Raw genomic sequence first — 46,322 nt, 5'->3', positions numbered from 1 at the left:
GATCGACTGGCGTAGACACCCAACGATCATGAGGGGTCGCGTTTGTCATCCGCGCCCAGGGGTGCCCTTACCGCCCGGTCTCATCGAGCCCACATGTGTCCCACCAGCCGAGAACGCTTCAGCCCTGTGTCGTAACGGCGGGTGGGCATGGTGCGGGGAGGCCGGGTCAGTGGGGGTCGTTGAGGGAGTTGAGGTGGGTGTGGAGGCGAGCGGTTGTGGCGGTGGCCGGTTCGTCCAGAATTGAAAGGGCCTGTTCCCACGCGTGGCGGGCCTCTTCTCGTCGTCCGGAGAGTTTGGCGAGTTCGCCCAGGGCCTCCAGGGCGGCGGCGCGGCCGACTGACGAGCCCAGGGCGGTCATCTGTTCCAGGCCGCGCCGGAGGTGCTCGTCCGCTGTGCCGAGATCGCCGGCGCCCGCGTGTGCTCGGCCGAGCATGATGTCCAGGCGGGCCTGGTTGTACTGGTCGTCGACCTTGGTCAGGCCCGGGCGGGCCTGTTCGAGGTAGATCACCGCGTCGGCACCACGTCCCTGGGTGATGAGGACCCCGCCGAGTTCGACCAGGGCCAGGGCCGCCTTGCGGTCGGCGCCCTCCTCGCGGTAGATCTCGATCGCGGCGAGGAAGTGGGTGATGGCCTGCTCCTTGTCGCCCAGCGCCGCCGCGACGACGCCGAGCCGGCGCAGGGAGCCCGCCTCGCGGTCGCGTTCGCCGAGCCGGCGCCAGAGGTTCAGGGCGACGGTGAAGTGCGCGGCGGCCTCGTCGGGCTCGCCGAGGGCGTTCAGGGTGAGGCCGAGCCTGCCCAGCATTTTGCCCTCGGCCTCCATGTCGTTGCAGGCGCGGGCGGCGGCGAGGCCGGTGCGTTCGACGTCGAGGCGTTCCATGTGGTGGCCGCGGTACAGGTACAGGCTCCACATCGCGTCGGTGAGCTGCCAGGCGGTGGCGTGCCGCCCTCGGTCGTGAGCGGTGGTGACGGCGGCGGTGAGGTTCGCGCGTTCGGACTCCAGCCACTCAAGGGCATCTGTGGGGCCGCCAAAGTCGGTGATTTCGGATGGCCGTGGTTCGGCGTCGCGCGGCAGGCCCGTCCGGTACGGCCGGAGGCGGCGTTCCGCGCGCGCCGCCGTACCGAGGTACCAGCCGAGCAGCCGGGCCACCGCCCCCTCGCGGGTATCGGCCCGCTCGGTCGTGTCGGCGAGCTGGGCCGCGTGCAGCCGGACCAGCGCGTGGTGGAACCGGTACCGGCCGCCGGCGGTGTCGGTGAGCAGGTTGGCGTCGGTCAGGATGCCGAGCAGCCGGCGCGCCTCGACCGCCGGGATGTCGGCCAGCGCGGCGGTGGCTCCCCCGCTGAAGGTGGCGCCGGGGACGAGGCCGAGCAGCCGGTAGATCCGCGCGGCGTCGGGGCGCAGCGCGCGGTAGGAAAGGTCCAGGGCCGAACGTACGGCCATGTCGTCTCCGATCGTCAGCACGGCGAGCCGTCGCTGCTCCTCGGCCAGGACGGCGGCCATCTCGCCGAGCGTCCAGTTGGGCCGGGAGGCGAGCCGGGCCGCCGCGACGGTCAGCGCGAGCGGCAGGCGCATGCAGAGTTCGGTGAGTTCGGTGGCCGCCTCGGGTTCGCGGTCCACGCGTTCGGCTCCCACGGTGTCGCGTAGCAGGTCGAGGGCGGCGGCGGTGTCGAGCCGGTCCACGTAGACGCCGCGCGCGCCGCCCGCCAGCAGGCCGGCCAGCCGGAGCCTGCTGGTGACCAGGGTGACGCTGCTCGGCGAGGTGGGCAGCAGCGGACGGACCTGGGCGGCCGTCAGCGCGTCGTCGAGCAGTACGAGCAGCCGCCGGTCGTGGGTCACCGTGCGGTAGAGGGCGGCCCGCCCGGCGAGTTCGCCGGGGATCAGTTCGATCGGTACGCCGAGAGCGTGCAAGAAGTCGCCGAGCACGGTCAGGGGCGTCACCGGCCCGTCGTCGGCGTGGCCGCGCAGGTCGGCGTAGAGCTGGCCGTCGGGGTAGTGCGGGCGGACGGTATGCGCCCAGGCGAGCGCGAGCGCGCTCTTGCCGACGCCGGCCGAGCCGGTGATCAGCGCGGCGGCGGGTACGCCGGCGAGCGCGTGCTCCTCGCGCATGGCGTCGAGTTCGGCGAGCGGGGCTGTGCGATCGACCAGGCGGAGACGGGGAAGAAGCTGGTTGGGGACCGGCAGGGAGGTCGGCTCGTGCAAATGCAGACCGCCGAGCACATCACGGAATTGGACGACCGACCCGAACGCCGTTCCGGCCATCTCATTATGGTTGATTTCCGCTGGATTTCGGTCACTATCCGGCCACTTGGACATGTGTCCGCCCTCGCTCAACCTCACCTCCAGATTAGATCAAAGGGAAAGGAAGAGAAATGCCGGAGAATTCGATACCCGGCCCGGGCCCCGGTGCGGACCTCGCGCCAGTGAGCGGGCTGCACGAGTACCAACTGCGGCTGCACGCCGAATACGGGCCGGTGGCGCGGTTCCTGCTGCCGGGCGGGCTCCCCGCCGTCTCGGTGGCCGATCCGGTGTTACTGGAGGCCACCGCGCATATCGACAAACGGCCGGAAGAAATGTTCGATTTCCTGGCCCCGCTGTGCGAGGCGGGCAATCTGCAAACGCTGCCCGCCGACGAGCACACACCGTGGCGCAAAGTACTGCTTTCGGTACTGGCCGGGCGGCGTTCGCACCAGGCGCGGTTCGCGCGGTTCACCGAACTGGCCACCGATCTGGCCGGGCGGTGGGCGGCGCACGACGGGCCGATCGCGTTGCAGAAGGACCTGAGCGCGCTGTCGCTGCGAATGATCTGCGACTACGCGCTCGGCGGGCTGGACGACCCCGCCACGGCCGAGCGCGTGGTGACCGCCTTCCAGACCGTTCTGGAGAACGGCGACGGCGACGGCGCCGGCCAGGCCCTGACGTACCTGCGGAGCGTCGTGGACCGAATCCTGGGTAACAAAGCCGGCGACAAGGCCGGCGACAAGAGCGACCTGATCGGCGCGCTGGCCGCCGCCGGGATGAGCCCCGCGCGGATCAGGGACACCGTGCTCGTGATCATGCTGGCCGCGCACCACACGACCGGCGTGGCCGTGTCGTGGACGCTGCACCTGCTGGCCCGCCATCCCGAGATCGCCGCCCGGGTGGCGGCCGAGGTGGACGGCGTGCTCGGCGACCGGCCCGCGCCCGCGTACGCCGACCTCAGGCGGCTCACCTACCTGGAGATGGCGCTCAAGGAGTCGATGCGGCTCTACCCACCGGGCCCGTACGGCGCGCGCGAGGCCACCCACGACCTCACGCTAGGCGGCCACCACATCCCCAGCGGAACGACGATCTTCTATTCGTTCTGGGCCGTCCACACGAATCCGCGCTATTGGCCCGACCCGCAGGCGTTCATCCCGGAACGCTTCACCCCCGAGGCCATCGCCGCCCGGCCGCGCTACGCCTTCGTCCCGTTCGGGCTGGGGCCGCGGGCCTGCGAGGGGTCGGGGCTGGCGATGGTGGAGGCCGAACTGGTGCTGGCGGTACTGCTGAAGCGGCTGGAGTTCGCCCCGGTCGCGGGGCACCCGGTGGTGCCGGTGGAGCGCTTCGTCCTGTGGGCGGCCGACGACATCCTGATGACGGCGACGCCCCGCACCCCCCAAAGCCGGTGACCTAAGCGTGATCGACAGCATGATCGACCAGTTCCTGAACCCGCTCGGGGGTGTAGAGGCCGTCGGCGAGCAACTGCGCGAGCCCGAGCACCCCCGCGTGCGGGTCGAGGTCGCTGCGCACGATCTGGAGGTTGCGGGTGGCCAGCGGCAGCGAACGCCGGTACACGATCTCGCGGATGCCCGCGAAGAGCTGTTCGTCGATGTGCGCGAGCTGGCCGCCGATCGCGATCACCCGGGGGTTGAACAGGTTGACGGTGTCGGCGATGGCCCCGCCGAGGATGCGCGCCGCGCGCCTGGCCAGCCGTACGGCGAGCGGGTCGCCGCCGCGGATCAGGCCGACCGCGTCGTCCACGGTCGTCACCGCGCGCCCGGCCGCGCGCAGGTCGCGCACGAGCGCCCAGCCCCCGGCGTACGCCTCGACGCATCCGGCGTTGCCGCACCGGCAGACCGGCGGTTCGTCCACGTCGTCCACATGGACCTGGATGTGCCCGACGTCGCCTGCCGCGCCGTCCGCGCCGCGGTGCACCCGCCCGCCGGCGACCAGCCCGGTACCGACCCCCGTGCCGATCTTGACCATCAGCAGGTGCGGCACGTCCGGATAGCGCAGCCGGTGCTCGCCGTACGCCATGGCGTTGACGTCCTTGTCCACCAGGACCGGGCAGTCGTAGCCCGCCGCGAACCAGCCGGGGATGTCGTAGCGGTCCCAGCCGGTCATGATCGGCGGGCTGACCACGCGCCCGCTGGCGAAGTCGACCGGGCCGGGGACGTCCAGGCCGATGCCGAGCACGTCGGCGGGCCCGCGCCCGGCCACCCCCAGGATCTCGGCGAACAGCCCGTCCACCACCGAGAGCACCGCCCGCGGCCCCTCGGTGACATCGGCCCTGGTCTCGCGCTCGACCAGCACCTCGCCGGCCAGGTCGCACAGCGCGGTACGCAGCCCGGTCGCGCCGATGTCGGCGACCAGCAGCACCCCACGGCCCCGGTTGACGACGAACCGGCCCGCCGGACGCCCGCGGGTGCGCGCGTCGACCGGGGACGGGATCAGCAGCCCGGCCGCCAGCAGGCCGTCCAGCCGCTGGTTGACCGTGGTGCGCGACAGCCCGGTACGGCTCACCACCTCGGCCTTGGTCAGGCCCTCGGCGACGTCACGGAACAAGCCAAGGATCTCGCCCGAACTGGCCCCCATCCGCGCGGCGGCGAGACTCGTTGTGCCCATGCGGACACTCTAGCTATGACCGAGACTGTCCGTAAGTCACCCGACTTTCGACGGCAAAAGTTGAAAGAAGGGTTGCCAGACGCCAGAAGCGGGGATTACGGTCAGGACATCTGAGCTGAAAGGGATATCCGATGTATGCCAACGCCCGAGGCCGCCGCCTGGCGGCGGTCGGTGCGCTCGTGGCCGCGGGCGCCCTCGCACTGGCATCCTGTGGTTCGGGAGAGCCCGCAGGCACGGCCGGTCAGACGGCGGGCGCGACCACCGCCACTCCCCGGATCGCCGCAGTGATCAAGGGCCTGGACAACCCGTTCTTCCAGACCATGAAGCAGGGCATCGACGAGCAGGCCAAGACCGGCGGGGTGCAGGTCACCGTGCAGGCGGCCAACGCCATCACCGACACCACCGGGCAGGCCGACAAGCTGGACGGGCTGGCCGGTCAGGATTTCTCCTGCTACGTGGTCAACCCGATCTCCGGTACCAACCTGGTCCAGGGCCTCGCCAAGCTGTCCGCGCTGGGCAAGACCGTGGTCAACATCGACAGCCCGGTGGACGCCAAGGCCGCCGAGAGCGCGGGCGTCAAGCCCGCGACCTACATCGGCACCGACAACGCCGAGGCCGGCGCGCTGGCCGCGCGGCGGATGGGCGAGCTGCTACGCGGGGGCGGGCAGGTCGCCGTGGTGGGCGGCATCGCGGGCGATGTGACCAGCGGGGCCAGGGTCGAGGGCTTCCAGCGGGGGGTGCCCGCGAACATCAAGGTCGTCCAGACCGTCGCGGCCAACTGGGAGCGCCAGGCCGCGCTCACCGCCGCCACCGACCTGATGCGCGCCCACCCCGAGCTGAAGGGCTTCTTCGTCGCCAACGACGACATGGGGCTCGGCGTGGCCCGCGCGGTCGCCAACTCCGGCAAGGCCGGGCGGGTCAAGGTGATCAGCGTGGACGGCATCAAGGACGCCCTGGAGGCGGTCAAGGCCGGCACCCTGGACGGTACCGTGGCACAGTACCCCTACACGATCGGGGTGATGGGCGTGGAGGCGTGCCAGGCCGCGGCGGCCGGCAAGCGGCTCCCGCCCAACGTGAAGGCCCCGGTCGAGATGGTCACCAAGGACAACGCCGACCAGGCCCTGGCGGCCACGCCCAAGCCGTTCGGCGAGTACGACGACCCGTTCAAGGCGCTCATCCGATGATCGGGACCGAAGCGCGGTGAGCGTCGCGGCGCGCTTGAAGGACCCGGCGTTCTGGGCGGAGTGGGCCGCCCTGGCCGGCCTGATCGTCCTGGTGATCGTCTTCCAGGCGCTCAATCCCACCTTCCTGAGCCCGGGGAACATCGCCTCGATGCTGGTCGCCGCGGCGATCCTGATCATCCTGGCGGTCGGCCAGACCTTCGTGATCGCCACCGCGGGCATCGACCTGTCCATCGCCTCGGTGATGACCATGGGCGCGGTCGCCTTCGGCCTGTCGTACACGGCCGGCTGGGGGCTGGGGCCCGCCTGCCTGCTCGCGGTCGCCGCCGCCGGGGTGGCGGGCGCGGTGAACGGCATGATCATCGCCTGGGGGAAGATCGCCGACTTCATCGTGACGCTGGGCATGCTGTCCGCGGCCTCGGGGCTCGCCCTGATCCTCGCGGACGGCAAGCCGGTGACGATCGTCGATGCGGTGCTGCTGCGGCTGTCCACGGGCGGGCTCGGGATCTTCGGCTGGACGTTCCTGATCGCGCTCGCCGTCGCGATGATCGCCCATGTGGCGCTGTTCCACACCAGGTTCGGCACCCACCTGCTGGCCACCGGCGGCGCTCCGGAGTCGGCCGCGGCGATGGGCATCAGCACCCGGCGGATCAAGATCGCGGTCTACTCGATCAGCGGCGCGCTGGCCGGGCTCGGCGCGATCCTGCTGGTGGCCAGGGTCGGCGCGGCCGAACCGGCCTCCAACACCTCCTTCCTGCTCAACTCCGTGGCGGCCGTGGTGCTGGGCGGGGTGAGCCTGTTCGGCGGCCGGGGCACGATCGTCGGCCCGGTGATCGGCGCGCTGCTGCTGACCGCCCTGGTCAACGGCCTGACGCTGCTCGGCGTCGCGCAGTTCTACCAGCCGCTCGCCGTCGGCATCGTGGTGGTGCTGGCCGCGCTGATGACGAGGTTCCAGAAGTGAGCACACCAAACGGTCAGGACATCCTGCTCGACTGCCGGGACGTCTCTCTCACCTTCGGCAGCGTCCGCGCGCTGGTGGACGTCTCGCTCACCGCACGGCGAGGCGAGATCACCGCCCTGGTCGGCGACAACGGGGCCGGCAAGTCCACACTGGTCCGCTGCGTGTCCGGCATCCACCGGCCGGACAGCGGGCGCATCCTGTTCGACGGCGAGGAGACCGCGTTCCACTCGCCGGAGGACGCCCGCGACGCCGGGATCGAGACCGTCCACCAGAACCTCGCCCTGGTGGAGGACCTCACGGTCTGGCAGAACCTGTTCCTCAACCGGGAGATCGTCCGCCGGTTCGGCCCGGTGGCGCTGCTGGACCGCCGGGCCATGCAGGCCCGCGCCAGGCAGATGGTCTCGGCGCTGGCGGTCAACGTGCCCGAGGTACGCTCCCGGGTGCGGCGGCTGTCGGGCGGGCAGCGGCAGGCCGTGGCCATCTGCCGGGCGACGGGATTCAGCTCCAAACTGGTCATCATGGACGAGCCGACGGCCGCGCTCGGGGTCCAGGAGACCGCCCGGGTGGAGGAGCTGATCGTGCGATTGCGCGACGAGGGGCATGCCGTACTCCTGATCAGCCACAACTTCGCCCAGGTCATGCGGCTCAGTCAGCAGGTGTGGGTGATGCGCGCCGGCCGCCGGGTGGGCGGACGCCGTACCGCCGACACCACCGGCGAGGAGATCGTCGGCCTGATCACCGGCGCCATCGAGAACTGACCCGACCACACCGAGGAAGGCACCCACCGTGGCCACCGACACGCAGACCAACCCCATCGGAGTGCACGCCCTGGTGTGGGCGGGCGACACCAGCCCCGCCTCGCTCGCCCTGGCCGTGCGCAAGACCAAGGCCACCGGGTTCGACCTGCTGGAGCTGTCCCTGCACGACTCGGTCAACCTGGACACCGCCGCCGCCCGCGAGGCGCTGCGCTCGGCGGGCCTCGGCGTGGCGTGCTCGCGCGGGCTGGCCTTCGACGCCGACGTCTCCAGCGACGACCCGGCCGTGGTGGAGCGCGGCGAGAAGCTGCTGCACGACTCGCTCGCGGTCACCCAGGGGCTCGGCGGCACGCACCTGACCGGGGCGCTCTACAGCGCGCTCGGGAAGTACGGTCACCCGCTCACCGAGGCCGGGCGGCGCAACGTGGTGGCGGTGCTGCGCCGGCTGGCCGGAGAGGCGCAGGGCCGGGGGATGACGCTCGGGCTGGAGATCTGCAACCGCTACGAGACCAACGTGGTGAACACCGCCCGCGACGCGCTGCGGCTCGCCGACGACATCGGTGCCGACAACGTGCTGATCCACCTGGACACCTACCACATGAACATCGAGGAGGACGACCTCGTCCGGCCGGTTCACGAGGTGGGCGACCGGCTCGGATACGTCCATATCGGGGAGAACCACCGGGGTTACCTCGGATCGGGGCACCTCGACTTCACCTCCTTCTTCCACGCGCTCGGCGACATCGGGTACCGGGGGCCGATCACGTTCGAGTCGTTCTCCTCGGCCGTGGTCATGCGCGGGCTGTCCAACGACCTGGCGATCTGGCGCAACCTGTGGTCCGACGGGGAGGATCTGGCCCGGCACGCGCGGGCGTTCATCGCCGGTCAGCTCCACGCCGCCGCGGCCCGATGACCGGCCTCGCGGACCTGGCCGCGCGGGCCCGCGCGCTCACCGCCGGGGGGAGGCGGGCCGTGCTGGGCATCACCGGCGCGCCGGGGGCGGGCAAGTCCACGCTGGCCGAGCACCTGCTGCGGGAACTGCGCCGTACGGCGGGGCCGGAGTGGGTGGCGCACGTCCCGATGGACGGCTTCCACCTGGCCGACGTCGAACTCGACCGGCTCGGCCGGCGCGACCGCAAGGGCGCGCCGGACACCTTCGACGCGGCCGGGTACGCGGCGCTGCTGCGCCGGCTGGACGAGGAGCAGGACGACGTGGTCTACGCGCCCGCCTTCGAGCGCGACCTCGAACAGCCGATCGCGGGCAGCATCCCGGTCCCTCGCGCCGCCCGGCTGGTCATCACCGAGGGCAACTACCTGCTGCACGACGAGGGCGACTGGGCCGGGGTGCGGCCCCGCCTGGCCGAGGTGTGGTACTGCGACCTCGACCCTGGCGAGCGGCTGCGCCGCCTGGTGGCCAGGCACGTGCGGTTCGGCAAGGCCCCGGACGCGGCCATGGCCTGGGCCACCGGTACCGACCAGCGCAACGCGGACCTCATCGCGGCCACCCGCCACCGGGCCGACCTGCTGATACCGGACGCGATCATCCGCGCGCTCACCCCACCGGGCTGACCGATTCCCTGACCGGCCCGAGTGGGCAGAAGTACGATATGTCGTGCCTCGTACAGGTCCCCGGAATGAGGTGGACATGTCCGACCCTCTGAATGAGGGGCACTCCTGGATCGGTGACCACCGGCTGATCCGCCAGATCGGTGACGGCGGGCAGGGGGTGGTGTATCTCGCCCGCGCGCCCTCGGGCGAAGACGTGGCGATCAAGCTTCTGCACCTGTCGCTCGCCCACAAATCCGACAGCAGGCGGCGGTTCCTCCGTGAGGTCGAGACCGCGCGGCGGGTCGCTCCCTTCTGTACGGCGCGCGTGCTCGGCATGGGCCTGCACGACGGCCGGCCGTACATCGTGAGCGAGTACATCCCGGGCGTCTCGCTGGAGGAGTTGGTCCGCACCGAAGGGCCCCGGTCGGGCGGCGGCCTGGACCGCCTGGCGGTCACCACGATCAGCGCGCTGGCGGCCATCCACCGGGCCGGGATCATCCACCGCGACTTCAAGCCGAGCAACGTCATCATGGGGCCGGAGGGCCCGGTCGTGATCGACTTCGGCATCGCCCGCGCGCTGGATCACACCTCCCCCGGCACCCGCGCGATCGGCACCCCCGCCTACATGGCCCCCGAACTGTTCACCGACTCCCCGCCCGGGTTCGCCGTGGACATCTTCGCCTGGGGCTGCACGATGGCCTACGCGGCGAGCGGGCAGCAGGCGTTCGCCCGGAACGCGGTTCCTGCGGTGATGCATGCGATTCTGCACGCCGAGCCCGATCTGTCCGGTGTGCCGGACGCCGTACGCCCGCTGCTCGCCCAGTGCCTGGCCAAGGACCCTGACGAGCGGCCCACCGCCGTCGCGGTGTACCGCGCGCTGACCGGCGAGAGCGCCCCCGTCCCTGACTCGACCGGGCCCACCGCTTCGGGTCCGCTCCGTGGGATGTCGCGGCGGCGGGCCCTGGTGGTCGGCGGGCTGGCCGGTGGTGTGGCCGCCGCCGCGGGCGCGATCTCCGTGCCGCCGCTGGTGTCCCGGCTCACCGCCGAGCCGACCCCGGGTCCGGCCACGACGGGCCGTACCGGGGCGGGCCCGCCCTTCGGGCGGCTCCTGATAGGCCCGCTGGTCGGCCACACCAAGGCCGTCAGGGCCGTGGCGACCGCCGTGCTGGGCGCCACCACGGTGGCCCTGTCCGGGGGCGAGGACCACACGGTCCGCGTGTTCGACCTGGCCGAACGCCAGCAGATCGGCAAGCCCTTCACCGGGCACACCGAGTCGGTCCGGTCGATCGCGGTGAGCGCGCGCATCGGGCAGCCGACCGTCGTCTCGGCGAGCGACGACCGCACGGTCAGGGCGTGGGAGCTTCGGGCGTTCAAGGAGACCGGCCCGCCGTACCGGCACCGCGGGCAGGTCAAGGCGGTGGCGACCGGCAGGCGGGGCGGCGAGCCGATCGCCATCAGCGGCGGCGAGGACCGTGCCCTGCACGTCTGGGACCTCGCCGAGGGCAGGGAGATCTACGCCCGCGACGCCGACCACAGCTCCAAGATCCTCTCGGTCGCCTACGGGGAGCGGAACTTCCAGCCGCTCGCCGTGACCGGCAGCGAGGACGGCACACTGCGGATCTGGGAGCTCGCCGGCGGCCGGCCGATCGGCGACCGCCTGATCGGGCACACCGGCCAGGTCCGCACGGTCGACATCGGCCATGTGGACGGCACGCTCGTGGCCCTCTCCGGCGGCCTCGACGGCACCGTGCGGGTCTGGAGGGTGGACACCCACGAACGGCTCGGCTCCACCCTCACCGGGCATCGGGGGACGGTGTGGTCGGTGGCGTTCGCCGAGGTGGACGATGTCCCGCTCGCGGTCTCCGGCGGTGAGGACGGCACGGTGCGGGTCTGGAACCTGCGTACCATGCGGCCCGTGGGCAAGCCGTTCACCGGGCACACCGGGCGGGTGTGGGCGGTGTCCGTCGGGTGGCTGCACGACGTCCCGATCGTGGTCAGCGGCGGGCAGGACCACGGCGTCCGGGTGTGGAGCCTGGCCCCGCCGTTCCCCTGATCACTGGAAGTCCTCGATGTCCTCCATATCCGGCTCGGCATCCTCCTCAGGCTCTGGTTCGGTGCGGCAGTCCTGGGCGCAGCCGCCGAAGCGGGTCCGGTCCACCTGCGGGAAGGGCGTCGGCGCGATGCCGCGCAGCGCCTCCCGCATGGTGTCGTTCCAGATCGGGCCGGGGATGCTCGCGCCCTGCACCGAGCCGTAGTACCGGCCGCCGATGGTCACGCCGGTCAGCTTGTACCGGCTCGATCCGCGCGGGTCGCCGATGCTGACCGCGCCCGCGAGGTCCGGGGTGAACCCGGCGAACCATGCCGTGGCGTACCCGTCCGTCGTGCCGGTCTTGCCCGCCGCGGGCCGGCCGATGCCGCCCACGCCGCTCATGGTGCCCTCGGTGAACACCCCCGACAGCACCTCCGCCGCCGCGTCGGCGACCCCTGCGTCGATGGCCTGGCGGCAGGACGGGCGGTAGCGGGTGGCCTTGCCGTCCCTGCCGGTGATCGCGGTGATCGCCATCGGCGCGCAGTACCGGCCGCGGGCCGCGATGCCCGCGTACGCACTGGCCACGGTGACCGGGTCGGTCTCGTTGATGCCGAGCACGAACGTCTCGTACTCCGCCAGCGGGCGTCCGTCGGCGCGGTGGATCCCGAGGGCCTTGGCCGTCTTGACGGTGTCGCACAGCCCAACCCGTCTTTCCAGCTCCATAAAGAAGGTATTTACGGAGTGCCGGGTGCCGGTGCGCAGGGTCTTCCAGCCGGGCGAGCCCTCGTCGTTGGTGACGGTGTGGGACAGGTCGCCGACACTCTTGCCCGCGCAGTTGACGAAGTCGGAGGGCGCGGAGGCGCGAAAGCCCGCTCCAGCGGTCAGCCCGTCGTCCAGCCGCATGCCCTTGCTCAGCGCGTTGAGCAGGGTGAACGTCTTGAACGTGGAGCCGGCCTGAAAGCCGACGCCGCCGCCGTGCGCGGCGTCGGCCACCACGTTGTAGGAGATCTGGTGCTTCTTGGCGCCGTACTCCCGGCTGGCCGCCATCGCCCGGATCGCGCCGGTGCCCGGCTGGACCAGCGCCTGGGCCGCGACCGGGCCGTCGGTGGGACGCACCCGGGCGCGGATGGCCCGCTCCGCGGCCCGCTGCATGGCCGGGTCGAGCGTCGTCCTGATGGTGAGGCCGCCGCGTTCGAGGTACTTGCGGCGCTCGTCCTTGGTGCGGCCGAACGTGGGGTCGCGCAGGATCTCCTGGCGGACATAGAAGCAGAAGTACGGATATTTGCTGGTCTCACAGCCACCCGGGAGCTTCGTCCCGACATAGCCGAGCTTGCTGGCCTTGGCCCTGGCCGCCTCCGCCTTGGTGATCTTGCCCAGCTCGGCCATCCGGTCCAGTACCACGTCACGCCGCTTGCGGAGCCGTTCCTGGTGCCCGCGGCCCAGGTTGGGGTCGGTCGCGTTCGGGTCCTGCACCGCGCCGGCCAGCGTGGCCGCCTGGGGCAGCGTCAGCTCGGCGGCGGTGACCCCGAAGAACCGCTTGGCCGCCGCCTCCACGCCATAGGCGCTCGCGCCGAAATAGGCGATGTTCAGGTACTTCTCCAGGATCTGGTCCTTGCTGTACTTCTGCTCCACCCACAGCGCGTGGCGAAGTTCGTCCAGCTTGCGCGCGTAGCTCGCGGCCAGGGCCTTCTCCTTGTCCGCCTTGGTGGTGGCGGAGTTGAACAGCACCTGCTTGACGTACTGCTGGGTGATCGTCGAACCGCCCTGGCTGACCCCACCGGCCTGCACGTTCTTGGCCAGCGCCCGCATCGTGCCCTCGATGTCGATCGCGCCGTGCCGGTAGAAGCGGTAGTCCTCGATCGCCACGATCGCGCTGCGCATGATCTCGGCCACGTCCGAGAGGCCGACCGCGACCCGGTACTGCTCGTAGAACCGGGCGATCTCCCTGCCCTTGACGTCCTGGACCACCGAGACCTCGGCCGGCGGCGGCTCGCTGAGCGCCTTCGGCGCGATCCCGACCTCGTTCACCACCGTCACCAGGCCGACGCCCGCCCCGCCGACCGCGGGCAGCGTGATCCCCGCGACGAGCAGCCCCGCCGCCACCCCGGCCGCGGCCAGCGCACCGAGTCGCTTGCTGGACATTTACTCCCCTCCCCCATCGAACCCCGTGGCGAGCAGCAAAGCGGTCAATTCAGGCAGTGTCAAATATCGATATGCGGGCGGACACGTTGCGGGTTTCGATATGAGTCCAGCTCAGGGCCGTATCACAATCGTTCAAGACACCGGGCCCGAGTCCGCACTACAACGGGGCGTCCAACGGGCATGCGGGCGGAGGTCGGTCGATGGGTGTGGGGTTCGTCGGACTGGGGATCATGGGGCAGCCCATGGCGCTCAACCTGGCCAGGGCGGGGACACCGCTCGTGGTGTGGAATCGCACCGCCGCCAGGTGCGAGCCGCTGCGCGCCGCGGGCGCGTCGGTGGCGGGGAGCGCGGCCGAGGTCTTCCGGCGGGCGCGCGTGGTGCTGCTGATGCTGGCCGACGAGGCGGCGATGGACGCGGTGCTGGAGCGGGACGCCCCGGCGGCGTTCGCGGCGAACGTCGCCGGGCGCGTCGTCGTCCACATGGGCACGACGTCGGCGACGTACTCGGCCGCGCTCTGCGCCGCCGTGCGGGCGGCCGGGGGCGAGTACGTCGAGGCCCCGGTGTCCGGTTCGCGCGACCCCGCCGAGGCCGGTGAGCTGGTCGCGATGCTGGCGGGCGAGCCCGCCGCCGTGGCGGAGGTACGGGCGCTGCTGCCGCCGATGTGCCGCGACGCCATCGAGTGCGGGCAGGTGCCCGGCGGGCTGCTGATGAAGCTGGCGGTGAACATCTTCCTGATCACGACGGTCACCGGGCTGGCCGAGGCCGCGCATTTCGCGGCACGGCACGGGGTGGATATGCGAAGCTTCCGGGATGTTGTCGACTCCGGCCCGATGGCCAGCGCGGTGTCCCGGGTGAAGGCGCGCAAGCTGGTCGAGGGCGACCTCGCCGCCCAGGCGGCCATCGCCGACGTGCTCAAGAACAACCGGCTGATCGCCGGGGCCGCCCGCGCCTCCGGTACGGCCTCGCCGCTGATCGACGTCTGCCACGAGCTGTTCGCCGAGACCCTGGCGCTCGGGCACGGCGGGCTCGACATGGCGGCCGTCGTCCGCGCCATCGAGGCCAGGACGGCCGGTCAGGGGGCCCCGGCATGACGGTGATCGTCACCGGCGGCTCGCGCGGCATCGGCGCCAGCGTCGTCGAGCGCCTGTCCGCGACCGGCGTCCCCGTGCTCTTCACCCACTCGGCCTCCGACGACGAGGCCCGTGAGCTGGAGGAACGGCTCGGCCCGCAGGTCCGCGGCGTCCGGCTGGACATCACCGGCGACGACGCCCCCGGCCGGCTGTTCGACCTCGCCGAGTCGCTGGGCGAGGTGTCCGGGCTGGTGAACAACGCCGGGATCACCGGCGGGATCGGCCCGTTCACCGACCTCGCGGACGACGACCTGCGGCGGGTCGTCGAGGTCAACCTGGTGGCCCCGCTACGGCTGTGCCGGGAGGCCGCCCGGCGGTGGAAGGGGCGGCCGGGCAGGGCGATCGTCACGGTGTCGTCGGTGGCGGCGCGTACCGGCTCCCCCGGCGAGTACGTCACCTACGCGGCCACCAAGGCGGCGGTGGAGACCATGACGGTGGGGCTGGCCAAGGAGCTGGCCCCCGCCGTGCGGGTCAACGCCGTGTCGCCCGGGTTCATCGACACGACCATCCACGCGCGCTCGGGCGAGCCGGGGCGGGCCTTCCGGCTGGCCGAACGGGTGCCGCTGGGGCGTCCGGGCGCACCGGGTGAGATCGCCGAGGCCATCGTGTGGCTGTTGTCGGAGCAGGCGTCGTACGTGAACGGGGCCGTGCTCGAGGTGACCGGCGGGCTGTAGTCGGTACGGCTTCCGTGCGGTTCCATGCGGCTTTGGTGCGGCTTTCGTGCGCTTTCGTGCGGCTTCAGACGAGGGCGGCGGCCCATTCCCCCGGCGTGAAGCCGTAGGCCCGTTTGAACATCCGTGTCATGTGGCTCTGGTCGGCGAACCCGGCGGCCAGCGCGGCCTCCGGCAGCGGCGTGCCCTGCCGCAGCGCGCGCCGGACCAGGTCCAGCCTGCGCATCGTGCGGAACCTGGTCGGGCTGGTACCGAACACCACCCGGAACTGCCTGGCGATCGTCCACCGGTCCAGCCCTGACACCCGCTCGCACTCGGCCAGCGTGTGCCGCGCGGCGGGATCGGCGGCGATCAGCTCCCGTACCCGGGTCAGCGCCTCCACCGCCGGTCTTCCATGTGTTCTGCGCGGCGGCGCGTCCGCGTGCCGTTCCAGCGCCGCCCCGACCAGCAACGCGATCTCCAGCCGGGCGAACTCGTCCAGTGGCTCGTCCATCCGCCGCAGGCACGCCGCCAGCGCCGGATGCATCCGCTGCGGCCGGACCACCGGATCGGCCACGAACGGCAGCGGCCCGCCGCCCAGCGCCTCCTGCACCAGGAACGGATCGACGTACAAGATCCGGTACCCGAACCCCTCCTCGCCGCCCGCCGCGCCGTCGTGCAGCTCGTCGGGGTGCAGGATGTGCCACTCCCCCGGCAGGCACACCCGCCGCTCCCCCCGGTAGCCGAACGTCTGCACCCCGGCCATCGTCATGCCGATCGCGTAGGTGTCATGCCGGTGCGGCGAGAACGCCGTCCCGACCAGCGCGGCCTCCAGCCGCTCGATCCCCGCCGCGCCGCACCCGAACCGCAGCCGGCTGCCGGCCACCCCTAGCAGATGCTCCCTCATCACCTTGCCACGATGACAGAGACGAGCACGAGCGCGGCGAACACCGCCACGAGGAGCCCGACGCGGAACAGCGCGCCCCGCACCTGTGCCCGCGCCGATCCGGGCCCGGTCAGGTCCACCACGATGGTCCGCGCCACCACATCGTGCAGCCCCCGCCGCCTGCGGTCGGCGAACGACCACAGCGGCGTCGCCACGTACAGGACCGGCCAGATGTACGGCACCATGATCAGCGTCGGATAGACGAGAGTCCGTATCCCCGCCCCCACCACCCCCGGCGCCTCCCCGGTCGCCGCGGCGACGACCTTCAGCCGGCACAGCCGCTTGCCGAGCGTCTGCCCCCACACGGCGTGCTGGGACCAGAAGTATCCGATGGTGAGGATCAGGAGCACGATTTCGGTGAGCCAGCCGGGATTTTCCTCATAGAAGTTGAGCCATGAAGTGGACGACGATTCCTCGAACGTCTCCTCTCCGCCGAGGGCTGCACGTATCAAGATGAACGCGATGGCGATGGTCAGATTGTCGATAATGGCCGCGGCGACCCGGTGCCGCCGGGCCGCGAGAACCGGTTCGACCGAAACCGAATGGGGGGTGGTCACGCAGGCAAGTGTGCCCGATCAGCGGGCGCGATGGTTCCGGTTTTTCGCCGTGCGGCGCCAGGTCACGGGCAGCTCGCGTACGCCATAGAAGACCGCCTTCTCTTTGAACTCCAGATCCGCCCAGGGTATGGCCAGAGCGAGCGTGGGAATGCGCCGGTAAAGGGTGCCGTAGACGACTTCGAGTTCCAACCGGGCCAGCGACTGGCCCAGGCATTGGTGTACGCCGTGGCCGAAGGCGATGTGGGAGCGGCCGGTACGGCCGACGTCCAGGACATCAGGGTCGGGGAAAACCTCGGGATCGCGGTTGGCGGTGCTTTTCACCACGATGATGCCCTCGCCCGCGCGAATGACCCGTCCCCCGATCTCGATGTCCTCTGTGGCGACCCGGCGGGCCTCGGTATGCGTGATCGACAGGTGGCGCAGCAGTTCTTCGACGGCTCCCGCGATCACCGCGGGGTCGCCGTCGCGGACGGCGTGGAGCTGGGCCGGATGGGTCAGCAGGGCGACCGTGCCGAGGGCGATCATCGAGGCGGTGGTGTCGTGCCCGGCCACCAGCAGGAGTTGCCCCATGGTGGCGATCTCGTCCGCCGTCATCGCGCCGGTCAGGTACTGCCGTACGGCCAGCTCGCTCAGCATGTCCTCGCCCGGGTCGGCGCTCCTCCTGACGACCAGGTCCGCAAGGTAGGCGTTCAGGCTCTCGCTCGCGGCAAGGGCCTGGCCTGGGTCGGCCCGGTCCATGACCAGCGACTGGGCCACGTCCTGGAAGAAGCCGCGGTCCTCGTACGGCACGCCGAGGAGTTCGCAGATCACCAGGGACGGGACCGGCAGCGCGAACGCCTCCACCAGGTCGGCCGGATCAGGACCGGCGAGCAGGTCGTCGATGAGGTCGTCCACGATCCGCTGCACGCGTGGCCGCAGCGCCCGCATGCGCCTGACGGTGAAGCCGGGGATGAGCAGCCGGCGGTTCGCGGTGTGCTCCGGCGGGTCCATCTGCATGAGCGTCTTCATGCGCGCGTCGCGGGCCTTGCTCACGGCGTTGGTGTGCGGGAAGCCGGGCCGCGCGACGTCCACGCTGATCCGTGGGTCGGCCAGCAGGGCGCGCGCGTCCGCGTACCGGGTGACCAGCCACGACGTGCTCCCGTCCCACAGTCGTACCCGGGTCACCGGGTGCTCGCGGCTCAGCCTGGTCAGCTCCGGCGGCGGGTCGAGCGGGCATCCCGTGGACCGGGGCATGGGGAAGGGTGTGGGGTCAGACATGGGTGTTCGCCTCCTTTGGGGATGGTTTGGCGATGGTCAGCGGGGCGGTGAGGCAGGCGGCGGCGAGGAGGATGACGAAGGCGACGGTCAGCGCGGTGGTGTAGCCGTGGACCGAGGCCGCCGCCGTACTCGCGTGGTTCTCAGCCAGGTAGGTGGCGGCGGTACCGGCCGCGACGCTGTTGAGCAGGGCCGTGCCGAGCGCCGCGCCGAGTTGCTGGAAGGCGTTGTAGGCCGCCGCGCCGGCTCCGATGTCCTGATGGTTCAGGCCCGTGGTGGCCAGGGCGGCGGTCGGGGGCATCACGCAGCCCAGCCCCAGGCCGGTGAGCACGAGGGCGGGCGTCAGGTAGAGCGGCAGAACGTCCGTGCTCGTCGCGGTCAGGCGGGTCAGGATCAGCATCCCGAGCGCCGCGGCCAGGAGTCCCGGCACGATCAGTACGGCGGGCGGGACGCGGCCGTGCAGCCGCCCGGCGATGAACGTCGACGCGACGAGCGTGGCCAGCGCGTTGATGATCAGCGTCAGGCCGGCCTGGACCGGTGAGTACCCCAGCACGGTCTGCGTGTAGAAGCTCATGAACAGGTAGAACCCGAACATCGCGGTGAACATCAGGGTGATCGACACGAAAGCCCCCGCGCGGGCCCGGTGCAGGAGTAGCCGGATCGGTAGCAGCGGGCTCGCCGCACGGGTCTCCACCAGGGCGAACACCCCGAGCAGCGCCACCCCCGCGGCCAGCAGGCCCAGTACCTTCGGCGAGCCCCAGCCCAGCGCCTCGGTCTCGCTGAAGGCGTACACGATGGCGGCGAAACCGGCCCCGCTGAGCAGCGCGCCCGCGACGTCGAGCCGTCCGGTGGGCCGTGCCTTGCGGTCGGGTGGGATGAGGGCCGCCCCGGCGACGGCGAGCACCGCGACCGGGACGTTGATGTAGAGGCACCACCGCCAGTTCGCGTACTCGGTGAGCAGCCCGCCCGCGACCAGTCCGACCGCCGACCCGGCCGCCCCCACGGCGGCGAACACCCCGAAGGCCCGGCCGCGTTCGCGGGGGTCGGTGAACGTGGTGGTCAGCAGCGACAGCCCGGCGGGCGCGAGCGCCGCCGCGAACACGCCCTGCGCCGCGCGGGCGGCGAACAGCATCCCGGGGTTCACCGCGAGCCCGCCCAGGGCGGAGGCGGCGGCGAAGCCGGCCAGGCCGACGACGAACGTCCGCCGATGGCCGAGCGCGCCGCTCACCCTGCCGCCGATCAGCAGCAGCGCGCCGAACGCGAGCGCGTAGGCGGTGATGGCCCACTGCCGGCCGGCGTCGGACATGCCGAGGTCCTGCTGCGCGGAGGGCAGCGCGATGTTCACGATCGTGCCGTCCAGCACCACGAGGAGCTGGGCGGCGCTCACCACCGGCAGAGTCCACCAGCGCTTGTCTGTGATCAGCATGAAATCCAGCCTTCCGTTGAAGCGATCCCGGAAGGTTCGGCCGCTGGTGCGCAGGTGGTGGCGGTTCGAGCCTCAAACGCGGGTTCAAGCGGGGGGTCGGGTTCATGTCCGGATGCGGAACTGGATCGGGTCGGGGAGGCCGGTCATGCTGAGAGGCGAAAGCTTGAGGGGCGAACGCTTGAGGGGCGAAAGCGCACGGAAGGGCGCCTCGCGGCGGTGGTTCGCATGACGATGGACCTGCACATCACCCCACCGATGCGGTGATCGTCGCGGTGGTGACGAACGGGTTGTTCGCGGCGGTGCTGTTCGTGCTGCCGGGTACGCGCGTATAGCGCTGGCCGTCGGCTACATCCTGATCGCCATCGGGTTGTGGCGGGGCCGGCGGGGGCGAAGTCCCTGGCCTACCTCTTCGGCCTGGTGGCGATGGCCGTGGGCCTGGCCGCGGCCACGAGAATCGGGCCGGGGTTGCGGGGGGAAGGCGCGCTGGGTGAGGCGTCGTTCGTGTTCGTGCCGGCCGGGCTGATGCCGGCCGGCGGCTGCCTGGTCATCGGCGCACTGGCCGTACCGCGCTCGGCCCGGACCTGGCCGGTACGCCGTCGGCCCCGCTGAAGTACTGGGGACCGACGCATCGTCCTGGGGGGCCTTCTCGTCACCCGGTAAGGCGATGGGCGGCGATACCGAACATCTCGTGCGCGACGCCGAAGCCCAGATCCTCCACCAGCCGGCGCTTCCAGGGCCGCTGCACGATCGCATGCGTGAGCCGGCGCGCCGCCCGCGGACTCTTCATGATCTGCTCGGCGATCTCCCAGGCCCGCGGCAACAGCCGTTCGACCGGCAGCACCTCGTTGACCAGCCCCAGCTCAAGCGCTTGCCGTGCGTCGATCGGCTTGCCGGTGTAGAGGTGGTACGCCGCCCGTTTGGTACCGATCAGATGCTGCAAGGTCAGTTGCTGACCATCGCCGGGCGCGCCCCCGGTCGGCAGGTGCGGATCGACGATGGTCGCGGACTCGGCCGCCAGCGTGATGTCACAGCAGCAGCGCGAATTCGGTGTGGGGCACGCTCGGCCCGTTGATGGCCGCGATCGTCGGAATGTCGATGCCGAATACGAAATTCTCCAGCAGTTTCACGGCAGCGTAGTAGGCGTGCTCGTAGGCGAAATCCTTGGGCCGCTGCTCGCGCATGAACTCACGCGTCCCCTCGCTCCCCGTGCTGGCGGGCGATGGTGCGAGCCACTGGTCCCGGGTACCGGTGAGAATCAGCACCTCGTTGCCCGGGTCGTTGCCGATCTCCTGCCACGCCTGCCCCCAGGCATTGTGCGCGGCGAACCCGAACCGCGCGGGTCCATCGCTCGTGTGCACCCGCACCTCGATGATCCCGTCACGCCGTCGCATCCTGAAGTACTCGGCGTACTTCTCCGCGTACGCCAGATCGGTTCGACGCGACGGCAAAGGCGTGCGAAACTGGCCGGGACAACATCAACCATGCTTGTCAGCGCCTGGTCGGTCGGTGGAGTGCGCTGGCGTGCTCGCTCGGTCCGCGAGTACGACCAGATGCGCCTCCGGGCGGAGTCCTGGTCGTGTGCGGCCGAGCCGTACCCGAAAGGCACACGATGTCCCCCGACCGATTCCGCCTCTCCGAGGGCGACTACGTCCCGGACCCCGATCGCGACACCGCGATCCTGCTGGACGGCTACTACGACCACATCGCCGCGGTGCTGCGCGACCACGCGCTCCCCGAGTCCCTGGTGACCGAAATGCGGTCACGCCAGGCCGCACTTGAGGCGGCCGACCGGCACCGGATCATCGATGAGCCGTCCCGCCACAACCTCCGCCTGACGCTGGCCCTGGTGGCGGCCTACGAAATCCTCACCCCGCACCTGGGCCGGGAAACGGCCATGAACACCGTACGCGCGGCTTTCATCGAACCGCTCGGCGACGTCCTGAGAGGCGGCACCCGCGCGATGCTGGACGCCGCACCCGATCCCTTCGCGGCCATGGTCGCCATGTCCAAGTCCCGCGAGGAACACGCCTTCGGCGAGACATTCGTCTTCGAGCGCGCGATCGACGACGACCAGCGCTACCACCTCAACGTACGCCGCTGCTTCTACCACGACGTCCTGACGGCCAACTCCGCACCGGAACTGACCCCGGCGATGTGCGCCTTCGACGCCAACTGGATCGACGCCATCGACCCGGAAACCCACGGCTTCCGCTTCGACCGCCCCACCACCATCGGCCTGGGCGGCACCCACTGCCCCTTCCACTTCACCCGAACAAACCCGACCGACTGACCCCCACCCCCGCGCCGAGGGCCGCCCCCAGCGGCCCTCGGCCCACAACGCGCACTGCGAATAGCCGAACTCACCGAGAAATGCCCCCCTCTTTTCGCAGCGGAGCGGCATGGAAGCTCTTTGCGCAGGGGGAACGGCATGGGCGCGGTAAAGCGCCTGTCCACCGGCCTGGACACGGGAATCATCGACGCCATCCTGGTCACCAGAAACCTCTTCGGCAACCTCTTCGGCGCAGGCCCGGACACCCTCGTCGCCGCCAAGGAAGCCGTCCTCGGCAGCGCCGCCCGCACCACCGAACGAGCCCACCACGACCGCTTCGTGACCGACCTCCTCCCCCACCTCCACGGGCAGGAACGCGCCACCTAGCCGGGGGCCGGCTCGGAATCGGCGGGAATCGTGGCACCAATGACCCGGCCGAGGTCGGTCGGCAAGGGATACGGGCTCTCGCCGGGCAGCATGCCCGCGACATCCTGACCGCCGCGCATCGCCTGATGAATCTCGTGGACCCGATCGGTGAGGTCGGTGATCCCCACAATCCACTCATCGATATACCGAGCGACGGCCTCCCCGGACAGCCCCACCTGAATCGACCGATACGCCAAAGGACTGTGCCGCGGATCGCGCTCCGGATCCCACTGAATCCGCACCGGACTCACCCGCAGCCGTTCCTTCCACACCGCATGATCGGCACCACGCTCCGGATGGCTGAGACAGGAATGCCGTAGCGCCCACTCGAACCCCTCCCGCGTGATGTCGATCCCCAACACCCTCGTCTGCCCTGCCTTCGTCCCCCAGCCGCAGCGATACATCATCCAGAGGAACGACGGCTTGATCCAGGTCATCCGCTCCCGCTTGAACGGTGCCACGAACCGCTGAGCAGCGACCGCCGGCACCGCGATGGCCGGATCGTATGCCTGGTAGACGGTGATGGTTTCATCGGTGAAGGCGGCACGAATCTGCCGGTACGGGATGTTCACCCCACCGACATTGGAGAACCACACCGCCACCGGGCAACCGAATAAACCAAGCGAACAGCGGTCGTCCAGGGGACGTCGGGCGTGACCTGAGTGGCCGCGGTGACTCCGCACGACTGACGTGAGGACCGCGCGACGAACACGCGGTCCTTGCCTACGCCCTACTGATCAATAGATCTGGATGGCCGTGACCTGGTGGATCGCCGGGCTGTGATACGCCGCCGCGTTCCTACGGTCGATCTGGCCCCATTCTACGGGGCCTCCGATATGACGCTGGAACGCATAGCGGACCCTGTTGTTCCCGGACCACACGGTGTGCACACCGTAGATGGCCACCGACAGGGATCCGCCGTTGGCGAAGCACAGCTTGTCGCTGTTATGAAACTCAAGGTATTCAGAACCGACCCACGAGGGGCACCTCACTGCGTTGGTGGCGTACGCCGGGGTGGCGGGCACGGTCACCAGAACGGTCAGCGCAGCCGCCGCGGCACCCAGAACCCCGCGAAATAGCGTTTTCACTGTCTCTCCCTTCAGAACCTTCGCCGTTTTCGGCACCATCATGATGATCATCCCCGAAGAGGTTCGACAGTCCATTCCATTATCCACTTGCCATCCATTTAGTAGCCACTTAGCCACGCGGGTCATACTCGGGACCCAACACTGATCCCCCGCCATAGCGACCACCAGGCCCTGGACGGGGACAGCGGCAGCCCCACCCGACCCGAGCAGCCGGCCGGAGACGTACGGGCCCCCAGGCCGAACCAGTACCGGGGCCGGGCCGCCGAAAATCAAAGCAGTTGCACAGCGGAGAGCCGACGGCACATGATCGGAAGCACGGCCGTCCGGACGTCAACCACGCCGCGCTTGAGCGGCACTTTTCGATTCGTAGCACCATTGACAGCAGCAGGAGACCCCCGTGGCGGAGGAAGAGGAGGAAGTACCGATAGGCCAGGCCCTGAACGGCCTGAACGTCTACTCGCTTCCCCAAGGATGGACCGCCCTGGCCGCGATTGTTCTCGTGCGGTGCATCGATGAGGAAGGCCACTCCACCTGGGCCTTCAGGACCACGGACGGAATGAACGACGAGGAACTCCTCGGCGCCCTTACCGTCCGGACCGACCTCCTCCGCCACAAGCTGTACGACGCATATACGAGTGACGCCGATGATGAATAGGATCACGCGTTCTTCCACGACAGCGCGGTGGTCTGGAAAGGGCCGGTCATAGCCGGTGCCGGAACGGCGAGGTACCACGGCGCACGCGAAACGCCGGGCAGCGGGGCGCGGCCGAAGACGGCGGGCGGCGAGCAGCGGGCTCTGCCGTACCCAACCCCACACGCCGACCAGCACCGGACGGCGGGCCGAGCGCGCTGTTCGTAGGCGTACGCCTGACCACGCCTCCACCGCCCCGGCGCCATCCCGAACCGCGAGCAGGACGCGACCGTGGAGATCGCGGCGTCCGCGCCGCGCAGGAACCCTCCGTACGGCGGTTGGCCCCGGCAAGTGGCCGGCCACGCTCTGGCGAGCGTAGGGCTGTACTGGCTTGATGGCTCCCTGCTCGCAAAGACATGAGCCGATCATGATCGGCCCTGCCCCCGCGACGGCATGCAACGGGTACGACAGGCAGACTCACCCCGTGATCGAGATCGACGGCCCTTTCCATCGCGTCAGCGACCCCGGCTTCGAGATGCCGATCCCGCGCCGGGAAGGGCACGCCCCTGAGACCGCCGAGGAGGCCGACGCGACCATCACCCTTCCTGACGGCGCTCGCCACTACGCCACCTTCATGACCCTCGAAACCATCTCCCGGATCATGGATCGCCGGCGAGGTACGGGCGAATGCGCCAACGTTCGTCAGCCAGGACTCCCCGCGATGGCTGAGGCCGTACGAGGCATGATCGCCACCAGAGCGCGTGCGGTGCGCTCCCGGGCGATGACGGCGATCGGCATACGGATCAAGGCTCACGGCGACTCGGCTCATGAAGGACGCGAGCACCCGCGCCGGGCCCGCTTACCGGGACGATACCGGACCAACTGCGACCACGGCGCCCATGAAGATCAAAAGACCCTCGTCCCGGAATCGGGAGAGGGCCTTTGAAGTGCGGAGGCTCCGGGATTTGAACCCGGGATGGGCGTGAACCCAAACCGCATTAGCAGTGCGGCGCCATAGACCTGACTAGGCGAAGCCTCCTGGTTGCCACTGTGGCTCACGACAGCGTACCGGCAGCGGGGCCAAGCGGCAAAGCGGATTGGCAGGTGGAGAGGCGAAACCACCTCTCGACTCCACCAAGCCGCAGGCCCCGACATCCTTTGTCCACAACCTGTGGACAAAGGATGTGGGCAAGCGGCGGGTCGTCAGGCGGCCGGCTGGGCCTCGACGTCGATCTCTACCTTGACCTTCTTGCTGACCAGGACTCCGCCGGTCTCCAGGGCCTGGTTCCAGGTGAGGCCGAAGTCCTCGCGGTCGAACTCTGCGGCGATGGAGACGCCCCATACTTCGTGCCCCCACGGGTTCGTCCCGGTACCGCCGTATTCGACGGTGAGCTGGACCTCCTTGGTGACGTCCCGGATGGTGAGGTCGCCCGCGACGGTGAACTCGCTGCCGGAGCGGCTGATGAAGCGGGTGGTGCGGAACTTCAGCTCAGGGTACTTCTCGGTGGCCAGGAAGTCGTCGCTGCGGAGGTGGCCGTCGCGGTCGGCGACGCCGGTGTCGATGCTGTCGGCCGCGATGGTGAGCTCGGCCGTGGACTCCGTGGGGTTCTCGGCGATCGTGACACTACCGGAGAACTTCCCGAAGTTGCCGCGGACCTTGCTGACCATCATGTGCTTCACCACGAAGCCGACGCTGGAGTGCATGGCGTCGATGGTGTAGGTGCCGGCCGTCGGGATCGTGAGCCCTTCCCATGCACGGGTGCCCATGGTCTTCTCCTCGCGAGGATTATTGAACAGCGGATGGTTGCTTGTTCATCTTTCTATCGGACAACTCTTCCTCACGTCAACTATCGTCGACTACACTGTCCCAATGCACTCGTTCGACGACCCCAGACTCACCGCCATGGGCCTGCTGTCCGAGGTCCAGGCCGGACTGTCCGCGAAGATGGTGCCGTCGTTCGCCGCCGCCGGGCTCTCGTTGATCGACTTCGAAACGCTGATCCGGCTGTCCCGCTCGCCTCGCCGCAGGCTCCGCATGAGCGACCTCGCCGCCCAGACCAGCATGTCCACCAGTGGTGTCACGCGTGTCGTCGACCGGCTGGAGCGCGAGGGCATGGTCGAACGGCAGGCGTGCGACACCGATCGGCGGGCCTCCTACGCGGCGCTCACCGGCGCGGGGGCCGACAGGCTGGCGAAGGTGCTGCCGCAGCACCTCGACGACATCGACCGCTGGTTCACCGGGCTGCTCAGTCCCGAGGAGCTGGACGGCCTGCTGTCGGCGCTGCGCGTGATCCGTGACGTCGTACGGCCGTGCGCGACCGCGGGGGCGAGCGGCGAAGAGGAAGCGTAACCGGCGCATTCGGCCTGGTCAGGCACGGCGTTGCGCCGGAACGACGAGTTCGCCGCGCAGCTTGGCCATCGCCCGCGAGACCGTGCTCTTGACCGTGCCGACGCTGATGCCCAGCGTCTTGGCGATCTCCGGTTCGGTCATGTCCTCGTAGTAGCGCAGTACGACGGCGGCCCGCATCCGCTCCGGCAGCCGGTCGAGGGCCTGTTCCAGCAGTTCGTAGGCGTGCTCGTGGCCGGCGTGCGGGGCCGCGGGCGGCTCGGGCAGCTCTTCGGCCGGGTACTCCTCCAGCTTCCGCCGCCGCCACCAGGAGATGTTGATGTTGACCATGGCCCGCCGCACGTAGCCGTCGAGGGCCGCGCGGTCCTGGATGCGGTCCCAGGCCAGATAGGTCTTGGCCAGCGCGGACTGGAGCAGGTCCTCGGCGTCCATAGGGTTGCCGGTGAGCCGGCAGGCGGTACGGAGCAGCGCCGGTCCGCGCGCCTCGACGTACGCGCGGAACTCATCGGTTTGCACGTCCATCACGATCACCCGCCGACCACAGAGGGGCTTGCCCGTGCGCCTCGGTACCGTGTCACGGCGACAGCCCCCACGCCGGGCAGCATTTGCCAGACACCTCCCTTGTGGCCAGAATCGCAGCCGGACCGCCCGATACGGCTGAACCGTAATCCAGGTTTCGCCCTGCCAATAGCAAAGAAGGGCCAAGTATCGGGACACGAGCCACACGACCCGCTCGGCGACCGGAGACGTGCACCCGCCCATCCGGCCACTGCGGCAACAGAGGCACCGGCCGGCACCCATGGCCAGCCCGAGCACAAACTGCGAGAAATCGCCAGGTAGCCGATCCCCCTGGTCAGGGTAAGGATTGCTGAGAAGCGGTAGGCGTACTTTTCTACTCAGGGACGGAAATGTCTATCCGCCATACCATCAGTCGGGAAATATCAGCAGAACATACTCGATACACCCTCTGCCCATGTGAGGCTGTCTTCTGAGAGGTCATGGAGGGGCCTCGCAGCGGCCAGCCCTGTGGCCGAGAGAGGGGATCGCCGGGCCCCGCGTACCGCTCGTGTACCGTGAGGGCCGGCGCGCACGGACGACCAGAAAAACGATTGGGACAGGCGGATGACCGACCCGACCACCGTTCACCGGCGTCGCGCCCTCGCCGCGGCCGTACTCGGGCGTACCCCCGAGCGGCCGGAGAGCTCCGACGGCGGCCAAGAGCCGCTGCGCGCGGTCACCGGGCGAATCCTCGACGCGAGCCCGCACATGATCGTCGTCGAGGCCGGGAACGGGGCGGAGGAGCGCCTGGTGGTCGCCCCCTGGGCGGTCGCATGGCGCGGCGGTGACGTGGCCGTCACGGATCTGCCCGCGGGGACGAATGTGATCATGCGTACGGTTCACGAAGGCAAGGTCGTTGACCGGATATGGGCTGACACGACCCGGATCACCGGGACGATCGTGTCGATCCGTACCGACGGCAAGGACCAGCTAGTGGAACTGGACGCCGGTCCGCACCGGGGCCGGCACACGATCGTCATCCCTTATCGGGCATCCGGAAGGCTCCGAGTACGGCATCCGAAATTCGAGCCGGGGTACCTCTTCGATGCGATCGGCGTGCGCGAGGGCGACGTACTGTCCGCGCGGCTGCCCGCCACCTCGCAACCGCCCTACCGGGCGCGGGCCGTACCGGTCCCGCCTCCCGCGTACGGCGGGGCGCAGTCCCGCGTGGCCGGCACGGTCACCTGGTCGGACGCCATCCCGGAGAGCGGACACCGAGCACGGGACGGACACCGAACGGAGAACACGCGCCTATCGGACGACCGACAAGGCACTACGGACCAGCACATCTCGGGCGACGGCCACGGAGCCGCCTACCCGATGCTGGAACGGTCCGACAGCGGATGCGACGACGCGGGGACATCGTGCGCGGGCCTGCCGTACCTCGCGCTGGGTTCGCTGCTCAACGTGCAGAACACCTGCACCGGGCGCGCGATGTCGATCCCGATCGTCGCCTGCGGCTGCCTCGCCGGGCGGTTCTGTGACCGGTGCGTGGAATGCGACACCTCACCGCGCGGCAGGATCGCGGAAGTGTCGCCCGTCTCTTTCGTCGAACTGGGTGGAGACCTGATCAAGGGGTGTTTCAATGCCAGGATCGGATTGGGGTGACATGCCGGCGACGGTCGCCACGGCGCAACTGCCGCTGGTGGTGTTACTGCTGGCGCTGGGGAGTGCCGCGAAGGTGGCAACGATCCGCGCCGACGCCGAACCGGGCGGGCTGACCAGGCTCGGACCGGCCGTACTAGTACCCGAACGCTGGCGTGCGCCGGCGCTCGCCATATGCGCGGCGGGTGAGCTGACGCTCGCCGCCGGGATGACGTTCACGACATATCCACTCTTCCGCTGGGCAGCGGTGGGATTCTTCGCCATGTCCACCTATGTGCTCGTCGATCTGCGGCGGCGGCGTCCCGACGTGGGGTGCGGCTGCTTCGGCGAGGTCAGTTCGCGCCCGATCGGCGTACGCTCGATCGGCCGGACCGTACTGCTGACCGCGATGGCCGTCGGCACGCTCGCGTACCCCGGCACCGGATGGGCGGCGATGTCCGGAATCACCTGGACGATGGCGGGATGCACCGCGGTGGGCCTCGCCCTGCTGGCCGCGCTCTCGCCGGAGCTGGAGGAGGCGGTCGCCCGGCTCCGGCATCGCGCGCCGTGCGAGCAGCGCCCGCTCGCGCCGGGCACCGCGCTCGCCCGGCTGCGCGCCAGCGCGGCCTGGGACGACCATCGGATGCTGCTCACCGGCGGCGAGCCGATGGACACCTGGCGGGAGCTGTGCTGGCGGTTCTTCGCGTTCGCCGACCGGACGCCCGACGGGGCACCGGTCGACGTGGTCTTCGCCGTCTACCTGAGCGGCCGGCGACCGCCGGTACGGGCGGCGTTGGTGAGCGCGGACGGCGCGCCGGTAGAGCCGCTACGGGAATCTATGGCCGTATCGGCCTGACGCTAGAAGGCCGTATAAAAGCCGAGAACCAAGCCCAGCACCAAGCCGGGAACTCAGCCCAGAACTCAGCCGAGTACGGCTCGATATAGCTCTATACGGCTCTCTAGCTTCCCCACTAGAGAGCCGTATAGAGGTCTAGGAGGCCGGCTCGGCCACACCGATCAGACGGGCTGCGCGCGAAGGAACTTGCCGAAGTGCGGGACGGTGAACGCGATCAACCCCCGTTCGGCGCTGTAGATCAGACCTTTCTTGATCAGGCTGTCGCGGGCCGGGGACAGGCTGGACGGCTTTCTGGTCAGCGCCTCGGCGACCTCGGCGGTCGCCACCGGCTCGTCGCCGATCGAGGCCATGGCGTGCATGTAGTCGCGCTCGGCGGGGGTCGCGCGCTCGTAACGGCTGCCGAAGAACCCGACCGCCAGCTCGGCCTCGGCCTCGGGGGCCGCCAGCCGCACGTCGTCGGCGGTGATCGGCGAACCGAGCGCGAGGTCCCAGGTGACCTTGCCGTACGCCTGGACGAAATAGGGGTATCCGTCGGCCGCCGTGTAGAGCGCGTCGAGCGCCTCCTGGGTGAACTCGACCCCCTCACGCTCGGCCGGCGCGATCAGCGCATGGTCGGCCGCCGCGCGGTCGAGACGGTCGATGCGGGTATATCGGAACAGCCGCTCGGAGTAGCTCTTACTGGCGCTGAGCACGCTCGGCAGGTGGGGCAGGCCCGCGCCGACCACGATCAGCGGGCCGCCGCTCTGCGACAGCTCGTGGCAGGCCGCGCACAGCGCCGAGACGTCGGCGGCCTGGACGTCTTGCATCTCGTCGATGAACAGGGCGATGCCGACCCCGAGGTCGGTCGCCACCGAGGCGGCGTCGACGAACAGCTCGGTCAGGTCGATCTCCAGGTCGCCCGAGTCGGCCCGGCCCCGGCTCGCGGGCACGTCGATGCCGGGCGACCAGTGGGAGGTGCCCTTGGCGGCCGACGGGTCGCGCATCGCGAACGCCTTGAGCACGCCGAGGAAGTCTTCGATGCGCTCGGGGGCGCGGTGCCGCGGCGCCAGCTCACGGATCGCCATGTGCATCGCGGCGGCGACCGCGCGCCGGATGGACTGGTCGGGCCGGGCCTCGATCTTGCCGGTGCCCCACAGCCGCTGCATCGCCATCGACTTGAACGTGTTGAGCAGCACGGTCTTGCCGACGCCGCGCAGCCCGGTGAGGACCATGCTGCGCTCGGGGCGGCCACGGGCCACCCGTTCCAGCACGACCTCGAACTGCTGGAGCTCACGGTCGCGGCCGGCCAGCTCGGGCGGACGCTGCCCGGCCCCGGGGGCGTAGGGGTTGCGCACGGGATCCACGCTCTCGGACTTTATGACGGGATATAGCGGCCGTCGTAGATTTCCGTAGAAAGTGCTACGGCGTGTCGCCCGCGGCCGGCCCGGAGCCTTCGAAACCAGCAGGTGCGGCGCCACGGAAAGCGTCACCGAAGGCGTCACCGGAGATGTCACCGGAGGCGTCGCGGCGCACGCGGGGGCGGGCGTCGCGATGATCGCTCTTCCCATGGCGCACCCCTCGCAGGTAAGATCGTGGTCCGAACCGGTGTTCGATCCGATTGCCATCGACTGTAGCGCGGCATCGAACACCTGCGCGAGTTTTTCGCCGAATTCCGAGTAAAGATCTTGCTGGCTCGCGTTGCCGCAGGCCAGCGACCGTCACCCCTTCACGACCAGGCCCATCGAGCGCGCCGTGCCGGCGATGATCTTCTCGGCTTCCGCGGGATCATCCGTGTTCAGGTCGGACATCTTTACCCGTACCACCTCCTGAAGTTGTTCCCGGGTGATCGTCCCCGCCGGCGCGTGCCCGGGCCGAGGGCTCCCCGCGGCCAGCCCGGCGGCGTGCCGCAGCAGCGACGCCGTGGTCGGCTTCTTGGTCACCATCTCGAAGGAGCGGTCGTCGAAGACGGTGAGCACCGCCGTGACGTCGAACCCGCGCAGGTCCTGGGTCGCGGCGTTGTACCGCTTACAGAACTCCATCAGGTTGACGCCGAGCGGGCCGAGGTCCTTGCCCACCGACGCCGGGTTCGCCTCACCGGCCCTGGCCTGGATCTTCACTACGCGACTGATCTTCTTTGCCATGAGCGGCACGCTAAAGTCTCCAGTTACGGGAGGCTCAAGCGAATATGTACACCATCGGCCAGTTGTCCAGGCTCTCCGGGCTACCGATCAAGACGATCAGGTTCTACTCCGACAGCGGCGTACTCCCCGAGTACGAGCGCACCCCCGCCGGCTACCGCCTCTACCGCGAGGAGGACAGGGCCCGGCTTGAGGTCATCAGGACCTTGCGGGAGATCGGGGTCGACCTGGCCACCATCCGCGGCCTCGGCGACCGCGACCTGCGCGACGTGCTCACCCTCCACCTGGAGGCGGTCGAGACGCGGCTCCGGTCGTTGCAACGCACCCGCGCGGTACTGCGCGCCACCCTGGACCGCGCCGACCCGACCGACGAGGACCTGCGCAGGCTCAACTCCCTCGGCAGGTACGGCGCGGCGGAGATGCGCCGCCTGGCGAACGACTTCGCCGACGACGTCGCGAGCGGCAACACCGCGCTGGACGAATGGTTCGCCTGCCTGCGCGAGGCCATGGTGCCCGAACTACCGGACGAGCCCACCATCGACCAGCTCGACGCCTGGCTGGAGCTGACCGAACTCCTGGCCGCCGACGACTTCCGCGAAAGCCTGCGCGGCCAGGGTTCCGACTTCTGGGATAACGCCGACGAAATGGACCTCGCGGCGTGGCAGCAGGCCAGCGCGCGGATCATCGAGGAGGCCACGGCCGCGCTCCAGGCCGGGGTGAAGCCCGATTCACCGGCCGCCGCGCCGATCCTGGCGCGCATCGTCGCCCTCAACGCGGAGGGACGCGGCCGGCCGTACGACGCGGCGCTCTGGCGGACGCTGCGCAAGGAGTACGACGAGCACGACCCACGCTCCCACCGGTACTGGGAACTCATCTACACCATCCGCGGCCTGCACTGGCCACCCGAACAGGTCATCGCCCACCTGTGGATCGGCGACGCGCTGCACCACCACGATCACCCTGAGAGCTGATCCGGTCACTCATCGCTTAAGCTGCGTATGTGGCCTCACGTGGGAGAACACTCCAGCCGACGCTTCTGCTGTCCGGGTGCCTGGCACTCGCGACGGCCTGCGGCGCGGGCAACGCGCTCGGCCCGACCGGCGGCACCACCCCCCAGCCCCCGGTGACGACCGCGCCCTCGCCCGCCACACCAATGCCAAGCCCGACCCCGAGCCCGACCGGGCCGCCCGAATACACCGCCAAGGTCTCCAAGCTCACCCGCGCCGACGTCGCCCACTCCTGGCGCCCCGGCTGCCCGGTCCCGCTACACGACCTCCGCCTGGTGACCCTGACCCACTGGGGTTTCGACGACAAGGCCCACACCGGCGAACTCGTCGTCCACCGCACGGTCACCGACGATATCGAGACCGTCTTCAAGCAGTTGTACGAATGGCGCTTCCCCATCAAGCGAATGAAGCGCGTCGACGCCTACCGCGGCAGCGATTTCGACTCCATCGAGGCCAACAACACCTCCGCCTTCAACTGCCGCGCCGCCACCGGCTCGGGCAACTGGTCCAAACACGCCTACGGCCAGGCCATCGACATCAACCCCAGAGAAAACCCCTACGTCACCGCCGACGGCTCCGTCGCCCACGCCAACGCCCGCCAATTCGCCACCCGCCCCCTCGCCAAGCCCGGCGTGATCAACCCCGGCGACCGCGTCGTCCGCGCCTTCCAACGCCTCGGCTGGGAATGGGGCGGCACCTGGTCCGGCACCAAGGACTACCAACACTTCAGCAAGGGCGGCGGCTGACACCTGGGACGGTGCCGGCGCGCTATGGCGCTGACCTACGGTTCGCGGGTCAAGGAGTGCCGACAGCCGTGGTGCGTGTGCTGTATGAAGGAGACCTTGTATCTGATCCCCTCCACGCATTGGGGCCGATATGGACGGTGGCGTCGTCGCGATCTCACTGGGCTCGTCGGTGTGGCGGGCAGCCCCCTCAAAGGGCTCAGGTTCTGATGAAGTCACCTGGCGAGCAGCGATCGGTGCATCCTGCCTATCGGGACGGGCGGCGAGCGTCGGAACGCTGCTGCTGGTTTCGTTCGGCAAACGTGATTCCGGCGGTCCCGGCCGGTAGAAGCAGGGCTGCGGGCAGTTCGGAAGGCGCGGCGCGGCGCAGCGGGGAGATCTTGTGGGAGCCGGGTCACCGGAACTTCGTCGTGGAATCGACCTTGGCCACCGCTCGGATCTCCTGTTCGGTCTTTCCGCGTATTTGGCGTAGGTCCGCGCCGGTCAGGTCGGTGCCGGTCAGGTCGGCGCGGGTCAGGTCCGCATGTTTCATGTAGGCGCGGGTCAGGTTGGCACCGCGCAGGTTCGCGTGGTGGAGGGTGGCGTAGGGAAGGTGGGCGCCGGGCAGGCTTGCGCCGGACAGGTTCGTGTGGGTGAGTATGGCGCTGCCCAGGTCCGTGCCGACCATCTGGGCCTTGCTCAGGTCCGCGTGGCTCAGCTCTGCGCTGCGGAGCATGGCTCCGCTCAGGTCCGTGCCGGTCAGGCGGGCGCCGGCCAGGTTGGACGCGTGCAGGTTGGCTCTGTTCAGGTTCGCGTTGGGCAGTTTCGAGCCGTTGAGGTCCATGCGGGGGAAACGGATTTCGGAGAGATCGGCCGGCTCGGTGGTGGCCAGGGTGGGGGCGATGTTCAGGGCCGCCAGGACATCGGCTTCGGGGCGGATGATCTGGATTCGGGAGATCTCCGCGAGGTCGATGGCGGTGCATCTCCTGGGCGGCGTTTTCTGGTTCGGTGCCAATGTGCAGGCGTCGTGGCCCCGGACGAAGGCGGCCAGGACGTTGCCGATGGTTTCGCGGTCACGGGGTGAATCGCCGGCGAGGCGTTGCAGGGCGTAGATGCCGCCCAGGCGGACGTCCTGTTTGGTGGAGCCGAGTTGTTCGACGGCCTTGGTGTAGCGGTCGGTGATCTGGCTTTCCCGGGTGGTTTCGACGGTGCGGGCGGTGTACCACAGGCCAAGCGCGGTGAACACGACGCCGCCGATCACGACGAGGCCGGTCGCGGATTGGATGAGTGTGTGACGGGCGGCGTTGATGGCCTCGACCCGCTCGGTGGGCGTCATCTGCGCGCGTTCGGATGCCGTTAGCGGGCTCGTCTCTCCGGCCAGCCTCCGTGCCGCCGGGCCGATCAGGAAGGCGACGCCCAGGCAGGTGGCGAGGGTCACGGCGATGCCGATCAGGGCCCATTGTGCCCACTGGGGGGCGGGCCGGGCGAGGGCAGACCATAAGGAGGCCGCGATCACGACGAGGGCGAAGGCCGTAAAGATCGATCGCTGCCATCTTCTCCAGCGGCTTCTGGGCATTTCCTGGGGGGCTTTGGTATCGCGTGCGTTTCGCCGGGCCTTGGCAGCCGCCGCAGAGGTGATCGCCGAGCGGGCGGATGGGCGGGGATGTTTACCGGTCATATCCCAATTCCACCCATTGGCTGTGGCGGCGGTGAGCGGTCAGCGGTCTTTGGTATAGGTGAGGGTGGTGTTCTCGGGGATGATGTGGCGGGGGTTGATGGGCTTGAAGTGCCAGTCGGAGCCGCCTTCGGTGATGTAGGCGCGGGCGTACGGTTTGGCCGGGGCGGTGACTTTGAAGAGGTAGCCGGAGGGTTTGCCGGTTCGCCAGGTGGCGGGGATGGGGATGGCGTGTTTTCTGCCCTGGGAGCTGACGGTGAGGGTGGCGCGGAAAGTGCAGGAACGGCCGGTGGTGGTGAAGTTGAGTACGAATTCGCGGGAGTCGCCCTTGTCGAGGGCGACTTGGTGGGTGAAAGGGCCGGAGAGGGCGCCGGAGGGGGTGACGTTCTGGGCAACTGGGCGTGGGGCGTCGAGGTTGAAGCCGATGGTGACCGGTGGGGCGGTTTCGCCGCCGTCGCCGATGGCGGGGAGGCGGACGGCAGTGCCGTTGAAGGGGGGCTCGCACTTCAGGTCGCTCAGCTCGGCTCCGTGGACGAGGGCCGTTGTGGCGTGCTGAGCGGTGACCGTGATCGCGGTGCCGGTGACGCCCAGGTGAATGGTGTTCGCCTGGAGCCAGTGGATGATCTCGTAGCCGTTCATCGGGAACCGCATTCCGCCGACGGAATGGACCTTGTCGCTGGCGTACCAGGCCGGGCCGAGCCAGGACGTCCCTTCGGAGACGAGGATCGGGTCTCCTGATTCGAGTTTTTCGTCTTTTTGCTTGTCTTCCAGCGCAATATCGGTGGTGCGGTGGCTGTCGCAGTACGCCAGGCCGGCCAGTGCGGTGCCGACGACCGCCACCAGGGCGGTGGCGATGCCCAGTGGCGTGGCCCAGCGATCTTTATCCGGCATGGCGCCCCTTCCCTTTTGAATGGGCCGCAGTATAGGGAAGATGGCCGGTTGCCAGGCGGTGATAATTGAATGTGGGCTCACTTACCGTTTGGCGATGGTTGTCTAATAAGGCCGGGATTTTCCAGAGGCGGAAGGTAAAGCGATCCCCATGTGGTCGCCGTCATCCGCTGTGAGGGAACCGTGGCGAGCTGACGGCTGGGGCAAGATGGTGCCCATGGCGGCCAACGACGGCGACGGGTGGGCTCAGTGCGGGCGCGGGCATCGGCATTGGGGGGTCCACGGCGCGTCGGGGCTGCTGGCCGTTCATCACGACATGACCGGTACGCCTTACATCCTCATGCAGAAACGGTCATGGTGGAGCCATTACGGGGGCACCTGGGGATTCCCCGGGGGTGCGCGGGACAGCCATGAGGATCCGGTCACCGCGGCGTTGCGCGAGGCGGAGGAGGAGGCCGGGCTCGACGGCGAGGGGTTGCGGGTGCAGGGGGTGTACCACGACGACCACGGCGGGTGGACCTTCGACACGGTCATCGCGGAGGCGGCGGGCCTGCTCCCGGTCTCGGCGAGTGCGGAGAGCGACGAGCTGGTGTGGGTCGCCGCCGACGAGGTCGTGGACCGGCGGCTGCATCCGGGGTTCGCGGAGACGTGGCCGGCCATCCGGCCGGCGCTGAGCCCGGTGGTGCTCGTGCTGGACATCGCCAACATCGTCGGGGCGCGGGCCGAACATGGGTGGTGGCGGGATCGGGCGGGGGCCGCGGCGAAGCTGCTGTCGGCGGTACGGGACCTGGCGGACGACGGGCTGCGGGCCGAGCCGGAGGGGTTTCCACGGCTGGCGCGGTGGTTCCCGCGGGTGGTCGCCGTGGTGGAGGGGGCGGCGCGCGGCGTGGGCGGGCCTCCGGGGGTCGGGGTGGTACGGGCCGAGGGCAGCGGTGACGACGCGATCGTACGTACGGTACGGGAGGTCCCGGCCTGGGAGCGGGTCCTGGTCGTGACCGCGGACCGCGAGTTGCGGCGGCGGGTGAGCGAACTGAACGCGGCGGTGACCGGCCCGCGCTGGCTCCTCGATCAACTCTGACTGACCGGCAGGGCGATAAAGGGCCGCGAGCAGGGGGGCGGCACCGCTATCGTTGGTGTCTACGGGAGGGTTCGCATAGTGGACTAGTGCAGCCGCCTTGAAAGCGGCCAGGCCAGCGATGGTCTCGTGGGTTCGAATCCCACACCCTCCGCCGATCCTTCAGTGGACCACCGTGGTGGGCACCGGGGCGAAGCCGTCGCCGACCGAGGCGGCCAGGCGCAGGTAGGCGTCGCGGGTGGCCTCCTGGAGGCGGTCGAGGTCGATCTCGGCGCCCTCTTCCAGGTGCGGGTCGTACGGCACGCGTACGACCTCCCGGCAGCGGGCCGCGAAGTGGGCCTCCAGCTTGTCCAGGTCGACCGTCGACTTCGACCTCGGGCGTACGCTGCACAGCACCACGTTGGCGTTGCGCACCAGGTCCTCGTAGTGGTGGGCCTCCAGCCAGTCGAGGGTCGCCGAGGCGGCCCGTGCACCGTCCACCGAGGGGGAGCTGACCAGTACGAGCTGGTCGGCGAGGCCGAGCACGCCCGACATCGCCGAGTGCAGCAGGCCGGTGCCGCAGTCGGTGATGCAGATGGAGTAGAAGTTCTCCAGAACCTGGGCGACGGCCTGGTAGTCGCCCGCGCTGAACGCCTCCGACACGGACGGGTCACGGTCAGAGGCCAGAATCTCCAGCCGCGAGGGGGCTTGTGAGGTGAATGCCCTGATGTCCACGTAACGCTTGATCTGGGCGCGTTCGTTGAGCATGTCGCGTACGGTCGCCGACGTCTCCAGCTCGACCTTGTCGGAGAGCGTGCCCCGGTCGGGGTTGGCATCGACGGCGATCACGCGGTCGCCGCGGATCTGCGCGAGCGTCGAACCCAGGCCGACCGTGGTGGTCGTCTTGCCGACGCCGCCCTTCAGGCTCAGCACGGCGACACGGTGGTGGCCGCTGGCGACCGGGATGCGGGCGCGGGCGATCAGCTCTCGGCGGCGGCGTACCACGGCGGGCTCGCCGGGCTTGATCCAGCCGGCGGACGCCTTGTAGACCAGTTTGCGCCAGCCGCCCGAGGGGCCGTTGCGCCGGCCGCGCAGCAGCGAGTCGGGGTCGAGGCTGTCGGCGTTGGGGCGGCCGGACAGGTCGGGGACGGCGGAGGCCGGCTTACGCGCGCGCCGGGTGGAGTGCTGGGCCGGGGCCGAGCTGAACGTCGGCGCGGCCGGAGGCCGTTCCGGCTGCTGAGGGGCCGGTGCTACCGGTGCTGCCGGTGGTGCGGGCGGCTGGGGCTCGGTGAGGCGGCGGCGGGCCTGGTACGGCGTGCGCTCGCCGGTCTCCGGACCGCCGGGATCAGTGCCCGCCGGGACCTCTGGTGAAGTGCCCTCAGAGACCCCCGGGGAAGTGGGCGGGGTGAGCGACCATTCGGACGGGAGTGAGGGATTGGTGGGATTCGTCGGGCTGGTCGGGCCGGTGGCGGGGGCCGGCGGGCTCCACGAACTCCATTGGTTCTGCTCCTGCGCCCCGGGCTCCTCCTCCGGGAGCCGCAGTGACGCCGCGGGCGAAAGGTCCTCCGCCGTCGTGGAGGGCGAGCCGGCGGGCTGGGCCGCCTCCTGTGGCTCCGGCGGCTCGAACAGGCCGCGCTCTCCCAGGCGCAACGGCGGCACCGTACCGAACGCGCTCTCGAACTCCGCCGGGGGCATCGGCGGCACCGCGTCCGGCGACGCAACCTCAGATGACTCCTCAGCCGACACCGAGGGCGACACCGAAGATGGCACCGGGGGCGACACCGCCTGCGATGTGTCAGATGGTGTTGGGGCCGGAGACGGTGGCGGCTCGGCGGCCTCCTGGCGGGGCAGCGGGCGCAGCGGCTCAAGGAACCCCTCGTCCCCCGTGCCCGACGCCGCGCCTTCCTCGCCCCCAGAACGCTCGGGAGCGGCCGGCGGCAGTGTGAAGGCCCCGGAGACCTCGGCCGCCTGCTTCCACTCCTCGGCGGTGGAGCCGGAGGCGCGGGACAGCGCGGCCGGATCGGTCTCGTTGGCCGCCGCCAGCCAGGGATCCTTCGGATAGGGAGAGGCCACGGTGTCGTCCACGGCAGTGGCCACGACACTGGTCGGAGCCTCTTCGTTCTCCTTGATCGCATCGAGCCAGGCGAGCTGTTCTTCGAGCGAGTGGGGATCCTCACGATCGTGTCGTGCCACCGTTTTCCCCCTAGGGGCTGGGCATATCAGGTGCAGCAAACACATTGCAGATTATCGCCCCGCGTTCCAACCAACAGGGCAACCGTCAAGTTCTCGTCATCCGGCGGGCGGCCGTCCAGCGGCAGGGCCGGGCGGATAGGTTGGCCGCATGCGTGCCATCGTCATCTCCCGTCCCGGCGGTCCAGACGTGCTGAGCTGGGAGGAGGTGCCCGATCCGCGCCCGGGTCCCGGCGAGGTGCTGGTGGAGGTCGCCGCCTCCGCCGTCAACCGCGCCGACCTGCTCCAGCGGAAGGGCTTCTACGACCCGCCGCCCGGCGCTTCGCCGTACCCGGGCCTGGAGTGCTCCGGGATCGTCGCGGAGGTGGGGCCGGGCGTCGAGGGGTACGCGCCGGGCGACGAGGTGTGCGCGCTGCTGGCCGGCGGCGGGTACGCCGAGCGGGTGGCGGTCCCCTGGCAGCAGCTCATGCCGGTGCCCGAGGGGGTGTCGCTGACCGACGCCGCCGCGCTGCCCGAGGTGGCCTGCACGGTGTGGTCCAACGTGTTCATGACGGCGCGGCTGCGCCGCGGCGAGACCCTGCTGGTCCACGGCGGGGCCAGCGGGATCGGCACGCTGGCCGTCCAGCTCGCCAAAGCGTACGGCTCGCGCGTGGTGGTCACCGCGGGCTCGGCGGAGAAGCTGGCCCGGTGCCGCGAACTCGGCGCGGACGACGGGGTCAACTACCGCACCGACGACTTCGCCAAGGCGTTCACCGCCGATGTGATCCTGGACATCATCGGCGGCAAGTACCTGAAGGACAACGTGCGGGCCCTCAACACCGGCGGGCGCATCGTGGTGATCGGCTTGCAGGGCGGTACGAAGGGCGAGCTGGACCTCGGCGCGCTGCTGGCCAAGCGCGGCTCCGTCCACGCCACCACGCTGCGCTCGCGCCCGGTCGATGAGAAGGGCGCGATCGTCCGGAGCGTGGTGGACAACGTGTGGCCGCTGATCAGCGCCGGAGCGGTCCGTCCTGTGGTGGATATCACGGTCCCGCTCGCCGACGCGGCCCGCGCGCACGAGGCGCTCGAAGAAGGCTCCCACTTCGGGAAAATCCTGCTGGTCCGGTGAGCTAGGTTGAGATTCATGAATGCTGAGGAGAGCACCCCGCACATCGTGGTCGTGGACCCTCAGGGCGTCCCGGTCAAGGATGAGAACGGCGACTCCGAGGAGCGGTCGGTCACCGAGCTGGTCGAGCAGCCGGCGAAGGTCATGCGCATCGGGAGCATGATCCGTCAGCTCCTGGAAGAGGTCCGCGCGGCCCCCCTTGACGAGGCGAGCCGCAAGCGGCTCAAGGAGATCCACCAAAGCTCCATCAAGGAGCTTGAGGACGGCCTCGCGCCCGAGTTGGTCGATGAGCTGGAACGGCTGTCGCTGCCGTTCACCAATGACGATCAGCCGCCGAGCGACGCGGAGTTGCGCGTCGCGCACGCGCAGTTGGTCGGGTGGCTGGAGGGCCTGTTCCACGGGATCCAGACCACGCTGTTCGCGCAGCAGATGGCCGCCCGCGCCCAGCTTGAGCAGATGCGCCGGGCGCTGCCCGGCGGATTCCCGCAGGGCGACGAGCATCTACAGCAGCAGCAACAGCACCGTGCGTCCGGCCCGTACCTATAAGCCGGTAGGCCCTATAAGCCGGTAAGCCCCCCAGAAGCCGCTCAGAAGCGCTGAGCGGCCCGGGGCGCCCTCTCCACCTTCCCCTCCTCAGGGAAGGGGCTGTACGGCGCTGTAGAGCCGTTCCAGCACCGCCGCGACGCCGTCTTCGTCGTTGGCCGCCGTCACCTGATCGACGGCGGCCAGGACCCGCGGGTGCGCGTTGGCCACCGCGTACGCCGTGCCCGCCCACGCGAGCATCGGCAGATCGTTGGGCATGTCACCGAACGCCACCGCCTCCCGCGCGGTGATGCCGTGCCGCCGGGCGAGCGCCGCCAGCGAAGTGGCCTTCGTCACACCGCGCGCGCTCATCTCGATGATGCCGTCCCCCCGGCTGGAGTGGGTGGCGGTCACCAGATGCCCCACCACGTCGTGTACGACCGTCAGCAGGTGGTCGGGGGCCATCGTGAGGTCCTGGGCCAGCAGCTTGGCGCAGGGCCGCGCCACGAGGCCGGAATCGTCCACCGCGGGCCCTTCCGGTGTGCGACTGTCTCTACCGTCGGGCCGAAATCGGGCCTCGCGTGCGAATCCACCCGCATATTCCGCGCTGAAGGCGAGTGCGGGCATCCGGTCACGTAGTGCCGCGACCGCCTCGCGCAGCACTCCGGAGGCGATCAGGTGGGACTCCACGACCGCCTCGGTGTGCAGATCGTAGACGAGTGCGCCGTTCGCACAGATCGCCAGGCCACGGTGGTGAACGGCGGCGGCCACGGCGCTCATCCAGCGTGGCGGCCTGCCGGTGACGAAGACGAGCAGCGCCCCCGCGCGCTCGACGAGCGCGAAGGCCGCGGCCGTACGCGGAGAAATGGTTCCATCGGTACGCAGTGCGGTGCCGTCGAGGTCGGTGGCGACCAGCCGGGGTCTAGTCATAACGGTTACAGTCTGCCCGGAACCATGCTCGGTGAGGAAACTTTGCGATGGTGGGAACACCACGGCCCTGGATGGTGTTAGATATGTTGACGTTGTATTAGCTAGATCCCGTTGTGAATACCAGCTTGACTGTCTGAGCCACCCCGGGGCTGCGCTGTACGACACACCGGGATTCACGAGGTGTGGATCCCAAGTTTCACATCCTGAGGGAGAGCTTTAATGGCTCAGGGAACCGTCAAGTGGTTCAACGCTGAGAAGGGCTTCGGCTTCATCGCCCCGGACGGCGGCGCGCCGGACGTTTTCGTCCACTACTCCGAGATCGTAGGCAACGGCTACCGCAGCCTCGAAGACGGCCAGCGGGTCGAGTTCGAGATCACGCAGGGGCAGAAGGGTCCGCAGGCGTCGCAGGTACGCGGTATCTGACGACGTCACCGGCTTCGCCGTAAAGGGCGGGGTTCGCTCAAAGCGAACCTCGCCTTTCGCGCATCTAACGGCAAAACTTCCAGCGGGCGAATCAGTGGGGTGTTCGGGCGCGGTCAGGATCGTTGAAAACCCTTCTCCGGCCATGGGATGCGGAAATGATCCCGGAGTACGGGAAGGGGCCCAGCGGGCCCGTACGGACCCACTGAGCCCCGCGCCGGGCTATTTCTTCACCGGCTCCAGCACTTCGAGACCGACATAGGGGCGGAGCGCGGCCGGCACCACCACCGAGCCGTCGGCCCGCTGGTGGTTCTCCAGGATCGCGACGATCCAGCGGGTGGTGGCCAGCGTGCCGTTGAGCGTGGCGACCGGGCGGGTCTTGCCGTCCTCGCCGCGGTGGCGCACCGACAGCCGCCTGGCCTGGAACTCCGTGCAGTTGGAGGTCGAGGTGACCTCCCGGTAGCGGCCCTGGGACGGGATCCACGCCTCGCAGTCGAACTTCCGCGCCGCCGAGGTGCCGAGGTCGCCCGCCGCGACGTCGATCACCCGGTAGGGCAGCTCGACCTTGGCCAGCATCTCCTGCTCCCAGGCCAGCAGCCTGCGGTGCTCCTCCGCCGCGTCTTCGGGACGGCAGAAGGAGAACATCTCCACCTTGTCGAACTGGTGGACGCGGATGATGCCCCGGGTGTCCTTGCCGTAGGAGCCGGCCTCCCTGCGGAAGCACGAGGACCACCCCGCGTAGCGCAGCGGAAGCGCGGCGGCGTCGAGGATCTCGTCCGCGTGGTAGGCCGCGAGCGGCACCTCCGAGGTGCCCACCAGGTAGAGGTCGTCTTCGGGGAGGTGGTAGATCTCCTTGTCGTGCTCGACCTGGAAGCCGGTGCCGCGCATGGCGTCGGGCTTGACCAGCACGGGCGGGATCATCGGCGTGAAGCCCGCCTCGACCGCCTGCTGCATGGCCAGGTTGAGCATGCCGAGCTGGAGGCGGGCGCCGACGCCCGTCAGGAAGAAGAACCGCGCCCCGGAGACCTTCGCGCCGCGCTCGGTGTCGATCGCGCCGAGCCGTTCGCCCAGCTCCAGGTGGTCGCGCGGCGCGAAGTCGAACGACGGCTTCGCGCCGACCTCCTCCAGCACCACGTAGTCGTCCTCGCCGCCGTGTGGGGCGGCCTCCTCGACCAGGTTGGGCACCGCGGCGACCGCCGCGGTGAGCCGGCCGGCCAGCGCCTCGGCCTCCGCCTCGGCCGCCTTGACCTGCGCGGCCAGCTCCTTGGCCCGGCTCAGCAGCGCGTCCTTCTCCGCGCCGGACGACCTGGACACCGACTTGCCCATGGACTTCTGCTCGGCGCGCAGGCTCTCGAACGAACTGAGCGCGGAACGGTGACTCGCGTCGAGTGCGAGCAGTGAGTCGACGATCGAGTCGTCTTCGCCCCGGGCGCGCTGCGACGCCCGGAGCCGGTCCGGGTCTTCTCGGAGGGTACGCAGGTCAATCACAGGGCAAAGGCTACCGGGGAGGAAGGCCGCGCCGCGCGTGGACGCGACCCCCGCCCGCGGCGATCTTCAGAGGCGCCCTTCGCGGACCCGGGCCAGCCACTCCCCCGCCTCGGCGAACTCGGCGTCGGAGGTGCCCCGCCGGATCTGCGGCGCGATGCCGTCGGCCCGCGGGTAGCTGCCCAGGAACCGCACGTCGGCGCACACCCGGTGCAGGCCGGAGATCGCCTCGCCGACCCTGGCGTCGGCCACGTGGCCCTCGAAGTCGAAGAAGAAGAAGTAGCTGCCGATGCCGTCGCCGGTGGGCCGCGACTCGATGCGCGAGAGGTTGACCCCCCGCACGGAGAACTCGGTCAGCAGCTCCAGCAGCGCGCCCGGGTGGTCTTCGGCCAGGTAGGCGACCGTCGAGGTGCGGTCGGCGCCGGTCGGCGCGGGCAGCGGGGCGGGCCTGCCCACCATGACGAACCGGGTCACCGTGTCGTCGCGGTCGCCGATGTTGGCGGCGATCTCCAGCAGGCCGTAGTGCTCGCCCGCGATGGCCGCGCCGATGGCCGCGTCGTACGGCGAACTGGGCAGCGCCACCTCCTGGGCGGCGGCGGCGGTGGACGCGGAGGCGATCACCACGGCGTCGGGCAGCTCACGGGCGATGAACCCGCGGCACTGCGTGTGCGCGGCCGGGTGGGTCAGCACGCGCTTGATGTGCCCGATCTCGGTGCCCGGCCGGGCGAGAAGCGAGAAGCGGACCGGGAGCAGCAGCTCGGCGGTGATGAGCAGCGGTTCGCCACGGACCAGCTCGTCGAGCGTGGAGGCGATGCCGCCTTCGAGGGAGTTTTCCAGCGGGACCACCGCGGCGTCGGCCACGCCACGCCGTACGGCTTCGAGCGCCGCCCCCACATTGGGGCAGGACAGACGCTCGGCCTCGGGCGCCAGGATCCGCAGGGCCTCCTCGCTGAAGGTGCCCTCGGGCCCCAGATAGGCGAGTTTCGACATATCACCAGGGTAGCCACTGCGCGGCGTGGTGAACCCGAATTTCTACCTGTCCGATTCATCGTCGAGCCGCGCCCGTTCGTCGTCGAGCCGCGCCCGCCGCCGGGGCAGCCAGGAGCCGAGCAGCCAGACCAGGCCGAGCGCGCCGAGCCCGAAGGCGTTCTGCACGATCCTGCCGATCACCGGGCTGACCACGGGTATCTCGGCGGCCCTGATCGTGACCCCCCACCACGGGATCGGCACGACGTAGTAGAGCCACACCCCGCCCGCGACCCACAGGCGCACCCGGTCCCGGCCGTCGCCCACCAGGGCCCCGAGCACCACGACGACCCAGGCCAGGTGGTGGATCCAGGCGACCGGCGACAGCAGTACGGCCATCAGGGCGGTGAGCGCCACCGCGGTGAGCGTGTCGCCGGCGGCCAGGGCCTCGCGGGCGCGGCGGTAGCCGTACCAGCCGACCGCGGCGACCAGCGCGAGCCAGAGCCCGGTGCTGAGCGGTTCGGGCCAGTAGAGCCGCAGCAGCATGCCGCGCATGGACTGGTTGGTGGTGCCGGTGTTGGCCCCGAGCCGGTCGCTGTCCAGCAGCGCGGAGAACCAGAACTGCGCCGCGTCCTGCGGGATGACCAGGAACGGCAGGACGGTCAGCAGGCCCGCCGTGAGGACCGCCACGTACAGGGTCCGGCGCTGCCCTCTGTCGTGGTCGCGGCCCCAGCTCGTGATCAGCAGGTAGATCAGGAAGACCCCGGGCGTGAGCTTGACCGCGGTGGCGATCCCGATCAGCAGCCCGCGCGGCCACCACGGGCGGCGGGCCACGCAGTCGGCCAGGCAGAGCGCGACCAGCAGGATGTCCACCTGGCCGAAACGCACCTGGTCCCTGATCGGCATCAGGTAGGTGCAGGCGATCATCAGGGCGGCGAACAGCAGCGGCGTCGCGAGGCCGTTGCGGAGGCCGTTGCGGAGGCCGTTGGCACGGGTCGTCGCACGGGTCATCGCAGGGCGGAAGGCATGGCCGACGGTCACCGCGAGCGCCAGGAAGATCCCCACGGTCCACACCCACTGCGCCACCGGCCAGCTCAGCGCGGCCAGTGGCGTGGCCAGCAGCCCGGCGACCGGCGGGTAGGTGAACGGCAGGAGCTGGGGGGCCGGGGTGATGAACTCGTACAGCGGACGGCCGTCCAGGATGGCCTGTCCCCCGGTACGGTACACATCGAGATCGACGAGCCGTTGGTCGTCTACGTTGAAAAGCCAGTAGCCGACCAGGGGCGCGACCGCCGCGGCCACGAGCAGTACGGCGGGCGGCCACGCCCACCACCGCCACGCGGCCTTCGTGACGGTGGGCTCGACGGAGGACACCTCGCCAGTCTTCACGACGTGGGAGGTTACCGTGGAGCCTTGAACCGGCGCGGGCGAGGCAGGGACGGCCCCCCGCCGGAGCCGGGCCGAGCACAGGTAGACCCGGACAAGCAGGCAAGCACTAAGGAGCGGCATCACATGCATCGCCCGGACGCCCGCACCGCGTACGGCTCGCTCCGCTCCCCCCGCGCCGCCGCGGTGCTGGCGGCGCTGGCCGCGCTGTTCTGCCTGGCGGCCCCCGGGGGCACGGCCGAGGCCGCCGCGCGTCCGGCTCCGGTGCCGGTGGCCGTGATCGGGGTCCCCGGCCTGGAGTGGTCGGACATCGACCGGGCGACCACCCCCAATCTCTGGAAGCTGGCCGCCGAGGGCGCGGTGGGGTCGCTGTCCACACGTACCATCCCGCCGCCCGACCGGGCGATCACCTGCCCGGTGTCCGGCTGGCTGACGATCTCGGCGGGCCAGCGCGCGGGGGCGCCGGGGGCCGGGTGCGGGCTGCCGCCGCTGCCCGAGCCCACCGCGGACGGCGGCGCGCGGGTGCCCGGCTGGGACAACCTGCGGGCGTTCAACGACGACCAGTCATACCGGGCGCGGATCGGGGCGCTCGGTCAGGCGCTGGCGGACATCGGGTGGAAGGTCGCGGCGATCGGCCCCGGCGCGGCCCTCGGCGC

At 70.2% G+C, this 46,322-nt stretch carries 45 protein-coding genes and 2 tRNA genes; 24 read left to right on the top strand and 23 right to left on the bottom strand.

Going from position 1 to position 46,322, the window contains the following annotated elements; all coding sequences use genetic code 11:
- Positions 1 to 166: 166 nt before the first annotated feature.
- Entirely contained in the window at positions 167 to 2,257 is a 2,091-nt protein-coding gene (locus tag ACH34R_RS39140) for a tetratricopeptide repeat protein (protein ID WP_397566647.1), read from the bottom strand.
- A 110-nt stretch (positions 2,258 to 2,367) separates the two neighbouring features.
- Between ACH34R_RS39140 and ACH34R_RS39135 the strand changes: the two genes are divergently transcribed.
- Positions 2,368 to 3,645, top strand: coding sequence for a cytochrome P450 (locus ACH34R_RS39135; protein ID WP_397566646.1), 1,278 nt, complete (start codon positions 2,368 to 2,370; stop codon positions 3,643 to 3,645).
- Between the two features lies 1 nt (position 3,646).
- On the opposite strand, the gene ACH34R_RS39130 is transcribed toward ACH34R_RS39135, so the two are convergent.
- The gene (locus ACH34R_RS39130; RefSeq protein ID WP_397566645.1) at positions 3,647 to 4,861 is read right to left on the bottom strand and encodes an ROK family protein; all 1,215 of its coding nucleotides are present in this window, start codon (positions 4,859 to 4,861) and stop codon (positions 3,647 to 3,649) included.
- A gap of 131 nt (positions 4,862 to 4,992) precedes the next feature.
- On the opposite strand from ACH34R_RS39130, the gene ACH34R_RS39125 reads away from it, so the two are divergent.
- From ACH34R_RS39125 to ACH34R_RS39100, 6 genes are all read left to right on the top strand, one after another.
- A complete protein-coding gene (locus tag ACH34R_RS39125; protein WP_397566644.1) occupies positions 4,993 to 6,045 on the top strand; it encodes a substrate-binding domain-containing protein in 1,053 nt (350 codons plus the stop codon).
- A gap of 16 nt (positions 6,046 to 6,061) precedes the next feature.
- Entirely contained in the window at positions 6,062 to 7,003 is a 942-nt protein-coding gene (locus ACH34R_RS39120) for an ABC transporter permease (protein ID WP_397566643.1), read from the top strand.
- Positions 7,000 to 7,761: an ATP-binding cassette domain-containing protein gene (locus ACH34R_RS39115; RefSeq protein WP_397566642.1), complete on the top strand. Its 762-nt coding sequence runs from the start codon at positions 7,000 to 7,002 to the stop codon at positions 7,759 to 7,761. Before ACH34R_RS39120 ends, ACH34R_RS39115 begins: the two co-directional genes overlap by 4 nt.
- A 28-nt stretch (positions 7,762 to 7,789) precedes the next feature.
- Entirely contained in the window at positions 7,790 to 8,671 is an 882-nt protein-coding gene (locus tag ACH34R_RS39110) for a sugar phosphate isomerase/epimerase family protein (RefSeq protein WP_397566641.1), read from the top strand.
- The gene (locus ACH34R_RS39105; protein ID WP_397566640.1) at positions 8,668 to 9,327 is read left to right on the top strand and encodes a nucleoside/nucleotide kinase family protein; all 660 of its coding nucleotides are present in this window, start codon (positions 8,668 to 8,670) and stop codon (positions 9,325 to 9,327) included. Before ACH34R_RS39110 ends, ACH34R_RS39105 begins: the two co-directional genes overlap by 4 nt.
- A 76-nt stretch (positions 9,328 to 9,403) precedes the next feature.
- The gene (locus ACH34R_RS39100) at positions 9,404 to 11,359 is read left to right on the top strand and encodes a WD40 repeat domain-containing serine/threonine protein kinase (RefSeq protein WP_397566639.1); all 1,956 of its coding nucleotides are present in this window, start codon (positions 9,404 to 9,406) and stop codon (positions 11,357 to 11,359) included.
- Here the strand turns inward: ACH34R_RS39100 and ACH34R_RS39095 are convergent, their stop codons facing one another.
- Positions 11,360 to 13,477: a transglycosylase domain-containing protein gene (locus ACH34R_RS39095; RefSeq protein WP_397566638.1), complete on the bottom strand. Its 2,118-nt coding sequence runs from the start codon at positions 13,475 to 13,477 to the stop codon at positions 11,360 to 11,362.
- Positions 13,478 to 13,677: 200 nt separating this feature from the next.
- On the opposite strand from ACH34R_RS39095, the gene ACH34R_RS39090 reads away from it, so the two are divergent.
- On the top strand, positions 13,678 to 14,568 hold the full coding sequence (locus ACH34R_RS39090) for an NAD(P)-dependent oxidoreductase (protein WP_397566637.1): 891 nt from the start codon (positions 13,678 to 13,680) through the stop codon (positions 14,566 to 14,568).
- On the top strand, positions 14,565 to 15,281 hold the full coding sequence (locus ACH34R_RS39085) for an SDR family NAD(P)-dependent oxidoreductase (protein ID WP_397566636.1): 717 nt from the start codon (positions 14,565 to 14,567) through the stop codon (positions 15,279 to 15,281). The genes ACH34R_RS39090 and ACH34R_RS39085 overlap by 4 nt, the downstream gene beginning before the upstream one ends.
- 64 nt (positions 15,282 to 15,345) lie before the next feature.
- Here the strand turns inward: ACH34R_RS39085 and ACH34R_RS39080 are convergent, their stop codons facing one another.
- The 4 genes from ACH34R_RS39080 to ACH34R_RS39065 are packed head-to-tail and all read right to left on the bottom strand — an operon-like array spanning position 15,346 to position 19,440.
- On the bottom strand, positions 15,346 to 16,164 hold the full coding sequence (locus ACH34R_RS39080) for an AraC family transcriptional regulator (protein WP_397566635.1): 819 nt from the start codon (positions 16,162 to 16,164) through the stop codon (positions 15,346 to 15,348).
- Entirely contained in the window at positions 16,164 to 16,760 is a 597-nt protein-coding gene (locus ACH34R_RS39075; protein WP_397566634.1) for an RDD family protein, read from the bottom strand. The genes ACH34R_RS39080 and ACH34R_RS39075 overlap by 1 nt, the downstream gene beginning before the upstream one ends.
- A gap of 18 nt (positions 16,761 to 16,778) precedes the next feature.
- Positions 16,779 to 18,017 carry a cytochrome P450 gene (locus tag ACH34R_RS39070; protein WP_397566633.1) on the bottom strand — a complete coding sequence of 413 codons (1,239 nt, stop codon included), beginning with the start codon at positions 18,015 to 18,017 and terminating at the stop codon, positions 16,779 to 16,781.
- Complete coding sequence (locus ACH34R_RS39065; RefSeq protein WP_397566632.1) at positions 18,010 to 19,440, bottom strand: MFS transporter; 1,431 nt, start codon at positions 19,438 to 19,440, stop codon at positions 18,010 to 18,012. The genes ACH34R_RS39070 and ACH34R_RS39065 overlap by 8 nt, the downstream gene beginning before the upstream one ends.
- Positions 19,441 to 19,809: 369 nt before the next feature.
- Between ACH34R_RS39065 and ACH34R_RS39060 the strand changes: the two genes are divergently transcribed.
- The gene (locus tag ACH34R_RS39060) at positions 19,810 to 20,049 is read left to right on the top strand and encodes a hypothetical protein (RefSeq protein ID WP_397566631.1); all 240 of its coding nucleotides are present in this window, start codon (positions 19,810 to 19,812) and stop codon (positions 20,047 to 20,049) included.
- 40 nt (positions 20,050 to 20,089) lie between these two features.
- Here ACH34R_RS39060 and ACH34R_RS39055 read toward each other — a convergent pair whose 3' ends face one another.
- Both ACH34R_RS39055 and ACH34R_RS39050 read right to left on the bottom strand, forming a co-directional pair.
- Entirely contained in the window at positions 20,090 to 20,422 is a 333-nt protein-coding gene (locus tag ACH34R_RS39055) for an enoyl-CoA hydratase/isomerase family protein (RefSeq protein WP_397566654.1), read from the bottom strand.
- Positions 20,423 to 20,465: 43 nt separating this feature from the next.
- Positions 20,466 to 20,831: a hypothetical protein gene (locus tag ACH34R_RS39050; protein WP_397566630.1), complete on the bottom strand. Its 366-nt coding sequence runs from the start codon at positions 20,829 to 20,831 to the stop codon at positions 20,466 to 20,468.
- A gap of 218 nt (positions 20,832 to 21,049) precedes the next feature.
- On the opposite strand from ACH34R_RS39050, the gene ACH34R_RS39045 reads away from it, so the two are divergent.
- Together ACH34R_RS39045 and ACH34R_RS39040 are read left to right on the top strand one after the other, a co-directional pair.
- Positions 21,050 to 21,730, top strand: a complete 681-nt coding sequence (locus ACH34R_RS39045) for an L-2-amino-thiazoline-4-carboxylic acid hydrolase (RefSeq protein ID WP_397566629.1) — start codon at positions 21,050 to 21,052, stop codon at positions 21,728 to 21,730.
- 138 nt (positions 21,731 to 21,868) lie between these two features.
- Positions 21,869 to 22,096, top strand: coding sequence for a hypothetical protein (locus tag ACH34R_RS39040; RefSeq protein WP_397566628.1), 228 nt, complete (start codon positions 21,869 to 21,871; stop codon positions 22,094 to 22,096).
- On the opposite strand, the gene ACH34R_RS39035 is transcribed toward ACH34R_RS39040, so the two are convergent.
- The gene (locus ACH34R_RS39035) at positions 22,093 to 22,737 is read right to left on the bottom strand and encodes a DUF4291 domain-containing protein (protein ID WP_397566627.1); all 645 of its coding nucleotides are present in this window, start codon (positions 22,735 to 22,737) and stop codon (positions 22,093 to 22,095) included. The genes ACH34R_RS39040 and ACH34R_RS39035 overlap by 4 nt on opposite strands.
- 135 nt (positions 22,738 to 22,872) lie before the next feature.
- Complete coding sequence (locus ACH34R_RS39030) at positions 22,873 to 23,274, bottom strand: beta/gamma crystallin domain-containing protein (protein ID WP_397566626.1); 402 nt, start codon at positions 23,272 to 23,274, stop codon at positions 22,873 to 22,875.
- A 346-nt stretch (positions 23,275 to 23,620) separates the two neighbouring features.
- Here ACH34R_RS39030 and ACH34R_RS39025 point away from each other — a divergent pair, with 346 nt between their 5' ends.
- Together ACH34R_RS39025 and ACH34R_RS39020 are read left to right on the top strand one after the other, a co-directional pair.
- Positions 23,621 to 23,878, top strand: coding sequence for a hypothetical protein (locus tag ACH34R_RS39025; RefSeq protein ID WP_397566625.1), 258 nt, complete (start codon positions 23,621 to 23,623; stop codon positions 23,876 to 23,878).
- Positions 23,879 to 24,338: 460 nt separating this feature from the next.
- Positions 24,339 to 24,800, top strand: a complete 462-nt coding sequence (locus tag ACH34R_RS39020; protein ID WP_397566624.1) for a hypothetical protein — start codon at positions 24,339 to 24,341, stop codon at positions 24,798 to 24,800.
- Between the two features lie 4 nt (positions 24,801 to 24,804).
- Here ACH34R_RS39020 and ACH34R_RS39015 read toward each other — a convergent pair.
- Positions 24,805 to 24,893, bottom strand: a tRNA-Ser gene (locus ACH34R_RS39015).
- Between the two features lie 164 nt (positions 24,894 to 25,057).
- Entirely contained in the window at positions 25,058 to 25,621 is a 564-nt protein-coding gene (locus ACH34R_RS39010) for a YceI family protein (protein WP_397566623.1), read from the bottom strand.
- A gap of 103 nt (positions 25,622 to 25,724) precedes the next feature.
- On the opposite strand from ACH34R_RS39010, the gene ACH34R_RS39005 reads away from it, so the two are divergent.
- Positions 25,725 to 26,204: a MarR family winged helix-turn-helix transcriptional regulator gene (locus ACH34R_RS39005; RefSeq protein WP_397566622.1), complete on the top strand. Its 480-nt coding sequence runs from the start codon at positions 25,725 to 25,727 to the stop codon at positions 26,202 to 26,204.
- Between the two features lie 18 nt (positions 26,205 to 26,222).
- Here the strand turns inward: ACH34R_RS39005 and ACH34R_RS39000 are convergent, their stop codons facing one another.
- Positions 26,223 to 26,723: a SigE family RNA polymerase sigma factor gene (locus ACH34R_RS39000; protein WP_397566621.1), complete on the bottom strand. Its 501-nt coding sequence runs from the start codon at positions 26,721 to 26,723 to the stop codon at positions 26,223 to 26,225.
- A gap of 600 nt (positions 26,724 to 27,323) precedes the next feature.
- Between ACH34R_RS39000 and ACH34R_RS38995 the strand changes: the two genes are divergently transcribed.
- Both ACH34R_RS38995 and ACH34R_RS38990 read left to right on the top strand, forming a co-directional pair.
- Positions 27,324 to 28,367 carry a hypothetical protein gene (locus ACH34R_RS38995; RefSeq protein WP_397566620.1) on the top strand — a complete coding sequence of 348 codons (1,044 nt, stop codon included), beginning with the start codon at positions 27,324 to 27,326 and terminating at the stop codon, positions 28,365 to 28,367.
- Positions 28,345 to 29,199: a MauE/DoxX family redox-associated membrane protein gene (locus ACH34R_RS38990; protein ID WP_397566619.1), complete on the top strand. Its 855-nt coding sequence runs from the start codon at positions 28,345 to 28,347 to the stop codon at positions 29,197 to 29,199. The genes ACH34R_RS38995 and ACH34R_RS38990 overlap by 23 nt, the downstream gene beginning before the upstream one ends.
- Before the next feature lie 161 nt (positions 29,200 to 29,360).
- On the opposite strand, the gene ACH34R_RS38985 is transcribed toward ACH34R_RS38990, so the two are convergent.
- Together ACH34R_RS38985 and rplK are read right to left on the bottom strand one after the other, a co-directional pair.
- Positions 29,361 to 30,542, bottom strand: a complete 1,182-nt coding sequence (locus ACH34R_RS38985; RefSeq protein WP_397566618.1) for an AAA family ATPase — start codon at positions 30,540 to 30,542, stop codon at positions 29,361 to 29,363.
- A gap of 354 nt (positions 30,543 to 30,896) precedes the next feature.
- On the bottom strand, positions 30,897 to 31,319 hold the full coding sequence (gene rplK, locus ACH34R_RS38980) for a 50S ribosomal protein L11 (protein WP_397566617.1): 423 nt from the start codon (positions 31,317 to 31,319) through the stop codon (positions 30,897 to 30,899).
- Between the two features lie 44 nt (positions 31,320 to 31,363).
- Here rplK and ACH34R_RS38975 point away from each other — a divergent pair, with 44 nt between their 5' ends.
- Both ACH34R_RS38975 and ACH34R_RS38970 read left to right on the top strand, forming a co-directional pair.
- Positions 31,364 to 32,287 (top strand): MerR family transcriptional regulator, encoded by a 924-nt coding sequence (locus tag ACH34R_RS38975; protein WP_397566616.1) that lies wholly within the window; start codon positions 31,364 to 31,366, stop codon positions 32,285 to 32,287.
- A 29-nt stretch (positions 32,288 to 32,316) separates the two neighbouring features.
- Positions 32,317 to 33,069: a M15 family metallopeptidase gene (locus tag ACH34R_RS38970; RefSeq protein WP_397566615.1), complete on the top strand. Its 753-nt coding sequence runs from the start codon at positions 32,317 to 32,319 to the stop codon at positions 33,067 to 33,069.
- 391 nt (positions 33,070 to 33,460) lie between these two features.
- Here the strand turns inward: ACH34R_RS38970 and ACH34R_RS38965 are convergent, their stop codons facing one another.
- On the bottom strand, positions 33,461 to 34,723 hold the full coding sequence (locus ACH34R_RS38965; protein WP_397566614.1) for a pentapeptide repeat-containing protein: 1,263 nt from the start codon (positions 34,721 to 34,723) through the stop codon (positions 33,461 to 33,463).
- A 39-nt stretch (positions 34,724 to 34,762) separates the two neighbouring features.
- Positions 34,763 to 35,692, bottom strand: coding sequence for a hypothetical protein (locus ACH34R_RS38960; RefSeq protein WP_397566613.1), 930 nt, complete (start codon positions 35,690 to 35,692; stop codon positions 34,763 to 34,765).
- Between the two features lie 133 nt (positions 35,693 to 35,825).
- Between ACH34R_RS38960 and ACH34R_RS38955 the strand changes: the two genes are divergently transcribed.
- A complete protein-coding gene (locus tag ACH34R_RS38955) occupies positions 35,826 to 36,686 on the top strand; it encodes an NUDIX domain-containing protein (RefSeq protein ID WP_397566612.1) in 861 nt (286 codons plus the stop codon).
- Between the two features lie 64 nt (positions 36,687 to 36,750).
- A tRNA-Ser gene (locus tag ACH34R_RS38950) sits at positions 36,751 to 36,837 on the top strand.
- 8 nt (positions 36,838 to 36,845) lie between these two features.
- Here ACH34R_RS38950 and ACH34R_RS38945 read toward each other — a convergent pair.
- A complete protein-coding gene (locus tag ACH34R_RS38945; RefSeq protein ID WP_397566611.1) occupies positions 36,846 to 38,855 on the bottom strand; it encodes an AAA family ATPase in 2,010 nt (669 codons plus the stop codon).
- A gap of 148 nt (positions 38,856 to 39,003) precedes the next feature.
- Between ACH34R_RS38945 and ACH34R_RS38940 the strand changes: the two genes are divergently transcribed.
- The gene (locus ACH34R_RS38940) at positions 39,004 to 39,960 is read left to right on the top strand and encodes an NAD(P)H-quinone oxidoreductase (protein WP_397566610.1); all 957 of its coding nucleotides are present in this window, start codon (positions 39,004 to 39,006) and stop codon (positions 39,958 to 39,960) included.
- Between the two features lie 15 nt (positions 39,961 to 39,975).
- On the top strand, positions 39,976 to 40,503 hold the full coding sequence (locus ACH34R_RS38935; protein WP_397566609.1) for a bacterial proteasome activator family protein: 528 nt from the start codon (positions 39,976 to 39,978) through the stop codon (positions 40,501 to 40,503).
- An 87-nt stretch (positions 40,504 to 40,590) separates the two neighbouring features.
- On the opposite strand, the gene ACH34R_RS38930 is transcribed toward ACH34R_RS38935, so the two are convergent.
- The gene (locus ACH34R_RS38930; protein ID WP_397566608.1) at positions 40,591 to 41,409 is read right to left on the bottom strand and encodes an HAD family hydrolase; all 819 of its coding nucleotides are present in this window, start codon (positions 41,407 to 41,409) and stop codon (positions 40,591 to 40,593) included.
- A 219-nt stretch (positions 41,410 to 41,628) separates the two neighbouring features.
- Between ACH34R_RS38930 and ACH34R_RS38925 the strand changes: the two genes are divergently transcribed.
- Positions 41,629 to 41,832: a cold-shock protein gene (locus ACH34R_RS38925; protein WP_111170261.1), complete on the top strand. Its 204-nt coding sequence runs from the start codon at positions 41,629 to 41,631 to the stop codon at positions 41,830 to 41,832.
- Between the two features lie 219 nt (positions 41,833 to 42,051).
- On the opposite strand, the gene serS is transcribed toward ACH34R_RS38925, so the two are convergent.
- The 3 genes from serS to ACH34R_RS38910 all read right to left on the bottom strand — a co-directional run bounded on the left by serS (position 42,052) and on the right by ACH34R_RS38910 (position 45,669).
- On the bottom strand, positions 42,052 to 43,317 hold the full coding sequence (gene serS / locus ACH34R_RS38920; RefSeq protein WP_397566607.1) for a serine--tRNA ligase: 1,266 nt from the start codon (positions 43,315 to 43,317) through the stop codon (positions 42,052 to 42,054).
- A 66-nt stretch (positions 43,318 to 43,383) separates the two neighbouring features.
- Complete coding sequence (gene pheA, locus ACH34R_RS38915) at positions 43,384 to 44,304, bottom strand: prephenate dehydratase (protein ID WP_397566606.1); 921 nt, start codon at positions 44,302 to 44,304, stop codon at positions 43,384 to 43,386.
- A 42-nt stretch (positions 44,305 to 44,346) separates the two neighbouring features.
- Positions 44,347 to 45,669, bottom strand: coding sequence for a glycosyltransferase 87 family protein (locus ACH34R_RS38910; protein ID WP_397566605.1), 1,323 nt, complete (start codon positions 45,667 to 45,669; stop codon positions 44,347 to 44,349).
- Between the last annotated feature and the right edge of the window lie 653 nt (positions 45,670 to 46,322).

Source organism: Spongiactinospora sp. 9N601 (genome assembly GCF_044326295.1).
GTDB classification, from domain to species: domain Bacteria; phylum Actinomycetota; class Actinomycetes; order Streptosporangiales; family Streptosporangiaceae; genus Spongiactinospora; species Spongiactinospora gelatinilytica.
The sequence above is the reverse complement of the archived record's forward strand: the minus strand, read 5'-3'. Positions and strand labels throughout refer to the sequence as shown.

Bases quoted from the DNA above. Each gene is read 5' to 3' on its own strand.
- ACH34R_RS39030 (WP_397566626.1), bottom strand. From the start codon at position 23,274: ATGATCATCATGATGGTGCCGAAAACGGCGAAGGTTCTGAAGGGAGAG.
- ACH34R_RS39080 (WP_397566635.1), bottom strand. From the start codon at position 16,164: ATGAGGGAGCATCTGCTAGGGGTGGCCGGCAGCCGGCTGCGGTTCGGG.
- ACH34R_RS38965 (WP_397566614.1), bottom strand. From the start codon at position 34,723: ATGACCGGTAAACATCCCCGCCCATCCGCCCGCTCGGCGATCACCTCT.
- ACH34R_RS38935 (WP_397566609.1), top strand. From the start codon at position 39,976: ATGAATGCTGAGGAGAGCACCCCGCACATCGTGGTCGTGGACCCTCAG.
- ACH34R_RS39130 (WP_397566645.1), bottom strand. From the start codon at position 4,861: ATGGGCACAACGAGTCTCGCCGCCGCGCGGATGGGGGCCAGTTCGGGC.
- ACH34R_RS39005 (WP_397566622.1), top strand. From the start codon at position 25,725: ATGCACTCGTTCGACGACCCCAGACTCACCGCCATGGGCCTGCTGTCC.
- ACH34R_RS39070 (WP_397566633.1), bottom strand. From the start codon at position 18,017: ATGTCTGACCCCACACCCTTCCCCATGCCCCGGTCCACGGGATGCCCG.
- ACH34R_RS39105 (WP_397566640.1), top strand. From the start codon at position 8,668: ATGACCGGCCTCGCGGACCTGGCCGCGCGGGCCCGCGCGCTCACCGCC.
- ACH34R_RS39140 (WP_397566647.1), bottom strand. From the start codon at position 2,257: ATGGCCGGAACGGCGTTCGGGTCGGTCGTCCAATTCCGTGATGTGCTC.
- ACH34R_RS39085 (WP_397566636.1), top strand. From the start codon at position 14,565: ATGACGGTGATCGTCACCGGCGGCTCGCGCGGCATCGGCGCCAGCGTC.
- ACH34R_RS39065 (WP_397566632.1), bottom strand. From the start codon at position 19,440: ATGCTGATCACAGACAAGCGCTGGTGGACTCTGCCGGTGGTGAGCGCC.
- ACH34R_RS39100 (WP_397566639.1), top strand. From the start codon at position 9,404: ATGTCCGACCCTCTGAATGAGGGGCACTCCTGGATCGGTGACCACCGG.
- ACH34R_RS39095 (WP_397566638.1), bottom strand. From the start codon at position 13,477: ATGTCCAGCAAGCGACTCGGTGCGCTGGCCGCGGCCGGGGTGGCGGCG.
- ACH34R_RS38990 (WP_397566619.1), top strand. From the start codon at position 28,345: ATGCCAGGATCGGATTGGGGTGACATGCCGGCGACGGTCGCCACGGCG.
- ACH34R_RS38955 (WP_397566612.1), top strand. From the start codon at position 35,826: ATGGCGGCCAACGACGGCGACGGGTGGGCTCAGTGCGGGCGCGGGCAT.
- ACH34R_RS39045 (WP_397566629.1), top strand. From the start codon at position 21,050: ATGTCCCCCGACCGATTCCGCCTCTCCGAGGGCGACTACGTCCCGGAC.
- ACH34R_RS39125 (WP_397566644.1), top strand. From the start codon at position 4,993: ATGTATGCCAACGCCCGAGGCCGCCGCCTGGCGGCGGTCGGTGCGCTC.
- ACH34R_RS39000 (WP_397566621.1), bottom strand. From the start codon at position 26,723: ATGGACGTGCAAACCGATGAGTTCCGCGCGTACGTCGAGGCGCGCGGA.
- ACH34R_RS39090 (WP_397566637.1), top strand. From the start codon at position 13,678: ATGGGTGTGGGGTTCGTCGGACTGGGGATCATGGGGCAGCCCATGGCG.
- ACH34R_RS39135 (WP_397566646.1), top strand. From the start codon at position 2,368: ATGCCGGAGAATTCGATACCCGGCCCGGGCCCCGGTGCGGACCTCGCG.
- ACH34R_RS39040 (WP_397566628.1), top strand. From the start codon at position 21,869: ATGGGCGCGGTAAAGCGCCTGTCCACCGGCCTGGACACGGGAATCATC.
- ACH34R_RS38940 (WP_397566610.1), top strand. From the start codon at position 39,004: ATGCGTGCCATCGTCATCTCCCGTCCCGGCGGTCCAGACGTGCTGAGC.
- ACH34R_RS38925 (WP_111170261.1), top strand. From the start codon at position 41,629: ATGGCTCAGGGAACCGTCAAGTGGTTCAACGCTGAGAAGGGCTTCGGC.
- pheA (WP_397566606.1), bottom strand. From the start codon at position 44,304: ATGTCGAAACTCGCCTATCTGGGGCCCGAGGGCACCTTCAGCGAGGAG.
- ACH34R_RS39050 (WP_397566630.1), bottom strand. From the start codon at position 20,831: ATGCGACGGCGTGACGGGATCATCGAGGTGCGGGTGCACACGAGCGAT.
- rplK (WP_397566617.1), bottom strand. From the start codon at position 31,319: ATGGCAAAGAAGATCAGTCGCGTAGTGAAGATCCAGGCCAGGGCCGGT.
- ACH34R_RS38975 (WP_397566616.1), top strand. From the start codon at position 31,364: ATGTACACCATCGGCCAGTTGTCCAGGCTCTCCGGGCTACCGATCAAG.
- ACH34R_RS38930 (WP_397566608.1), bottom strand. From the start codon at position 41,409: ATGACTAGACCCCGGCTGGTCGCCACCGACCTCGACGGCACCGCACTG.
- ACH34R_RS39010 (WP_397566623.1), bottom strand. From the start codon at position 25,621: ATGGGCACCCGTGCATGGGAAGGGCTCACGATCCCGACGGCCGGCACC.
- ACH34R_RS38995 (WP_397566620.1), top strand. From the start codon at position 27,324: ATGACCGACCCGACCACCGTTCACCGGCGTCGCGCCCTCGCCGCGGCC.